The sequence below is a fragment of the Paenibacillus castaneae genome (assembly GCF_002884445.1).
Classification (GTDB): Bacteria; Bacillota; Bacilli; order Paenibacillales; family Paenibacillaceae; genus Pristimantibacillus; species Pristimantibacillus castaneae.
In genome coordinates this window covers 3,063,908-3,121,578 of sequence record NZ_KZ614144.1, presented here as the reverse complement: position 1 = coordinate 3,121,578, position 57,671 = coordinate 3,063,908, and the positions used below count along the sequence as shown (strand labels likewise).

Sequence of the window (57,671 nt, the reverse complement as noted above, 5' to 3'; positions counted from 1 at the left end):
AAACGATCTCTCATCCAAGTAAGAATGACATCTTCTTTAAATAATAGTCCCTCGTTTAGCATGCTTCATTCCCCCTTTTATAAGGTTGACTTGCAAGATGCGCAACATTAGTCCAAATGAATCACTTTGTAAGAGTGCATATGCTCAATAAAGGCCTGCTCAGCAAGCTCTGTATTCCCTGATCGCAGTACGTCTATTAAACGCAAATGCCAGTCTGCTAGAGCGTCGGTAGAAAAGTGTCGATTGGAAATAGCCATGAATCGCATAACCTTCATCTTCATCTGATTCCATAGCTCCAGTATCATGTGATTATCGCAGCGCTTATAAAAGAAACCATGAAACTCCATGTCCAGCTCCAAAATAGCTAAAATATCATTTTGCTCATTAGCCTGATCCATTTGTTCAATAATGGCTACCAGATAGGTGAAATCTTGCTCGACCAGCTTCTTCATCGACTGCCTTACCGCAAAGCCCTCGATAATTTCTCTTAGCTCAAAAATATCTTTAATTTCTCTGGACGTTATGTTGGAAACTACGGAGCCTTTGTTAGGAATACCGGTAATAAAACCAGATTGCTTCAATCTCTCAAGCGCTTCCCTCACAGGTGCCTGACTGATCTCAAACTTCTTCGCAATGTCCATAACAAGCAGCCGAGTGCCGGGTGGAAGCTCACCGGATAAAATTTCCTTCTTCAAAGATGTAAATACTTGCTCACTAATGGAGTTAATAGGCGAAATTGAGATATTCCCGTACATAAATGCACATCCCCCTCTCACATTATCGATTATCGATAATGTATAATAAAAAAGAAAGCGTTATCAAAAAACGCTTAAAAAACTATTTTTCTAGATCTCCTCTAGCGCAGCAGATTATCGATAATCTGCTATTACGTTCATTATAGGGCTATTTCCTGTTTTTGACAACCGAAAATAATGTCGAATTATTAATTAAAAAGCGGTACTTTATATTCATTCTGATAGCCAAACATACCCCATGTGAATGGGATATGTTTGGCTATGAAATGATCTATTTATTTTCCCAGCGAAAAAGCAGCAAAGCGAGTACGACGCCAATGACTGCAAAACCAGCCATAACAGCTAGCTCGAATCCATATGTTGTTATGGCATGGCCCTGCCAAACGCCTTGAACCATAGTAACGAAATGTGTCATTGGAATCCATGCGCTTATGTTCTGAATAAAAGAAGGGAACATTTCAACAGGCATGGAAATGCCGGAAAGAAATAAGGATGGGAAAAAGATAATCATGGCAAAGCCACTCGCTGCGCCTGGTGTTTTTGCGAGTCCTGACAAAGCAAGCCCAAGGCTGAAAAAACCGACTGCGCCAATAAGCAGACAAACAAACAAGGATACGATTCCCATGAAAGACATTGGAATATCCCATACAAGCTTCGCAATGACAATGATTTCTACTGCCCCTGCAAGCACGAGAAATAAACCTTGTGTCGCTTGTGATGCAAGTACCGTTGACTTGCGGACAGGAGTTACACGAAATCTGCGTAAAATCCCGTTTTCCCGTGCTGTCACCATATTAATATTCAATGTAAATACAGCAACCGACATCACGTTCATAGCACATAAGGCGGGTACGTATGATTCTATATAGCGTGGTCCTACTTCTGTCGTCGTCGTATCTCCAAATATAAATCCGAACAATAATAGCATAATAACTGGATAGACCAGCACCCAGAATATAGTCAAAAAGTCTCGGAAATATAGACGAGAGTCAAAGGCTGCTAATTTCAAATACGCATTCATTATGCAATCCCCTGCCCTTCCGATGTCATTTCACTAAACACTTCATTCATGGTAGACTCATGCAGCTTTAATTCCGTTACATCCCAATTTTCACTGGCTGCAAGCTGGAATACATATTTTAGTGTCTGATCTATATTGCTTGTATCCAGTTCAATATAAGCAGGCGACCAATCCACTTTTGTAACAAAAGGCAGCGTCGCTATTGCTTCCTTATTTGGCTGCCCCACATTTTTGAAACCGATCCGCTTCGTACCGCCTAATAAAGTAATGAGATTTTTAGGTGTATCGAGTGCAATCAATTGTCCTTTATTAATGATAGCTACCCGATCACACAGCACCTCTGCTTCCTCCATATAATGGGTAGTAACCACAATCGTCCTGCCTTCATCCCGCATTTGTTTAATCATCTTCCACATCTCATTACGCGCATTGGGATCGAGCCCCATGCTCGGTTCATCCAGAAATACAATAGCCGGATCATTAATGAGAGCTAAAGCCAAGGAAACTCGCTGCTTCCAGCCGCCAGATAAAGATTTGAAATAAGCATTTTGTTTGTTCTCTAGTCCTAAGCGTCGTGTAACATCAGTATTCGTACTAGTTTTGTTATAGAACGAGGCATACAAGCTTAGAATCTCTTTTACTTTAGCTTTTCCGGGTATGGAAGTAGATTGCAGCAATACGCCGATTCGATGCTTGATTTCTTCAGCATGCTTGCGAATATCTTTACCCAGAATTGTTGCGGTTCCGCTGTCGGCGTATCGCAGTCCTTCAATTATTTCGATAAGCGTTGTTTTTCCCGCTCCGTTCGGTCCAACAATGCCAAATATTTCCCCTTTGCCTACCTTCATCGAAATGTCATTTACTGCAACATTTGTGCCATATTGCTTCCGCACCTTATCCAGATCGATAACCGTTTCCAATGTATCGCCTCCACCAATTGCTATTCACTTATTATGAACTATGTAAGTCAGAGTAATATTTTCCCAATATATTGTCAACATCTATTGTTTGAACTTACATACAAATTTACTGGTCATGCTACCTCCATAAGCTTATAATAGAAGGATTGATTTCATTTCGATATTATTATAGAACAATTGGAGAATTAGTTATGAATGCGAAGCTTTCATCGATAAAAAAACAAATATTCAATCAAATAACTCGCAATGAGCTTGTTTCAAAAGCAGACCTGATGAAACGCTTTAATATAACAAGCACCAGCCTTTCGAGATTACTAGACGAGCTTCTTACGGACGGTTTAATTATCGCTTCTGAGCTAGGTCGATCCACCGGCGGAAGAAAACCAATTTTATACTGCGTGAATCCATCTCATCGCGCCATATTCGGTTTAGAAATTTCGCGGTTTTTTTCAGCTATCGGACTATACGATCTGAACCTAAAGCCTTTGGCATTTGAACGTTGGAAAATGGATGAGCAAATGACGCCAGAGAAGCTTGTCGCGAAAATTACGATGCTTGCAGAACGCATGATGACGGAATGTGGAATCGAGCGTGAGAAAGTTATCGGGATCGGGATCGGTGCTGTCGGTCCGCTCAGCCATGAAGACGGCGTTATGCTTAAACCCCGCTATTTCCCGGCAAAGGGCTGGAGTAATGTTCCTATTTGTGAATGGCTAGAGCAAAGCTCGGGACTGCATGCTGTGCTCGATAATGGAGCAAACACAGCCATTATTGGCGAGCATTGGGCCCTTCGCAACGAGGAAGTAGAGCATATGCTCTATGTGCATGCTGGTGTAGGCTTGCGAACCTCCATGATGTCGGGCGGGCAAATTGTAAGAGGAGCCTTCGATATGGAAGGCTCCTTCGGGCAAATGATTATACAAACGAATGGCCCGAGGCTAGCCGACGAAGGCAATTATGGCGCTTTGGAAGCGTTGGTATCTATTCCTGCTTTAGAGAAGAGGATCCATTCACAGCTAGCCTCTTCCGAATCTACTGACCTGAAACACTTGCCTCTTGAGAGTATCCGATTTGATGTTCTAAAGAATGCCTACTTGCAAGAGGATGCATTTGTTCAAGAGCAATTTCTTCAGACTGCTTCCTATCTTGGCATCGGCATTGCAAACCTCATTAATATTTTACATCCCGAAACTGTTATTTTGGGAGGTCCTTTCGTCAACGTGCACAAGACGATTTATGATACGGTTATACAGGTTGCCCGCAGTAATATTTATTACTCCCCCCATTACGAACCCATTTTCTCACAGGGCGAACTGACTGAAGATGCGGTTACCGCAGGTGCAGCAATTATGCTGCTTCAGGAATGGGATCTCACCTAATACAAAGATGAATGATGCCTGATCTAACGGGCATCTTTTTTTGTACAATCTTCCGTTAATACGTTCTTTCTTTCCATATATTTGGATTATAAATCTCAACAAATCCGCATTTCGCACAAGAGATAAATACATAATGCTGATAATTGATATCCAAGATATTACTAAGTCCTGCGCCAGTCATAGCTCCTTCATTGATCTCGCACTCCTCATGTCCGCATTTGGCGCACTGAAACGAATCAGCTATTTGAACTTCCCTATCGTTCTCTTGCTTGTCGGCAAGGACATCATTTGGTTCGAATTGTTCATCCTCAATTGAATATTCAAGATGCTCAGGCAATACCTCCTGCCTGCATTCCGGGCATATCTGATTTATTATGATGACTTGACTCAAACACCAAGGACATTCTACCAAAGCGGTCATCCTCTCTTATCTACAAATCGTAATGATACATCATACACAGTTTATCATAATTGCCAGATTTTAACACACAAACAAAAAAGACAAAACACGGATATTCAGCGTTTTGTCTTTAGATTGTTCAGTGAGACTGCATGTTTTATGATTTATTGGATCTGTTGGCCATATCGATGATCATTACGATAAGCACGAGTAGTTGAATGAGCAATTCCATACTCATTTCAATCCCTCCCAGCTATAGGTAATGCTCCTTCGCTGCGGCCTCTCCTCTCATTAACTTCATACATCTCCCATTATCATGTCTATGGTCGAAGTTTGATTTTTATGATGGATAATCGTACTGCGGCAGCGGCCATTGCAATGGAAAGCAGACATACCGTGACATAATGAACCAGACTGTTTGTTATAAAAACAGCTTCAAGGCTAACCGCTTTCGCCGCTCCTCGAAGGAGCACAATAGCTAGAGGATGCAGGATGTAAATCCAAACTCTAAGCTCCCTATTTGTTCGCTCTGTCTGACGCTTCCATAATAAAGCCCACTGGAATAGTGCATACACGGCTGGCACAGATATGATATACATGCTGTTATGGCGGGGAAGCTCCCATGCTTGCAGAAGTAAAGCTTCTCCCATCATCATCACTAGAAACAGGGAAAACAAGCTTGCGTAAGTAGTTGATTTCCTAACCAACTGTGATTCGGTTTTCTTCACAGCACTAGCACCGAGAGCAAGAAATAGTGGAGCAAAAAATAACCCATTTCGCGTATAATCGAAACAAAGAAACAGCTTGTCATAGACGGTTGTCAATCCGCTAATTTGATCTGCTATTCCATAATAGCTGTCTCCAAGCAGACCGATGATATATAACAAAGCGGCGCATAAGAGCATGAACGTCAGTGAACTTTTCTCGTACAAGAAATAAACGATGAACAGGCCGATAAGCAAAGCAGGAAGATACCATAAATGATATAACGTTCCGTTGAATACTATATCCTTTATGAAGGATGACAAGCTGAAATCTTCCGTGAAATAGCCGGTATATACATTCAGCGGAAGGTAGATCAAGATGGAGATCCCATACAACCAGCCTACATTCTTGGAATAGCGCAGCAGTGCTCTCCGATCAGCAGCTTTATCGCCAGTCAGCTTCCGAAAGAAGAAAAAACCGGAAGCCATAAAGAAAAACGGAACCGCAATTCGTGAGATAACACCACTAAGAAGGAAATCCGCATACTCATTGTATTGCAGCAAAGGCCCGGTATGATTCGCTATTACGAGCAGTGCAGCAATAAATTTCATCCGATCAATACCGGCAAACTGAGCTTTAGCTAAAGCATTCACGATGCAAGGATCCCTTTCTATGAAAGGCTGTAATAATAAAACCATCCTTGTTATTTCCGGAAAGCTGGTAAAAATCACATTTCACAAGGGGGATGGTCGTCATCAGCCCTTCCTCTGCGGGTACAAAGTAAATTTCAGTCTTCAAACCATCTCTTTCTATACAAAGCTGTTCCCCACTATAAGTAAATTTTCGCAAAAAGTTAATATACTCCTCTAAGCAGAACCCGTGCTGCTCCATAATAGCTGCATGGGGATAACCTACATATCGGAAATGCCATGGCTCACAGGCGATATTCGTAATGAATTCCTTACCCTCTTTGTATCTTTGAATAAACCCATAATCAGCTGCAAGCTTTTTGAATGCCTGACATACACCGCTGCTCGGAAAAGATGGTGCTATGAAATCAATTTCATTCCTCCGCAGACCGACATCAATAGCCAAACCCGTCTGATGCTCGCTTTGATTAGGTAATGCTACATAGCTTGCCGTATATTCGGCTCCATTTTCCCGTAAGGAGGTTTCATAAATATGCTGCTGCTCCTCCATCGAACGGAATCCACTGACCATAACGATATCCTGAAGGCCCTGACAGTGCTGCAATAAATTCACTAATTGCTGCAAGCATGTATTCTCTAATAGCATGCCTTCCTGCAGTACACGCAGATGAGGTACAGAGCTAAGCGGAACGAGCATACTCTCATCTGTTGCCTTCCTGATGGGATTCTCTCCGTTAATAAGTATCAAATAGCCCTCATACATTTGGTTTCGTTCTACCTGAACGGATCCATGCAGCTTGTTGATGGCAGGTTGAACTGAATAATCAATGATGATTTGTGATTGTTTCATAGCCGTCATATCTCCCTTCATTCTTATAAATCCTTGTCACTCGAGGCGAGATGGAAGTAGATATTTCTTGCGATACGCTCCCAAGATGGGCAGCCAGCTCAGCGAACGTTATTTGATCATCTCCTTGGCTTCCGATTAGCGTTACTTCTGTTCCAAGCTCGCAGGGACCGTGCAGACGCACCATGAGCTGATCCATGCATATTTTGCCAACGATAGGCGTACGCTCTCCTTGCACAAGCATTTCCGTCCCTCTCATGCTCTGTGACCATCCATCTGCATAGCCGATTGGGACGGTGCCAATCCACTGATCCTCATCTGCCCGATAAGAGTTGTCATAACCGATGCACTCGCCTTTGTGCAGCAGCTTCACTTGCATAATATTGCTCCGCAGGCTGAGTGCAGGCTTAAGCTTAACGGTATCAACGAGCTGTTCTGGATAAAAACCAAACATAGCCGCTCCTATGCGCACCATATCCATTCCGAGTTCCGGGAACCGAAGCGCTGCCGCACTACCGGCACAGTGATAACTGTTCACTTTCAAGCCTGATGCTTTGCTCCACTCCATCATTTCAATAAATCTCGCATGCTGCTGCCGAAGAAAGCTTGTATCCGCCTTGCCTGCAGTTGCAAAATGCGTGTAAAATCCATCGACAATAACATCCTCTGCCTGGAGCCATGGGACTAGCTCATCCCATTCTTCTTTGGACTGAATGCCGATTCTGCCAAGGCCAGTATCCATTTTCACATGAACCTGAAGCTTATTGACTGTTGAACAATGCTTATACGCTCTCATCTCCTCGAACCATGAAGCACTTGTGACGGTAAGCATGAATTGATGCTCCAAAGCGAACATAACCTCTTGAGGATTAATCGGCGTAAGAATAAGAATAGGCATCTCAATCCCATTCGCTCTTAGCCGGAGCGCTTCGTTCAAGTAGGCAACTGCGAGCAGGTCCGCTCCCGCCTGCTTAGCCATTTGGGCGGACGCCACATCTCCATGGCCATAACCATCCGCTTTCACTACGGCCATCAGCTTGACGGTTTCCGGCAAAGCATGGCGAATTTTCATCATATTTTCACGTATATGGCTCAAATTTATTTCAACTCTTGTATCTCGCAGCATTCGGCTCACCTCGTGTATACAATGGATTGTTTTTCGGCATGGCGCATGAAGGCATAATCGATCAGCATCTCAATTAACTCCGAATAACGAGTGCCGTCCGTTTTCTCCCACATGACAGGATACATGCTGAAATTCGTAAAGCCAGGCAGTGCATTTATTTCATTCAAATAAAGCTGATCATTAGCATCAAGGAAAAAATCAACGCGGGCAAGCCCCGAACAGCACAGCGACTGGTAGGCATGAATGGCGGCTTGTCTAATTTGAGAGGTCATCGTCTCAGACAGCTGTGCGGGAATCGACATGGTCAAGCTCTTGTCCATATATTTCGATTCAAAGTCAAAGAACGGATGGTTGTGAATAAACTCGCCTGGCAGTGAGGCCAGCGGCTTGTCATTCCCTCTAACTGCCACTTGAATCTCCCTGCCGATTACTTCCCGTTCGACTACAATTTTTGTATCATAACGATAGGCTTCGCCTATGCCTTCAATTAATTGTTGTTTATCCTCACATCTGCTAATCCCGATGCTTGAGCCAAGTGAGGCTGGCTTTACGTAGCATGGAAATTTTAATTTTTTTTCGATGCTCAGGCAAATGCTTGAACGATCCTCTAGCCACTGGTCATACCTGAAGCTTAAATACTCGGCCTGATGAATTCCTGCTTGAGCGAGTACTTGCTTGGATAACGCTTTGTCCAAAGTTAGTGCTGAAGCAAGCACCCCATTGCCAACGTAAGCAATATTCAGCAATTCCAGCAGTCCCTGAACGGTGCCATCCTCGCCATTAGAACCATGCAGAAGCGGCAAAACGATCTTTTTACCTTCAATGGACAACTGCTTGATGAGCACCTCACCCATTGAACTAGCAGCATTCCTGCTATTGGATTCAACAATAAGATCCGATAATTCTAGTACTTGTTCAGGCTGCTTTCCTAAGCTGCACCACAGACCAGCTGTTGTAATATAAATTGGGTAAACGATAAATTTGCTGTAATCTATTGCTTTTATAACCGTGAATGCTGTTTTTAAGGAAACCTCATGCTCGACCGATTTACCGCCATATAATATAAATAGTGTTGTTTTCATCAAAAAGCCTCCTAAAATGGACTCGTTATCTATTTCTAAAGATAACGGTCAATCATTAAGAGGCTTGTAATTAAAGTTTAATTAAATCTTAAGATAAGTTAATACCAATTTAAGTAATAAGCTTATTAAATGATAGAACAACAAAAAAAGCTCCGGTTCAATAACCGGAGCTTAGCTCATATATTTAGAAAAATTACCAAGGAATATCGCCGATTTGAAACATGATGGCATCAATTTCTTTCAATTCCTCTGCCGACAATGGAGAAGCTTCCAGCGCCTTCACGTTTTCTTCAATTTGGCTGACACGGCTGACACCGATAAGTGCAGACGTAACGCCGCCTTCGCGGAGCGCCCATGTAAGCGCCATTTGGGACAAGGTTTGACCGCGTCCTGCAGCTAACGCTTCAAGGCTGCGGAATTTTTGCACGCGCTCAGCGGTTATCGCTTCCGGCTTCATCGTGCTAGCCGGTGCTCCCATCTCCGCTTCGATTTTATCTACATATTTATTCGTAAGCTGGCCACGGCCAAGCGGACAGTAAGCAATTGAGCCTACGCCGTTCTCAACCAATACATCCTGCAAACCGTCCTCAATCCAGCGGTTTAGCATGGAATAGTTAGGCTGGTGAATGAGGCAAGGCGTACCGAGACGCTTCAAAATAGCAATAGCTTCTTTCGTCTGCTCCGCACCATAGTTGGATAGGCCGACATAAAGAGCTTTGCCTTGACGAACGGCATGATCAAGAGCTCCCATAGTTTCCTCAAGCGGTGTTTCCGGATCTGGGCGGTGTGAATAAAAAATATCTACATAATCAAGACCCATTCTTAATAAGCTTTGATCCAGGCTTGATAACAGGTTTTTGCGTGAGCCCCATTCGCCATACGGCCCTTCCCACATATAATAGCCTGCTTTAGTAGAGATAAGCAGCTCATCTCGGTATGGAATGAGATCCTTCTTATATACTTGTCCGAACGTTTCCTCCGCAGAGCCTGCAGGAGGACCGTAATTGTTTGCAAGGTCGAAATGGTTGATGCCAAGATCGAATGCCTTAAGAATCATAGCGCGTGAGTTCTCCAAAGGCTGATTGCCGCCAAAGTTCTGCCACAAGCCAAGCGAGATAGCAGGAAGCTTTATTCCGCTCTTGCCGCTGCGGATGTATTTCATATCCGAATAACGATTTGGGTTAGCTGTATAGGGCATTTGTTCATATCTCCTTTATTCTTGTATTCGTGAGGCTTCATTGAATGCATGATATAATGATGAACTTCGTATCGATTTACTACCCAAGTATATATTAGTAATAAAGTGAAAAGGAATGTCCACAAGCAAGTTGTATATGGCATAATGTAATATGAGCAGCGAAAGCTTAGAGGAGTTGAAATACAATGCGTGAGCTTTATGATTTGGTTTATAATTATCACGGCAAGCAATATTGCCCGCCCGGCTATTGCTGGGGACCTGGAGTCAAAGACCATTATAAAATTTTATTTATTCATGAGGGCAAGGGCACCTATCAAATCAATGGATGTACCTATACATTAAAACAAGGCCAAGGCTTTCTCGTATTTCCTGATACAATTTGCTGCATGAAGGCAGATGAACAGGACCCGTGGGTTTATTCCTGGATCGCATTTGAGGGAAGCTGTGTCGAACGCATATTAACGCAGCTGGGCTTGAGCAAAATCAATCCTTCTTTCGGATTTGCGCCTGTTACTTGGTTTGATTCGTGGCTGGATCAGTTCTCGGAAGCAAGCAGTCAGCTTTATACTAGCGAACTAATTTTGCACAGTTTGCTTTATCGTCTAATTGCTGAATGGGTCAGTCTGCTGACTTTACCCAGCGAGGATCATTATTTGCCGAAGGCAAAGGACTTATATGTACGCAAAGCGATCGACTACATTCATATGAACTACTATAGTAAAATCAGCATATCCGAGCTTGCTAAGCTGATCGGCATTGATCGCATTTATTTATCCTCACTCTTCAAAGAGGTCGTGCAGCTATCACCACAAATGTATTTATTGCATTATCGGATGAATAAAGCGTGCGATTTAATGAATAATCCTCAGCTATCCATCTCCGATATTTCGCACTCTGTAGGGTACAATGACCCGCTGCTTTTTTCGAAAATGTTCAAAAAAATAAAGGGCATCTCTCCTACCCATTATCGTCGAGAACGCCAAATTGTAGGATAACGTCAAAAAGCACGCTATGAGGAGATAACGAATTTGTCGTCTCAATCAACCAGCGTGCTTAGGTTTGCTTATAATTAATGTCCTAAATCTTTAATCATCTTAACATGTGGAATATTTTCTTCGAAGAACACGTCTGAATCCGTTTTATAGCCTAATTTCTCATAAAAAGGAACGGCTTGGACTTGTCCATGCAGCTTCGCTTTGTTCAAGCCTTTCTCCATCGCGATTTCTTCAAGCTTATTCATAATCGCTTTGCCAAGGCTATGCTTCCGATGGGACGCTAACACGCAAATACGCTCCAGCTTAGCTATTCCATCCACATTGCGCACTCTGCCCGTACCTACAGGCTTTTTCTCGTCATAAACGATGACATGGTCCGCAATTCCGTCATGCTCGTCCAGCTCCACTTCTTCGTCTACACCCTGCTCCTGTACAAACACTGCTTTCCTCACCTGGAATGCATCTTCTAATTGCTCTTGTGTTTTTATTTGTATGATATCCATGTTGTTGTCTCGATCCTTCCATCCCGCTGGCTGCATCTCAGCTATATTGATTGATTAATTTCTTTATTATATAGGAAAAGAGTGAAACATACCAAAAAATAATGTTCCCTTCAAATCATTAGCTCCAGCCAAAAGTATGAGACTTCTTCCATTGGAGAATAATAGGAATAACTATTTTATCGTAATGGGAGTGGTATTGAATGATGCTTGACTATATAAATATATTTTGCAGAACGATACTTGCTTTTATCATTCTTATCATAATATCAAGAATACTGGGCAAGCAAACGGTATCGAATATGACGTTTCATGATTTTGCAACTGGCATTACGATGGGAGCGATTGCTGGAAATTTAGCATTTAATACCAAATTTCCAGTTTTATATTTCATTTTCTCTTTAGCCGTATTTACTGCAATATCCTATACTTCATCTTGGGTCGCTCTTAAATATCCGAAAACCAGGCATTTTATTTCAGGAGCTCCTACGGTGGTCATTGAAAAAGGAAAAATACTAGATGGAAATATGCGAAAGATTCATTACACCTTAGACTCCCTTAATCAGTCCTTAAGAGAAAATGATATATTTAATATCAACGAAGTAGAATATGCCACTTTAGAGACCAATGGACAGCTGTCCGTATTGAAAAAAGACCAATATTTGAACCTAACCAAGCAAGATATACATATGGCTTATGGTGTCTCGAATTTTCCTATTGAATTAATTATGGACGGAAAGCTGATGAATAAAAATTTAAGCCAAAATAAAATACCTGAAGACTGGGTAAGGCAGCAGATTAATGAGAGGGGCAAGCAGCTGTCTGATATTTTCTACGCCGTCAAAACGACAAATGGCAGTCTTGTTTTTGATTATTATGATGATAAATTAAACCATCCGGTCGACAAAGAATAATTTGCTTTCTCATATCCCGATGCCATTACAACGATGGTTTCGGGATTTTTGCTTATTATGACCAACTAGTGGAATAAAAGACCACATGAGATACCTTTTTTTCTTAAATACTAATGGTATGCTATAGCTATACTTAACCATTAATCGTAAAGGCGGGATGTTTATGTCATACTTATCCGTTAGTACCTGGAGCCTGCATCGAATATTAGGGCCTCTCCGCTGGACGGTTTGGAATGCTGAAGCCGGCATACATGAAACAAACGAACAAGAGCAGCCGCAAATCCTCACTTTACTTGAATTGCCTGCTGCAGCAGCTGCATATGGGTATCAAGCGCTGGAGGTTTGCCACTTTCACTTCCCTTCTACCGAGCCTGCTTACTTAGAGCAGCTTCAGCTTGCATTTAATGAATCAGGCGTACATTTCGATACGCTATTGCTTGACTATGGCAATCTTACATCAACAGATGAGCTGAGAAGATCAGCCGATCTTTCTCTTATCGAGAATTGGATTGATATTGCTTCCCAATGCGGCGCGAAACAAATTCGTGTCATTGCCGGCGAAGCCCCTCCAACGGACGAAGCTGCTATACAACTTTCGGCCCAATCTTTATTCAAGCTTGCAGAATATGGGACAACTAGAGGCGTTCGCGTTATTACGGAAAACTTCAAGCCGCTTACTTCAACGGCCGACAGCAGTCTTAAGTTGCTTGAACAAGCAGGCGAATATGTTGGATTCATAACTGATTTCGGAAATTATCATGGTCCTGACAAGCTGGATGAAATAGCGGCAACGGCTCCTCTAAGCGTATCCGTTCATGTCAAACCGACGTATGATCAAGACGGTGTTCCGGATCAAGCGGAGCTTATATCCTACTTGAATAAGGTTCAAGAGGTTGGTTTTCAAGGCGCTTATGTGTTGATCTACGATGGTCCGGGAGATATGTGGCACGGTCTTGAGCGGGTTAAAACAATCGTCGAGCCTTATATTACAGCGCGCTAAGCACTTCTGTTTTTACTAATAAAAGCTGATAACGGATACCTCATGGTATCGTTATCAGCTTCTTTCGCGCTGCGAACAAGCAACGGAATCATTTTTTATTCCAACTATCTTTCAACGGTACGATACGGTTAAATACGAGCTTTTCGTTGGATGTGAACTTCGTATCTATGCAAAAGTATCCATGACGGAAAAACTGGAATCTTTGGCCCTTATGCGCATTTTTGACGTAAGGCTCCACCAAAACGTCCTTTACGATAACTTTTGAGTGAGGGTTGATCAGTTCCATCCACTCCCCGCTTTCATCCTTCGGTATGTCCTGCTCCAGCAGCAGCTTCTCATACAGATGAACATCAGCTTTTACGGCATGCTCCGCTGCAACCCAATGAATCGTTCCTTTCACCTTCCGACCCGTAAATCCGGTGCCGCTCTTCGTATGCACATCATACGTGCAGTGAAGCTCTGTGATTTCACCTGTTTCGGGGTCTTTCATCACTTTATTGCACTTGATGAAATATGCTCCTTTCAGCCTTACTTCTGAATTCAGACTGAGCCGATGAAAACCTTTCGATGGAATTTCCATAAAATCGTCTCGTTCTATATAAATAGTTCGACTGAATGGAACCTCTCTTTTCCCCAGCGCCTCATTTTCACTGTTGTTTTCAACCTTTAACGCCTCCGCGCTATCATCAGGATAGTTGGTAATGACAACTTTTAAAGGATGGAGTACTGCCATGACACCAATCGTAGATGCCTTTAAATTCTGTCTGAGGGAATGCTCCAATAACGAGAAATCTACCGTGCTTTGGGTACGTATACTGCCTATCTCCTCGATAAAGCTATTAATACTTTCCGGTGTGAAGCCTCTTCTTCGCAAGCCGCGGAGCGTTGGAAGTCTGGGATCATCCCAGCCGTCTACATACTCCCCTTCCACCAGCTGTCGCAAAAACCGTTTGCTTGTCACAACACCGGTCAGGCTAAGCCTGCCAAATTCTCTTTGACGCGGCGGCTCATTCATGCCAAGCTCCCGTAATATCCAGTCGTATAAAGGTCGATGATCTTTGAATTCAATCGAGCATAAGGAATAGGTGATATTCTCTATCGCATCTTGAATAGGATGAGCGAAGTCATACATGGGATAGATGCACCAATCGTTTCCCGTTCTGTAATGCTCAGCATGAACTATTCGATATATAACAGGATCACGCAGGTTTATATTGGGTGAGCTCATATCGATTTTGGCGCGAACAACCTTGGAGAAGGCAGGAAAGTCACCCGCTTTCATTTTCGTAAATAGCTCCAGATTTTCCTGAACGGATCGATTTCGATAGGGGCTGTTCCTGCCCGGCTCCGTTAAAGTTCCACGATGCTCCGTTATTTCTTCAGGTGTCAAATCACATACATATGCCTTTCCATTCTTGATCAAGGTGACGGCAGCATTATATATTTGTTCTGAGTAATCTGAGCCGAAATAAATATGTTCTCCAGCATCGTAGCCAAGCCACTTCATATCTTCGATAATCGCTTTTACGTACTCCATGTCCTCCTTAAGAGGATTCGTATCGTCAAACCGCAAATGAAAGGTTCCTTTAAACCTTTGCGCAATAACATGATTCGTGTGTATGGCATAGGCGCTTCCGATGTGAAGATAGCCATTGGGCTCAGGCGGAAATCTCGTGCACATGGCCCTGCTGAATGCTCCCTCTTCTAACTCTTCACTGATCATTCTCACTAAAAAGCTTTCGGTTTGATGCATCTTCTCATGATCCAATGACGACTCCTCCTAATGAACGTGATAAGTGGTAAAAAAAAGCACAAAAAAAACTTCACCTCCAAGACCTCTTGTCTTGGGGACGAAATTTTCGTGGTACCACCCCAGCTTCATTAATATGTCGCCATATTAACCTCTTCAAGTACGGCATTGCGCGCAATGCTTATACTCTAGCTCTATAACGGGAGCTCCCGTCACGCAATCCCCAACAATGGCGGCTTGGTTCCTGCGTGCTGCTCAGAGACTTGTTTCGGGAAAATATGCTTTGCTCCTTCTCAGCTGCCGGAGCTCTCTGTACAAGAATGTTTTTCCTTACTCTTCTCATCATCGCGTTTAAATATGGCTTAATGATAACAAACTGTTCCCTTATTTGTAAACTCTTATAACCCATATTAGATATATTTTAGTTATTATTCCAATGTATATGCTTCTTATTCGCATTATGATCACGAACGGGAAAACCTGCATGTAATTCACCAAATGATGCTCATTCTTATGATAAGTTTACATAACATATATTACGTAAACTAATTATTGATCCACTGCATTTTTGAATTGCGTTGTTTACATAACTTATTTTATGTTACCTCTTATGTAAGTTCAACGGAATTTTGCTCGAAATATTATTCATTGCTGATCTTAACTGCTTATTGTCAATATGAGTGTAAATTTGTGTGGTTTCGATACTCGCGTGTCCAAGAAGCTCCTGCAGCGTTCGAATATCGGTTCCGCTTCGTATTTGCATCGTTGCAAAGGAGTGGCGAAGCTTATGACTTGACAGCCGTTTATCAGCAAGGGACGGATTCTCTTCCTTGAGCAGCTTAATTGTATCGTCTGCAACGGTTTGAATCATTCGAATCGACAGCCTTCTGCCGAATTGGGACACAAAGAAAGGCTGCTCCTTCCCTTGTCTTGAATCCTTTCGTTCTGCAAGAGCACCATTCAACACATCCTGGAGCGCAGTTGGCAAAGGAATGACACGCCATTTACGGCCTTTCCCTAATATATGAATCGAGCCGTCCTGACGGAAGTCCTGCACATTCATCCGATGCACTTCGCCCACACGCAGACCAGCATAAGACATTAAGAGCACAATTGCGACATTTCGAATATAATATTTCCCCTGAATCGATTGAAGCAGAGCTTCCAGCTCATTTTCCTCCAAATAAACAGGTATGCGGTTTTTCTCCTGCTTTGACTTTGCGATAAGTGCAGCGGGATTGCCCTCCATATGCTCCATCTCAATCAAAGCTTTAAAAAAGGAGCGCAGTGAGCTCAGCTTCCGGTTGCGAGCTTCATCGCCCGTTCCCTTCTCCCGGCAATGGGCCATATAACGCATAATGTCCATTTTTGTAATTTGCTTCGTTTCGGTTGGATAGACCGTTTGAAGAAAATAGCTGACATCGTTCATGTAAGCCTGATGAGTCGATTTGGTCATCCCTTTATTTTTCATCCAGATGGAAAATAACTCTAATTCTACGCCGTAGGCATCCATTACCTCATGTTGTCTATTTTTCAATTTAATGCCTCCAAAATTCGCTTCTATGTACTCTATTTAGGCCGTATAACTCTATTAATCATAGCTGAAAAGCGCTTCAAAAAGCAAATTGCGTGAAATATGTATTTCACGCAATTATTTTTCCACAAAAAAAGCGGCTCTACCGTTAAAAGTAGAACCGTTTCGTGTTCATTCTATAATGGGTCCATGCTTACCCCTTGCGGAATAATTTGGGCGATCTGTTCACGCACATTGCGATCATTTAGCTTGTCTCCAAAAATAACAATAGTTCCGCTATCTTCGCGAGTTCGAATTAAACGACCTATCCCCTGTCTCAAGCGCAGCAGCATGTAAGGCATGTCGACATCTTCGAACGGCGAGCTTGCATCCGCGCGTCTTGCTGAGAATAAAGGATCGTTCGGAGGAAACGGAAGCTCCCACACAATAACCTGAGATAAGGACGGGCCTGGGATATCCAGCCCCTCCCATAGCGTAACCGCGCATAATATACTTGGCTCATCAGTCTGAAACTCTTCTATTAGCGAGCTGATTTCTCTAGAGCCTTCATATAAGAAGCTATACTTCTGATAATCAGCATGCTTCTCCGATTCCTGCTTGAATCGCTCCAGCTGTTCCATCGAAGGAAATAACAGAAGTGTTCTTCCTCCAGATTTCTGCAGCTGCTGATACGTTTTCTCTATCTTTTCTTCCATAGCGATCAAATCGCCCGCTTGCGGAACGAGCAGCTTCATTTGCTTCTCATATTCATATGGTGAAGGCACGGAGAAGGATAATGCGCTTTCCAGTCCGAGAATGTCCATCATATATTGAAATGATCCGTTAACCGAAAGCGTTGCTGAGGAAAATACGATTGGCATTTTACGAGAAAATACCTGCTCCTTCAATACTTCCTTCACCCACTTTGGCATAATGACGAGTGAAATGCCGTCTTTATCCTGCGACACCCAGCTTATCGGCTTATCTTCACGCTTGTATAGCGAAAGCGCGAATTGAATCATTTCCAAATGCTCTTCAACAATTTTCAATTGGTAGGTGTCAATCGTATATAAGCCGCTTTCGAAGACGAGCTCCTCTTCAATGACCGACAGTGTATCCTGCAATCGATTAATTTCGCGCAGCAGATCCTCGCTCCAAATAATTTCTTTACGATGAGATGCTGGCACCTTCACACTATTCTTGTTAATGAGCTTAAATAAATGCTCGCTCTGCATAATGGCGTCTTCTACAGCTACTGCGAGTGTTTCACGAATTTCTTCCTGAAGCAAACGGATCACAATGCTTTCAAATACAGCATGATTCAGCTTATACGTTAACGCTTGCTGTGCAGCTGTTTCGAGCAAATGTCCTTCATCGAATACGACAGAGCTATGATCCGGCAATAAAGGAAGCTGCCCTTCCCGCTTCCTTGCTTCGTATGTCCATACATGCTCCATATAGAAATCATGCGAGCAAATAACGACATCTACTGCTTTGCGGTAATGATCTCGCGATAGCGTCTGGCCGCAGCGATGTCTTCGGTCACAAACCATACAATCCTGAAAAACATCCCATCCAAGCTGGCTCCACTGCTCATCATTCAGGTTCGGATATTCTTTCCGATTTCCATAAGGATGAAAGCTTTGCATAGAATTTGGCTTGTATACAAAGCTCGGCAATTCCTCATAAATGCTTTCGAACAGCGCAGCATCGTCCTGCCCCGATCTTGCATCCTCCAGCTTATTTAAACAAATATACTGGTCGGCAGATTTCCCTAATCTCGCGTCTATGACCAAATCCAAGTGACGCGCTAGCTTTGCAATATCGCCTTCAGGCTTAACCAGCTGCTCGATCAAAGACTCATCTGCGCATGCGATAATAGCCGGTTTTCTAGTATAACGCGCATAGCTGATCGCATATAACAAGTAAACCAGTGTTTTGCCTGTTCCGACTCCTGCTTCTGCAAATATCGTTTGCTTATCCGCAAAAGCACGTTCTAGCTGAAATGCCATATATATTTGTTCATCTCGGATCTCAAAACCCGCTTCCGGAAGCTTTTCATAAAAAACGTCAGCAATCCAATCGCTCGCCTGCTGGATAAAAGGTTGTTTCGGATCAAATTCAAAAGGATAATTGTTCACGATGGCTTGCCTCCATGTAGTAGGCACAAACGGCTGCGTGAGAGCACGCAGCCGTTTTGTGAGGTTCCTGTACTAAGCATAATTTCTAATATACCATATAAACAACGATTTAGTCAAAGAATGCTGGCTCCCCTTATTATTCGATCCATTTGATCAGATTAGGCGCAGCATCCAAAATAGATTCATATTGCTCTTTCCATCCATAGATGGCATCTGGATCAAGCTGCTTATAGCGCTCATATTTATGAATACGGTCCTTCTCACGGGCCCAGCCGAAATGCTTCACCCGCATACTTGAGGTTTTGGGAGTCACTGAATAAATGTTTTGCGGAAACCTGCCGCAATGCTGCGGCGTTTGTTTCCATTCATAAGGATAACCCTCAGCATATTTGAGCAGAAACGGCCGGTAGACAGAGTGTGCATTCCAGAAGCTGTCCTCGCGGTATTGATCCTCGGACCAGAAATCATAGAGACGAAATAAATACACATATGCGGTCTGGTCTTGAAGCAGCTGAGGCAGCTCTGAATTGAATTTATCTTCGAAATATTCATCAGCGTCCATATTCAGAATCCACTGCGGCCGGGTCCGAATCGTTTCCTCCCACTGCTGCATTCGAAGCTGCACTTCATTATGAAACTTCGATTCATCATTCTTAATATACGTTAAGGGAATGCCGGCAAGATACTCGTGTACAATCTCTCCCGTATGATCTGTACTTCCATCGTCAATAATGACGGCATGGTCTATATATTCGCGATGATGCTGAAGCACGTCTCTCAAATAACGATCGCCTTCGTTTTTGACAATCATAGACAAGGTAAGCTTCGGAGCAGCACCTGGCACTATGATGAAGGGAGCTCCAGTCTTATTCACTGCTGCTTCCTTAGGCAGCGATTGAGCGGTTGATTCCATAAACAAATCCGCGCGTATAAGATCTGAGTCTCTATAAATATGAAATGCAGGATATTTCGTGTCAACATGCAAACTGAGGCCAAGAGCAGCCGCACGTACGCAGAAATGGCGGTCTTCTCCCCAGAATGACAGATTAGGTATCTTGCGAAACGAAATATCCTTTTCTAAGCCCGTTCGCGAAATATAGGTGCAGGCACCTAAACCGCCAACCTCATAAATACCGGGAATTCTCAGCTTCATGACTAGTTGAATTGCTGCGTCGGCATCTTCACCAGCCGTCATCGTTCGATCGGATTGAAATGGCCAATACGTATCTTTCAGCCAAACTTGAGGCAGCTCCATCGTTCCTGGCTGCCACTGCGTCCAGAATATGGTGGAGATAATGTCCTTCTCAGCTAAGATTAAAGATTGGAGAGCAGCGGGGTGCATCAGCAAATCGGAATCAATCAGAAATAATCCGTCATATCCTTGATCTCTTGCAGTAGTGATGATGTCATCCTTCCAGCTCGCAATTTTGTCAATAAGCTCATTACTCCAATAATGTGTGTGCTCATTACGAGTGTAAACCGTTAATAGCTCGCCTTTCTTCAATAGAGACATGGAGCCGTTTGCCTCCTGCTGCTTGGTTATAAACTCATTTAGAATGGCGGACGACTCCTCCACATCATTATCATCAATAAAATAATAATCAATATGATGGTCCACGACAGATAGCCGTTCTAATGAAGATAGAAAATAACGCAATACGGGCGGCTTCTGACGAATGGGACTGCCTATTAATAGACGCTTCAACGAAATGCCTCCTTTAGCCGGGAGATAGTCTCGGAATGTTAATGCTTATGTAGCATATGCTTGGAATATCTAATTGCTTCACTATTAAAAACGGAACGGGGGCAACAACATAGCTGCAATGAAAACTTGGAATTTGAAAGCATTGCTGTATGGTCTTCTATTGCTGAGCTTTGCCGATGCTGCGTTTACAGATCTTGGCCTGCGATTGGGTCTGATTGAAGAAATGAACCCGCTTGTCAAAGAAATCTATAATTGGCATATTGCCGCCTTTTACGGATTGAAGATAGTGCTTCCTTTGCTCCTGATCGTTATTTTCTATCAACTAAAGAGCAAGGCATGGATTAACCCATGTATTCTTTTGGCGGTTTTGCTTTATTTTATCGTCAATATGTATCATTTGATCTGGATCTACTACGGTATCGCAAGCGGTCAGCTTAGCTTTGATTTGTTTTAACCATCTAATCCTTTACCTCTAAAGTGAGCAGTGTATAATAACTAGTAGAAGATTTCACGTATCGCTTATATTCAAAGGGAGAATAAAGGAGTTTGTCACAATGATGGACGCGCGACAGGCTTTGCCGCTTACGTTACTTAAATTTGTTGTAAAATGGACAATCGTATCCAGCATCGTAGGCCTCTTAACGGGCTCGATATCGGCATTTTTTCTAACTAGTCTGGATTGGGTAACAACGACCCGTATGAGCTTCCCGTGGCTGCTCTGGCTACTGCCAATAGGTGGGGGAATCGTGAGTTATACTTATATGAAGGTAGGAGGCTCTGCCGGCAAAGGCAATAATCTGATTATTGAACAAATACATACTGGCAATGGCGCTGTTCCGCTGCGAATGGCACCTCTCGTACTTTTTGGCACGTTAACTACTCATTTATTCGGAGGATCGGCAGGACGCGAGGGAACCGCAATTCAAATGGGTGGAAGCCTCTCCGAATGGATTGGCAAGCTGCTGCGATTAAGTCCGCTTGATCGAAAAATCATATTAATGTGCGGAATTAGCAGTGGATTTGGAGCTATATTCGGAACACCGCTTGCAGGAACCATATTCGGGTTAGAAATTCTCGCCATCGGCGCTGTCAGTTATGAGGCGTTATTCCCCTGCTTTATCGCAAGTTATGTTGGACATCTCGTAACGACGGCCTGGGGCATTGAACATATTCATTATGAGATGGGAGCCATTCCTGCACTTGATTGGTTCTTTATTGTAAAACTAATCGCAGCATCGATTTTGTTTGGACTAGCTGCTTATCTATTTATTCGGCTTACTTCAGGACTGAAAGCATTATTCAGCAAATGGTTTCCGAACCCTGTCTTAAAGAGCATGATCGGAGGATTCATTATTATTGCTCTTGTATATGCGCTTGGTACAAGGAACTATTTGGGCCTTGGAATTCCGCTCATCCAGCAATCGTTTCAAGAAGCGGTTTCTCCTCTCGTCTTCTTATTGAAAACTATATTTACGTCCATTACTCTTGGGACAGGCTTTCAAGGAGGCGAAGTAACTCCGCTGTTCGTTATTGGTTCAACGCTTGGCAGTGCGCTTGCCGGCCTGTTCGCTGTATCGGTACCTTTCCTCTCTGCAATCGGATTTGTTTCCGTATTCAGCGGTGCAGCCAAAACACCGCTTGCCTGCTTCATAATGGGAATTGAATTATTCGGTTCTGAAGGCGCCGTTTACCTCTTTATCGGGTGCCTCATCAGCTTTATATTCTCAGGCCGAGCCGGTATTTACGAGGCTCAGAAGAAGAACTGAACTCCTTTACGCTATTAATAGCAAAACAGCCTGTCCCTCCACTCGAGGAACAGGCTGTTTTTAGTTTTGTGTATTGTTTTTAGAAATAGACGATATACACAACAACAGCTAGTACGATCCGATAAACCGCGAATGGCACGAGCTTGATTTTGTTAATAAGCTTTAGGAAGAAACGAATAGAGATAAGTGCAAATACGAAGGCACTAATAAAACCAGCAATGAAGAATGGCAAGGAATCAAGCGTGAAATACTGCCAATTTTTCATTAAGGTTAGCAAGCTCGCACCAGCCATTATAGGCACTGCCATAATAAATGTGAAGTCCGCGGCAGCGCGGTGACTCATTCCAAGCAATACCCCTCCGGAGATTGTCGAGCCAGAACGTGAGAAGCCCGGCCATAGCGACAAGCATTGAATCAAACCAACAGAGAGTGCTTGCTTATACGTAATCTGATCAACTGTTTCTACTTTTGGTACAGCGGGTCTAAACTTATCGGCTGCAATCATCAGTAGCGCGCCAATAACGAGACCAAGTAGGACAGTTCGAGTGGAAAATAAATACTCATCGATGTAATCATCAAACAATAGTCCGATTACAGCTGCTGGAATTAATCCAACAATAACATGCGTGAGCTTTAATCTCTTCTGGGGAACAGCCGTAACTTGTCCCTTTTTCTTCATGAAACGATTTAAGCCTAGCAAATCAATGAATCGATTTCGGAAAATAATTAACACCGCTAAGATCGAGCCCAGTTGAATGACAATTTTAAAGGTGTTGGCTACGTACTTCGTAAGAAATTGTTCCGATTGAAGCCACATATCGTCGACGATGACCATATGTCCCGTTGAGGATACGGGTGCAAATTCCGTCAGCCCCTCAACAATTCCTAAAATAATTGCTTTTAAAATCGTCAAAAAATCCATCTGAAATTTAATCTCCCAACTGATAGTCTGATTGAATAGCAAGGTGAACCTAGCATTTCAGTTTCTATCTTAAAACGATTCTACCTCATAAATCAATAGCATTTACGAAGTTGCAACAATTGATTCAACCAAACCTTTGACGGTAGCCGCATTTCCTGCATAATTCTTCTACTGCTTCTCTGCGGGAGAATCCTTCATAGAGCTTCGTTGAACGCTCATTTTCTATAATATCCGAGAAATGTGTTTCATGAATATTCCCTAAATTAATGACGCCCTCCCCGTCTAAGCAGCACGGGATAACCGTGCCGTCGATAAGAATGCCCGCTTGGTTGCGAAGCGCATGACAAAAGCCTTTGCCATCATCCTCGGGCTCCTTCAAATCCGGCCATTTGAATTCAGGATCTTGATTAAGGTAGATGCGATCGGCGATTTTAACACCTGTTCCAGGAATGAACTTCTCTTCGATTTTGTAATCGAGATTAAATGCCTTCTCAATCATGCTTAGCAGCTCACGATTTTTATTTTTCTGCTGATTCGTTTCATTATCCATATCCAAATTCCATAGTCGGAATGAAATGATAATATTGCTGGTCGCTACCGCTTCCTTCACAAAGTCCAATATTTCAGCAAGATAGCCCTCCTTATTTGTAGAGCCAGCGTGTCCGTCAAAGCTGTGCAAGGAAAAATTGATTTGCCTTAACGCCGGCTTATTCAGCAGCTTATGCTTGTTTTTCGTTATTAGCGTTCCGTTTGACGTAATATTTACTTTAAAACCTTTCTCATGGGAAATATCGAGCAGCTCGTCCATTTTGGGATGAAGCATCGGCTCGCCTTTGACATGGAAATAAATATAATCCGTATGCGGTTTAATTTGATCTAACGTTTTCTTGAAATCCTCTACCTGTATAAATCCCTTCGCACGCAAAGTCGGCGGGCAAAAGCTGCATGACAAATTGCATATGCTTGTCGTTTCTATATAAAACTTTTTGAACTTTTTCATTTGTACTGTACTCCATTCCCCGTTGTCGCAACTAGCGATTTACCGCTTTAGCTCATATTTTCATTTATAGTCTATCGCTATTATACAACGCCGAAGCGGCAAGTGACAAAAAGGAATAAACAGCAGTGCCGATTATTCCTTTCACTCGGTTTTTTCAGTCTGCTGCGCATGAACGCCGTTCTCCATAAAACGATCCTTAAGCTCATTTGTCGGCAGCATGCAGACGTCCGTCTTGCCAAACCACCGGTAGCGGTTCTGAGCGATAAGATCATAAAACACGTTTCTCCAAGCCTGCGGTACGGCAATGAACACATATAACAACGGCCATAAACCATCTAGCTCCCGCAATACACGGAGTGCCGCGCTTGATTTAATGAAATATTTGCCGTTTTGTATCATGACGAATGTATTTAAATCACCAGTCGCCAGCTTTCCATCCCTAAGGAACTGTTGACCAGCTTCAGATTGAAGCGAAGCAAATTGAAACGTTTTTGCTTTATCACGCTTGACCACAAACCGAGTAATGCCATTGCATAGCAAGCATTGTCCGTCGATGAGCAGAACGGCTGGCCGCTTTTTTTTGAACATATATTTTATAGCACCTGTCCTTTCTATTCCTTACATTATAAACCCACTCACAGCAAGCATACAGTTCCAATATAGCTAGAACAGCAGACAAAGAGGTACTACATTCCGTAGTACCCCTTTATTTTTATTAATCCTGGTCATTCCACGGAAAATCCTCAAAAAAATCCTCTTCTCTTAACCTTCTCCACCGCTTCTTTGCTGCTTTTAACACCGAATTTTTTCAATATTTTGTTCACTTGATTTTTCAACGTACTTTCCGCTTTATACAGCTTCTTCTCGATTTGCGATTGCGTATATCCCTCTTCAATGAGTTCGAAAACCTCACGCTCCGCTCCAGTTAGCTCCTTCAGCTGCTCCTCCCGTTTCAGCCGGGACAGCTCCTTTAGCAACGCTTCCATCGGTGCTGGATGATGATAAGCGCTGCGAATCGCTTGCGGCAGCTCCAAATAACGTGATTTCTCTATATATTGAACAGCCCCTGCAGTAAAAGACTGTGTCATCGATTGCTCATCCTGCAAGGAAGTCAGCATGATGATCTTGGCGGATGAATACTCATGCAGCAGCATCGCCGTATGGATTCCATCGAGCTTACTGCCGTCAAGCTGTATATCCATTAGAATAATATCGAATGCATTCATTTGCGCCATGCTGATCGCTTCGTTCGCATTCGTTGCTGCTCCAATAACAAGAAGATCCGCTTCTCCATTAAGAAACGTGGTCAATGCTTTAATCCAATCGGCATCATCATCAATGATTAACACTCTAATATGACTCATCTCTATCCCCTTCCCTGCAAGCTCTATAGAAGTTTTCTCTTTGGCCAATAAAAAGAAACAATGGTTCCGCCGCCTGCTCTGCTTGAAAGTGCAACTTTTCCGCCGCTTTTCTGCATAACATTATAAACATAAGACAAGCCGAGGCCGAAATTCCGCCCCGTTTTCCCGCTGCTGTAGAAAGGATCAAACACTTGATTCTGCTTCTCGGCAGGTACGCCTATTCCGCGGTCAAGGATCAACAGCTCAATGCCTCGTTTATGAGGATGCAGCTCTATTTCTATCAGGCCTCCACCCGGCATCGCCTCGCAAGCATTCATCAGCACATTGCCAATTGCCTCGCTAAGATGAACGCTATCACATAAGATAATGGGAGAAATCGAATACGAAGCTTTTATCCGGATCTTTTGCTTGGAAACAATAGCTTCGAACTGCTTCATACATTGGTTAATAAGCTGATCAAGCTGAACAGGCTCCTCTTTCAGCGTAATATTTTTCATTTGACTATGAATGCGTGTCACCATCGCCAGCATATGATTCGAAGAATTGGTAATGATCTCCATATGCTGATGGGTTTGTTCATTGCTTTCGGGAAACATTCTTCTTAAGTTTTCGGTGCTAATAGAAATTTTGCTGATTTCGTTCTTAATCGTATGATTAAGCAACGTGGTTCCCATGCTGACGGCTTTCATCGTACTTTCCAATGGATCATGCTCGATGCGTACTCGCACTCCTAGAACGCCATATATAAAGGTGCAAACCAGAGCAACTGCCAATGAATAAATAATGAAAATAGAAATATAATCAAAAAATTCAAAATCTGGCGAAAAAGCTTTTGCTACATAAATAAACATCAATACTCCAAGCAAGGTAGGCACAATAATAATCGCTGTTATGAATCGGTTGCGGCGCAGCTTTACTTCAGGCTCCCGCCAGAAGGAGTAAATGAGCAAATAGCAGGAAATCAAAAAATACGGAGCGCTCCACAGCAGCAATAAAAAGAAAAATAATGATAAATTGGCCGTTAAGCATGCTTCAGCAGCCATTGCAGCTACAGGCAGCAACAAAATCAACTTTAATACGCGCCATTTTCTTATATTTAATGGAGACGCTCCAGCATAGACGATACTGAAAATAAGAACGGAATAAGGCGTGCAAGTATAGTTGATGAATTGTATCGTTTGAGCCAATGTAGTGTAACCACTCTGGTATATGAGTTCATAAAGCCCGCCGATTGCAGCGCTCGCCAAAAATATTGCAGCCCAATGATTCGTTTCATGGCGAGGGTTGTTTAATAGCACAATCACTGCTGCCAGCATTAAAGCTATAAAATAAAAGAGCATGCGTGCGACCTTCCTGTCATCAATTGATAACTCTATCGTACCATATCGCTAATATATAAAAATCCCAATCCAGAAATAAATGCTGGATTGGGATTTTTTTTAGTAATCTGATTTTGGTTTACGAGGCTGAGGTTTAGGTTTATTCTGAACGGCCGGCAAATGCCGCATGCTTCTGAGCATTGGACCTTTGCATATCGGACAAGTTTGCTCAGTAGCCGCAAACTCATCTCTTACCCACGCCTTGCAATCCGGATTTTTACACTTGAAAATTTTAGTTGCCTTTAATTTCGGTTTTTCGTCTTCGCTAGTAGCCACGCTTATGTTTTCCCCTTTACTTACCTAGACTTATCTCATTAAATATTAACTACATTAAATATGTTGGAATAACGCAAACTGGCTTAGACACTATAGCACTATTGCCAGTATACTCCAGTTTTCCGTTTTGTTGATCTACTTTAAAAATAGTGATGTTGTCCGTATCGCGATTTGCTACAAGCAAATATTGACCGCTCGGTGTCAAAGCGAAATGCCGTGGATGGCCGCCCTCTACCGAGATATGTTGAACAAAGCTTAACAAGCCTGTTTGCTCGTCAATGGCAAATACAACGATGCTGTCATGCCCTCTATTTGATCCATACACAAATTTACCGTCTGCTGAGACACAAATTTCCGCACATGAATTCTCATCCTTGAAATCAGCAGGCAGTGTGCTTACCGTTTCTATAGGAGATAGCATTCCACTTCCCGCTTCATATTTATACGAAGTAATAGTGGAATCCACCTCATTAATAGCGAACACGAACTTTCCGCTCGGATGAAAGCTCAGATGGCGCGGTCCGGCACCAGGCTGTGAGCTTACCTCGCTTTGGCGAACTAATTTCTTATTTGTCTCATCAATCGCATACGTTATAATTTGATCAAGCCCCAAGTCCGAAACGAGTAAAAACCGACCATCTGGACTGTAGAAAGACGAATGGGGATGAGGGCGATCCTGACGCTCAGGATGCTGACTGCTGCCAACATGCTGCTGCACATCAAGCTTCTCACCAATTCGGCCATCCTCGGAAAGGCTAAATAAACCGACCATTCCGCCATGATAGCTCGTAACTGTCAAATAACGGATCTCTGCATCCCGCTGAATATGACAAGTTGTTGAATCAACCGTTATTTTTCGTTCAATGAGCTTAATTGACCCTTGACCAGCATCAATCGTAAATACGGCTGCTTCACCAACCTTTTTACCCTCGTCATTAACGGTTTCAGAAATGGCATACAACAGATTGCGTACCTTGTCTACATTAAGAAAAGTCGGGTTTTTAAGGCCTGAATGCTCGTCAGTGCGCGTTAATGTACCTGATTGCTCATCAAAAGCATATACATAAACGCCGTTATCTTCTGCTTCCGCATATGATCCCACAAAAACTAGCAAACGCTGGTTATCTACTTTCACGTTTTGTTTCCCCCCCTACCATATTTCAAGCAAAGCTTGTTTTCCTTCTAAAAAGACACCGATGTTTATTATATAGTGTGATGCTGCTCCAGACAAATCCTTTATTCGGATTTAGGTGCATTAGGTGAACATATTCCGTCTGTGCATAATTCATCATTACTGCCTTCATTCACTTGGATAAAGTTAGGATATTTCTCTTCCCAAGCTTTATTTAATGTGTCAAGAAATACCTCAGGGCTTTGCGCGCCAGAAATGGCGTACTTGCGGTCGATTATGTAGAATGGTACGCCGCGAATGCCAAGCCGGCTGCCCTCTTCTTCCTCATTCCGAACAGTATCCCCGTATTTATTCGTTTCCAGCATAGCTGCTACTGCTGCAGCATCTAATCCAGCTTCACCAGCAAGCTCTGCTAGACGAGCACGATTGCCTACGTTTTCGCCATCTGTGAAATAAGCCTTGAACAGCCTTTCAGAGAGCTCCTTTTCCTTGCCTTGCTCTGAGGCGAAATGGACCGTACGATGCGCATCAAATGTATTTGTAACCACCGTCCCGTCAATATTGAACGTGATGCCTACAGCTGCTGCTTGTTCTGTTACGCTATTGGTTGAAGCCTTGGCTTGTTCTATGCTCATACCGTATTTGGCTGCGAGCATACTTAAAGTACTCATATTAGAATTCGAGTCTGCGCCTGGGTCAAGCTCGAAACTGCGGTAGACTGTTTCGATCTTGTGTTTGTGCGCGAATTTCTCTAGTGCAAGCTCAAACTTTCTTCTGCCTATATAGCAAAACGGACATACGTAATCCGACCAAATTTCAACCTTCATGATGAGTGCCTCCAAATTATTATTTTGAAATAGGATTCCCTAACTTATATTGTATCATGTTTAGTTATGACATTGAAAACCTACACAGCTCAAAAAAAGAAGCGATCCTTAGCGGAAGTGACTTGCACTTCACAAGAAGAATCGCTTTATTGTGCTAAACAGCAAAAATATGGTGACCAATCTTCCCAACCTGCTTACGTGACCAGATCCATTTGGATGTAGCCGTATCCGGATTGAAATAATAAATGGCTCCGTTAGTCGGATCATTGCCTCTCACTGCTTCAATCGCAGCTTGATAGGCCGATTGATCCGGCTTTAGTTGATACTGCCCATCGTCAACTGCAGTGAAAGCTCTAGGCTGCTCAATAACGCCTCTTACCGTATCTGGAAAACCATCAGCTGCTACACGATTCATGACCACTGCACCAACCGCAACTTGTCCTTTAAATGATTCGCCTCGTGCTTCTGCATAAATAATTCTAGCCAGAAGATTAAGCTCATGCTCATTCACAGAAACCTGCTTGAGTGTTTTCCACGTTTGTTCGCCTGCAATTCCATCGGGCTTTAACCCATACTCCTTCTGAAAACGAGTCAAAGAATTCAACGTTTTAGTACCGAAATATTCCGTAACATCCGTACTGAAGTAGCCTAATGTTTTTAAACGATATTGAAGATCTGGGACATCAACACCTGTGCTGCCTACTTGAAGCGTCGCTGGAGCAGCAGCATTCGCAGCTTCCAACGGAAAACCGAGTGCCATCATAAAAACAATTATAACAGTCATGCTATGTTGTAAAAATTTATTATTCACGAATGAATAAACCCCCTTTTTATTCAGTAATAATCATTTATTATTAAAAATTATAAATAATATTTAATTCATTACCCGACTGACTCGTTCGATTTTAACACAATTACTATATAAAAGTAACATAGAATGGTTAATTGCATACATTTGCTAATTAATATCATAATTATCTCTTGAATGAAAATTTGATATTCAATTGAGAAGCTCCTACTCGGACTTCAAACCGTATGATATGATCAATTTAGAAACTCGAATATAAATTTATCCATTTTATGCGCAGGAATTTGTTTACATAATAATTATTATGTTTATTTCATTACATTAAATAATAAGGCTATTAATTACATGAGGTGATTGGAATGAATATATTAAAACAAAAGGATCGTGAGGAGCTCGATAAGAAGCTGCCGACTATGCCTTGGTATATTGAGAAATTTATTAATTTCAAAATGCCTGATTTGTCGCCTTCTTCATTAGTAGAATATATAAGAGATTACGATACCTTTCTAAGGTGGCTAATGGCGGAAGGTTTGTCAGAAGCGAATACCGTCCAAAATGTTACGCTGCTCGAGCTTGAGAAGCTGCATATGGACAGCATTGACGGCTTTCGCATGTATTTATCTACGTATAAAGCCGAGAGGAACAGCAAGACGACAATATCCCGAAAGCTCTCCTCGCTTCGTTCTTTGTTTCATTATCTAAGTCAAATTGCGGAGGATGAAGAGTTCTATCCTCTCCTTAAGCGGAACGTTATGGCCAAGGTCACCATAAAGCGGACACATAAGCCAAAGGATACCGCAGCTAAGCTGGAGGGCAAGCTGCTGCAAGAGGAAGAAATAACGGAGTTTATGGCCTATATCAAGCAGCATTACGGTACGGATGTGTCCTCCAATAAACAAGCGCTCTATTCGTATGAGCTCAACATGATTCGCGATGCGTGCATAATCAGCTTTATTTTGCATTCCGGATTGAGGGTATCTGAGCTTGTGAATTTGAATGTGGATGATATTGATCTGAAGAAGAAGCTGAGCTATGTATACCGAAAAGGTAAAAATGATGATACGTTCAAAACGCCAGTCTACTTTCGACAGGAGGCAGTTGAGGATTTGCAAGCTTATTTAACGCTTAGAGACGTGCGTTATAAGGCTCCCAAACGGGAAAAGGCGTTATTCCTCGCTATTGCTAACGGGAAGCAGGAAGGCTCCCGCATGACGAAACGCGCCATTCAGGAAATGGTTATTAAATATGCGAAGCGCTTCGGCAAGCCCTACTTATCTGTTCACAAGCTGCGACATTCCTTTGCCACCGATTACTACTTGCGCAATGATATTTATAAGACGCAGGAGCAGCTAGGACATGCCTCGCCGGAAACGACCCAAATCTATGCTCATTTAACAGACAAAACAATGGCTCAGGCAATCGATCACAATAAAGAAAAGGAGGAATCACATTAGCGCGTACATGCGCATTGTGACCCTCCAATTCAAAGCTTCTATGAGCTGGACTGCAAAATAACCGATTCCTGCATAGACAGCTGTGTGAGTACGAGATTGGAATAAATGCCGCCATGCTTCATTAGAGCCTCATGCGAGCCCTGCTCTGCAATTCGTCCATCCTCTACAACGAGAATAAGATCTGCATCTTTGATAGTCGATAGACGGTGTGCAATTATGAATGCGGTTCTTCCTGCCAACAAAGTCTGTAAAGCTTCCTGTATGTGCTGCTCTGTCTCCGTATCGACGCTTGAGGTAGCTTCATCAAGTATTAAGATGCGCGGATCTGACAGCAGCACACGGCCGAAAGCGAGCAATTGCCGTTGACCGACTGAGAGCTTGGAGCCTCGCTCTTCTAATTCAGTTTGATATCCGTCAGAAAGCTGGGCAACAACTTGATCCAGTCTAACGCTTTTCCCCGCTTCAATCAGCTGCTCCTCAGTTGCTTCCTCATTGCCGTAGCGCATATTTTGTTCTACTGTACCTGCGAATATAAAGGAATCCTGCAGCACAATGCCCATTTGCTTGCGCAAAGAGTCCAGCGTTGCTTCCTTCACATCCATGCCGTCGATTCGAACAGCGCCGCCCGTTGAATCATAGAAGCGCATGAGCAGATTTACAATCGTGCTCTTCCCCGCTCCCGTAGGACCGACTAAAGCGACCCGTTGTCCGGGCTTTACGTGAAATGACACATTATGAAGCACATCAGGCTTATGCTCCTCATAGCGGAAAGATACGTTATCGAAAGCGACTTCGCCGCGAATCGGCGGCAGCACGCGCGCATGAACACTATTTTTCACTTCTGGTTCAGCATCGAGCACCTCGAAAATCCGCTCTGCCGAGGCCATTGCAGAGAGAAGCTGGCTGTATACTTTGGACAACGCGCTGAGCGGTCCCCAGAAGCGCCACAAATAGTTAATGAAAGCCATGATAAACCCAAGCGTAATGGCATGATCTATGACCCGAATAGCACCGTACCAAACGACGATACAAGTCCCTAACATGCCAACCATTTCTACAAGTGGATATACCATCGATTCTAATTTAATCGCACGCATAAACGCTTGTTTATTCCGATTGTTAATGCCGTTAAATTTCTCGTTGTTAGTCTCCTGTCTGGAGAAGGCTTGAATAACACGTATGCCTTGAATGGTTTCATTTAGATTGCCGTTAATGGCAGACATCGTCGAGCGCGAGCGCGACCACGAGCCTTCAATTTTCGGACGCAGCTTTGCGACAATAAAGTAGAGCAGCGGCAGCATAATAAACGAAAGCAATGCCAGCTGCCAATCCATCCAGAACAAAATAATAACAATTCCAACCAAATGAGTAACTTCCATCACGATTGTAATAAGTCCACCATTGATCAGCTCGCCGATCGCATTCGTATCATTCGTAATTCTCGACATGATTTTGCCCGCAGGACGACCGTCAAAAAAACGAAAAGTTAAGGTTTGCAAATGATTAAATAATTGCTGGCGTAAATCAAACAAAATACGCTGACCGGTAAAATTAATCCATTTGGTATGCATCCAGCCAAATAACCAGCCAATAAGCTTTATCCCGAGCAGCACAGAGCTGAGCAGAATAATGACCGAATACTTCTTATCCATTATACCTTTGTCTATAATATAAGCGAGAATAATTGGCTCTGATAAGCTCAGCAGCATATTGATTAATACGATAATAACTACCCATGTCATTAATTTGCGATATGGAGCTAGATACGTAAACATACGCCGCATGTAATTCATATTAAACGGTTTCTCTTCGGCATCATTATCCATATCCCACTCGACTTGACTCATGAAGTCACCTTCTCTCTATTGTGCAATCTGCTTCTGTCTATCGAATAATTTCCGGAAGAAGCCATCGCCTTCATTTAATTCTCGATGTGTGCCCTGCTCCGTCAATCTTCCGCGCTCAAGCACAATAATACGATCTGCATGCTGAATCGAGGACAATCTTTGAGCGATAATGAATGTGGTACGTCCCTTCATCACCTCAAGCAGCGCTTCATGTATCGCCGATTCCGTTGCGGTATCGACACTGGCTGTCGCTTCATCAAGCACTAGTATTGGCGGATCCATCAATATAGCTCTAGCTAATGCTACACGTTGGCGCTGACCGCCAGATAGCCCGACACCCCTTTCGCCTATCCGGGTATCGTAGCCATCGGGCATCGATTCAATGAACGCATGGATTTGGGATTTGCGGGCAGCTGCTTCAATCTGCTCCTGTGTCGCTTCTGGAAAACCATAAGCAATATTGTCACGAATGGAAGCGGAGAATAAGAATGTCTCCTGCGGCACAATGCCGATGCTCCTGCGTAAACCATCCAGATCATATTGACGAACGTCTATCCCGTCAATTAGCAAGCCTCCTGAGGACACATCGTAGAAGCGGGAAAGCAATCCAATCAAGCTGCTCTTGCCAGAGCCCGTTGCCCCGAGCACGCCTATCACTTCACCCTGCTTTACTTGAAAGGAAACATCGTCTAATATCGGTTTGTCTTTCTTTGGATCCTGATCGTCGAAGAAGAAGGAAACGCGGTCGAACACAACATTGCCCTTCATTCCATCCGTTGCGGCGGCACGCTCAGGCGTTACGATATCGAGCTCTGTATCCAATACTTCAAATACGCGCGGCGCAGCCTTGATCGCCTGCTGCATAATATTGATTTGCCAGCCTAACATATTAAGCGGCCAAATAATTCCCCATGTATACCATTGAAAAGCCATAAAGGTACCTAAGGACATCTCATCGCGCACAACAAATATGGCTCCAATCCCGATCATCAACACAAAGGTAAGCCCGCCATAAAAGCCCATTAGAGGAAAGGATTTGGCTTCAAGCCTCGCGCGATTCATATTCATCTCGAAGCTTTGTTCATTTCGCTCGGCGAATTTCTGCTGCTCTACTCCTTCGGTTGCAAAAGACTTGACGACACGTATGCCCGAAATATTTTCTTGAAGCGTTGTCGTGAGCCGGCCCATCTGTTCCCTAATACTCGACCATGCGGGTCCCACCTTCCGATTAAAACGCCACAGCACGAGCAAAATTAACGGTATTGTAACTAAGCTGATAAGGGTTACCTTCCACTGCATCGTCATCATGAAGATAACCGTACCAATGAAAGTAAGCATGCCAGTAAATAAATTCATCGCTCCAAAGCCGACGAAATTTTTAACTGAATCAATATCACCTGTCATACGTGACATTAATTGACCGGTCTGTGCGCGATCATAATAGGAGAACGATAAACGCTGCAAATGCGCGTACAGCTCCTTCCGTAGCTGCAACACCACATTTTGTCCGACCAGCTCCTGCGTATAGCCTTGGATGAACATTCCAATGCTCTTAAGAGCTTGAAGGCCTGCAAGGGAAATCACTAGCCAAAGTACGAGCGTCATATTGCTTTTGGCGATGCCCTCGTCGAAGATTTGGCTGAGTACCCAAGGAGCAATCAAATCAAGGATAGTAGCCAAAATCATAAGCGCAATTGCAATAAATACCCATCTTGCACTTGGTTTCACGTAAACCATTAGTCGTAAAAGCGTTTTCACTAAGACACCCCTTCCCTTTAAAGAAACAAAAAAAGACCTCAAGCCGCAACTGGCTCAAGATCTTCGTATGGATGGATGGCAAAGCAGCTAAAGAGCTACGTTGCGACCATTGCACGAAGGCAGGCCGATAGGCATGTTTGTTTAATTGAATTGAAATTCATGCTAAACTGCTGGCCGCCTGCAACAAATGCAATCCAATTATTCATCATCCTAAAGCCCCCCCTTTTCTTATTTCAAATTTAATGCCTTCCAGACACATCCAAATATTAACACCATGGTCAAACATTGCGCAATAGTTTTTACGAAAAAAAATTAAAATCGGTCTGACCCTTGCGGCAATTCCATATCGTCTGAAGAAATCCCTTCCTCTACCGCGAACTCAAAATCTTCGATATCATAAATTTGAACCGGTACTTCTGCTTCTATCAGCTTATCTTGAAACTCGAACTGATCCGATAGAAGCGGCACATTCAGCCTCAGACCGGTAAGCAGCAGCTCGGTTTCAATGGGATCGAACATTTCCCCATAATGGGCATTGTCAACCGCATGCACCACAGTGAATTGGATCTTATCATTCAGCAGCAGCGGAGAGCTCTCTTTCCAAGGAACTTGCATAGCTTTCTCGATTTTTTTACGGTTAAGCGAATCCTCGAAAAAAGCGATCAGTTCATTTATTTTTCCTTTCACATGTCCATCGTCATCCGGATCATCCATAACAGGATCTGAACCGTCTCTCATCTCGTATAACTCTGCAATCGATGAATAAGGCATTATATATTCAATAGGACGGCTCGGTACGAGAAGATGTCCATACGTTGCCACTAATACTGCTTCTATTACAAACCGTCTCCGCATGTGATCTCCTCCTTAATTTTTATTTGCAAATAAAAAAAGATTCCATTAGGAATTACTTTCTATTAAAAATGGTTCCATATTATTATACAATATTCCATTGCCTGTACAAGAGAGCCAAAAAACCAAATTTGCACAATATGTGCTCTTCGCAGTAAAATGAGCGTTAAGCCATAAAATCATAATTTAATCGATTTGCTTAGGAGGATATGCAAATGCAGCAAGAGGAAGCCATTATTATTGGAGCCGGCCCATGCGGCTTGGCGGCAGCGATCGAACTGAAGCGAATTGGTCTCAAACCGCTTATTATAGAGAAACGAAATATTGTGCATTCTATTTCACAATATCCGACTTACATGCACTTTTTCAGTTCGCCGGAGCTTCTGGAAATTGGTGAGATCCCATTCACGACAGCCAATGACAAGCCTTCTCGCCTAGAAGCGTTGAATTACTACCGGACTGCGGCGCAGCGCCATCACATTCGCGTTCAAGCATATGAAGCGATTACAAGCATCGCTGCTGATGGTGACGAATTTATACTGCAGGGCGAGGATCGATTTGGCCAAAGCCGTTCTTACAAAAGCCGTTATGTGATCATTGCGACAGGCTACTTTGACCATCCTAACGTGCTGGGCATCCCAGGCGAGGAATTGGAGAAGGTTAGTCATTTTTTCCGCGAATCTCACCCATATGTCGGCATGAAGGTTGCTATAATAGGAGGCAGCAATTCCGCTATCGATGCAGCGCTGGAGCTGGAGCGTGTCGGCGCAGAGGTAACGGTTATTTATCGCGGCGAGCATTACTCCTCCAGCATCAAGCCTTGGGTTAGACCTGGCTTTGAAAGCAAGGTTTCCAAGGGTCTGATTCGGATGCTCTTTCAATCAAAGGTTATTGGTATCGACAATAATGAAATAACCGTTCGCGGGCCGGAAGGCGATGTCCTCATTCCTAATGATTTCGTCCTTGCACTTACAGGCTTTCATCCTGATCGCCATTTCTTGACGCAAACAGGCATTACAATGGAGGATGAGGGATATCCTACCTTCCATGAGGAAACGATGGAAACCAATATTCCCGGCATTTATCTTGCAGGTGTTGTAGCCTCGCGCCATGAAGCAAATGAAATTTTTATTGAATCCGGCCGTTATCATGGACGGAAAATAGCGGAACATATTATGAACAAACAGAGTACTAGCCCTGAGGAAGACAAATCTAATTAAGTGACAGCATGATAGACCGAAATAGTGCAAACAAAAAAAGGGGCAGCCCCAAAAGGTCAAAGACCTAGGATGGAGCCCCCTTCACAAACTTGGATAACTTGTGAAAGAATAGAACTAGAAACTAGCTCTATTCCGCCAACTCAGCCTATTTTTGGAGAAATAGAGCTAATAATTAGCACTATTTCCAAAAAAACGAGCAGATATGAGCACTTGTGAGGATAGATGAGTGAAATAGAGCTAGAAACTAGCTCTAATCCACAAACTCAGCTAGTATTTGAAGAAATAGAGCTAAAAATTAGCTCTATTTCCAAAAAAGGCAACAGATATGAGCTCGTTCGAAGATGTCCGCTTATTATTCAATTTTTCTCTTCACCCAGCAGCTTCTTGTAGTCGGCAACCTGTTTGTCATTCGGATTGCCCTCCCCGTATCTCACCTGCTCGTACACATCGATGAAACCTTGCATACCTTCACGTTTAAGCTTTCCGTTCTTCCATTTCTCCCTATCGGCCACCGTCTCGCGCGGTGTTAAATGGGGCTGCGCCTCATAGCCTACTTTACCATCAGAACGAAGATTTTGTGCGTACAATGCTCTAATTTTCTCTGCGTTTGTTAACTCGTTCCAATCTTTTGCGTGAGATCGCTTTTTGGGGAACAGCCCCTTCAGCCTATTTCCCATTTGCTCTCTCAAATTATTTAACGTCATTAATTGTTCAACCTCGTCTGTAAAGCCTTCCTCCACTTTACGACCTTCTGCGCTTCGCTCAAGCAGCTTCGCTACAATAGCTGTTATCCACTTATAAAGCTTTTTAGCCAGGAAGAATAGTAGCACTAAGATGCCCACTACTAGCAGCACGATGAAAATGAACTTTATAATCTGCTCCAACAGAACTAACCATTCCGCTGGCTCCTTGGGTTCCTCTGCCGGGAACATGGGCTGCGGTTCATTAGCCTGCGGTTCCGCCGGAGGATTATCTTCCACCGGGCGATTAAACCATTGCATGATCCGCGCTATTATCGAATGGACGAAACTTTCAATTGCTTTCTGAATGTTTCGGAACAACGCAATAATGCTAATAATAGCGATTATAACAAACATCATTACTCGGTTCTGACGTTTGAAAGCTTTGGTAGCCGCTGACTTGCCTGACTCGATTGTTTCACTATTCAAATGACGTTCATTGGCAAAGAAGAAAAAGAAAATGACTGCAGCAATGCCGCAAGTTAAAATGATTCCATTATAATTCATTAGTTTTGGAATCAAAGTCAGCTTTAATGGTTGTACAGCTATATAAGTAATAACCCCGGTAAGCATTCGAGAGTTTGAGAAAGATATCGTCCAGCTCTTCAAGCTTGCCGACATGCCTCTTTCAACTGCAAGAGTTCCTGCCAATCCGCATATGATGATCGGAATGATCTGAAGCTCTCCCGTCCAAGCGCCAATAATTAGGCATGCATGTATAACGCCAATCGATATGGCTGACAAAATTTTTACGATTAGACGCAGTCTAGGGAATCGCTCAATTAGCATTGCAGCAAACCAGTAGCAAAGCGGCAGTGTTAGGAGCCAGGACCAGACTGCTGACTCAGGAAGCAAATAAATAGCAGCAATAAGCAGCACTGGTAAATAAAAGAGAAGCTCGACGATACCTTGTCCAAGAGAAGAAAAGGGATAAGCACGATTGGCTGCAGCCTTCATGCGATCACCTCTTCCTTGGATGCTTCCCTATTCGGGCTATTTCCATTGTCAGCTAATAATTGCTCTGTCAGCAGCCATACGGCTACCGCGTTTCCATTGTAACGAAGTCTTTCTGCTTGCTGTTCCAGGAGGTCATTCCAGTATGCCGTAATAATCAGTATGTCACGTTCGCTGTAGCCGCTCTGTGCTTCACGCTCCAGCAACGAATGAAACAGCTCTGTCCTTTCGATTTCAAGCTTCGCCATACAATCGTACAACCCCATTAGATGCTCATGTCCGCCGCGTGGTTCAATATGCACACTATCATGCATGCCTATAATCGGCATGTTCGCACTAAAGCCAACATCCATGCCTTGCTGAATGACGGCTTCAGCCGCGCCCGCTGCCCATTCAATCCCGCATTCAATGAGCTCCACATCGGTCACGCTTCTCCACATGCCTTCCGCATCGTCCACATTCAAATAGATCATGAGTCTGCGATCAGCGGTGAAATCATGCTGATGCACTTGAAGACGTCCAGTCCTCGCCGTAGCTTTCCAATTGATTTGCTTGTACGTATCCCCTGCCTGATAATTCCGAACCCCCGCATGAACGAAAGGATCGCTAATAATCCAGCGCTTAACCGACTGATCACCCTGCCAGCTATGATAGGGAAGCTCATGCACAGGCACCTGAGCCGGTTTCGGATAAACAATGAGCTCACCCTCCAATGGAATCTGATTGGAGCTGTGGCTTATGCCAAGCAAATCGCCTCCAGTTAAGGTAACCGTTTGGAGATGATACCAGCCTCTCTTGGCGCAAGTGATTTGATGCTTGCGTGTTATTTTGGTATATGGGGCTAAACTGAAAAAGCTCTTATGGTTTTGATAAAGCTGCCCGCTGCTGACGGAGAGATTGTCCAGTCTTTTGAAGTGCAAATGGGTTGATAGCTGCGACTCTACGCGAAGCCATGGAACAGGCAGCCATTTGGCATTCGACATCTGCTCGATCAAATCGACTTGTTCACCTCGAAAGCTGGTTTTCGCCGTGAAATGCCGTTGGTAGGTAATGCGGCGCAGGACAAAACGTTGAAACACGCGGCTTTGTATATACAAAATACCGATTGCAGCAACAATAAACCAAAACAAGATCATATCGGCTCCGCCTAACGAACGGATATGCCGACTTCAGCAGGCACGGCCGTTTGTCTAATGATATCGTCGATAATCGTATCTGCATAATTCGGCGTGCGCTGCATGCCGCGAATCGCTAAGCGATGAGAAAGGACTGGCTTTGCCATTGCCTTGATATCGTCAGGCGTAACGAAATCTCTACCTTTCAATATCGCCTGCACCTGTGAAGCGCGAAGCAGAGCTTGACTGCCGCGCGGACTAACGCCAACAGAAACCTCATCACGTTTTCTTGTTTGCTCTACAATTTGCAATAAATACTGAAGCACATCATCCGTTACTTTAACAGCTCCATAAGCGGCTTGGGCATTCTGAATTTCTTCTATGCCAGCTACAGGTGCAAGCTCGGCGAGCGGATCATTATCCTTGAATCTTTTTAATAGCTGCAAGCCTTCATCGGTCGAAGGATAGCCCATTTTTATTTTGAACAGAAACCGATCAAGCTGCGCTTCAGGCAACGGGAACGTGCCTTGATGCTCGACTGGGTTTTGTGTCGCGATGACCATAAATGGGCGCTCAAGCGCTTTGGTTTCCCCATCTATACTAATTTGCCGCTCCTCCATGCACTCTAGAAGACTGGATTGCGTTCGCGGCGTGGCCCGATTTATTTCGTCAGCCAGCAGCAGGTTTGTAAACAGCGGACCTGCACGGAACTCAAATTCACTTAGCTTTTGATTATAGAAATGAATGCCGCTCAAATCGGATGGCAGCAAATCAGGCGTAAATTGAATTCGCTTGAAATGCAGCTCCAATGACTTGGCAAGCGACTTCGCAAGCAGCGTCTTTCCTGTTCCAGGAACATCCTCTAGCAGCACATGACCCGAAGTAATAAGACCAATGAACAGTAAATCTACAACTTCCTCTTTACCGATTATAACGTGTCCGATATTCGTTTTTACTCGTTCCGCTAATTGTTTGATAGCTTCGAAAGACATAGATGCAGCTCCTTTTTTTAAGACTTATAGCCGCTGCGGTCACGCTGCAGCTTTTGCAGCTCGCGCCAGCGAATGATACGAATTCCTTCATCTCGGAGCGTATTACGAATGTCCGCATCGCGGAACAGCTCCAATTCCATACCGCGCTTTGCAGGCTGACCGTGAAATGCTTTCAGTTCTTCCGTAACGAGGGACGGGTGAATAATAAGCTCAGTTACGCCTGGATGCAAGCTTCTGAGCAAATTCTGCATGTTTGCTTTAAGAGAAGTAAAGCTTTCACCCTCCTGCAGCTGAAACGGAAGGCCTACCAAATAATCAAGAATAACGACCCCCTTCGAATCTGCGAGCTGAGCGAGCAGCTTAGCTTGCTCAGCAAGCTCAGGAGGCGCAACCTGCCCTTTCTCCGGCGTTAAATAACGCGGCAAACGAAACGGAAGACCATAGGAAGCGCATACATCGAGAACAATAGGAAGGAAGTTTCTTCCTGTTGCCAGTCCATACAAGCTACCCATGTGATTATCAGCATGGGAAGGCTTCATGCCCATCGCTAAAGCCATCTCGATTTGAGCGATCAGTTCAGCCTTTACCTGCTCGGGATCCGCCTGCTGCTCGAAGGTTTTACTGTCTTTCGGGAAATAGTTCTCAGCTGTAACTAACGAGGCTGTACTGCCCTTCCGATTGACCGGTCCCCAGCGATAGAGATCCCATTCACTCGTTAAGGTGAAATGAACGCCAACGTCAAATTGCGGATGTCTTGCACTCCAAAGCGCAGCTTCTCTCGCCCATCCGCAAGGAAACATTAAGGTAGCAGAGCTGACAGTGCCATCCGCCAGAAGCTGCTGAATACCGCTATTCACAGAATGACATAAGCCGTAATCATCAGCATTAATAAGAAGCAGTCGATCACTCTCATCATATCCAAGTGCCTTAGCTAAACTCATATCAATTCAGCCTCCCAATATTGATTTATCCAATCGAATCCGTAATTCGACTGATCAATGATTCCACACAGCACATTCTCATGATCCAGTCCCTCTCTCAAGCGTACCGCAAAATGAAGTGCTACGTCCAGCAGTCTAAGTTTCATCAATGAGGGCAATTGCTCCATTTCCTGTTTGGACAACTGAACTATTTCTAAATAACCTTGAAGCAATAGCTTCACTTTTGCAGTACTAGCAGCATCGTCTGGCCTAATGGTATCCACTAATATAACAGCGAGCTCCATCGCTCTGACATCGATGGTGCTGAACTCGAAATCCAACACGCCTACGATCTCTTCACCCTTAGACACTGTATTATTAAATACGAGATCGCCATGAATCCATTGCTTTGGTAAATTTGAAATTTCAGCGCATGCCTGAGTGACCTTAAGCCGTTCCTCTTGAAGACGCTCAAAAAGATCACGTCTTGCTGAGAGCGCTTCTGATCGCTCGGAAAGCGCAATAAATGCTGTGGAATTCATGGATTCATATGTATCTTCCAATAGATAATAAGGACTATAAAGCGGCTTGCATGCTGGTTCAATACGGCTTAAGGCTACCGTAAGAGAAGCAGCTGCTTTGCCTAATGCGAGTACATGAGATGAATTTGAAGAATGAGGGCGTTCGCCTTCTATAAAGTGAAATAAAGAAGACAAAGATCCATCCTGAGAAACGCTAATCGTACTGCCGCGTTTATTCCGGACTGGCCTAGGTACTTGGAATGGCAGCGATAGAGCTTTATTTTGCAGTGCTGTCAGCACCTCATGTTCAATTCGAACGATATTAGCATCCTTGTGATTATTATATATTCGCAGTACGTAACGATTGCTGCCAGCTCTTACCATACGTGTCGTATTATTCATTCCACTTTCTCTGTCCTCTACTTCATAGGGGGCTGAAAATTCATATTCATTCAGAAAATAATTAATATCCATGCTGCCTTTGCGAACCTCCTCATTTCTCTTGCTGCAAGTTTCTCAGACGACTGCCTAACTGATCCCGCCAGCTTATGGCAAGCTCCTTCACTTCTAACAGTTCTTTTAAGCCCTTGATGTCATCTTTGTCGATATACATAATCCGATTCGCTTCGGCAATAGACTTTGCTGCAGGATGTCTATGCGTGACCGTCAATTCTACTCCAGCCTTCACTTCACCTTCTTGAAGCACTCGGAAATAAAATCCCGTATAGCCTTCCTGCTTAACGCGCTCCGGCAGCTCCGGCAGTCCATTGCGCAGCCCAAGCTTAAAGCACGGCTGCCGCGGCTGACTCACCTGCAGAACCACCTCTCCTGCTTGGATAATGTCTCCAATACATAAATCTTCTTCCGTCCAGTTGGATATGGTGAAATTTTCGCCAAATGCTCCGATATCGAATGGAGCTTGATATTGTTCCCTCCAGAAAGAATATCGTTTCTCGAAGTAGGCGCATACCGCTTTATCAGGACCTCCATGACGAATCTGGTCGCCTTGGCCATCGCCTTGCAGCCCTGTATATCTGAGTAAATTCGGTAATGACGAAGGCTGTTTGAATATGCCGGAAACGACTTCCTTAGCACCATGCGCAATAGCCACAGGCTCACCGATGTTCAAGGAGATAAGTCTGGCTGAGCCCACGTTTTGTTTCATGATTCCATACCCCTCCTAGCATTTTTCCTTATTGGACTATTATAATCGCGGGAGGGAGAATTTGGCAAAGAGATATAACAACGTTAATTATTAACGAGGTTAATTCAAGATCAGTTTTTCATTTCGACACAATCTATAGCACTTCTTTCAGACGTTGTCGAAAACGTTTCTTTCCTGTAGCTTATTGCGCTTCCCCGGGAAATGATTTAAAATTTCCGATGATTATTTCCTGAAATTTATTGCATTCATTTCCCATGCTTCGGCAGTCAAACCGACTGTTGAACTAAGCCAAGCTAATGCCACCCTGTTGATTGGCTTGCTCCATCCTCACTCGTGCTGCTGCTGATGGTTGCAATAATAATCATCGCAAAGGATACCACCGAGCTTAACCAAACAGCCTGAAAGGGTGTCTGCAGCCTTTCCGATACATGGGACCACTTACGGACTTGAAGGCATCGCTTCATCACGTGCTAGGCTGTACACAACGCCTGAACAGACCGTCAACGACTGCATCCCGCTGTTCCAAAGCGAAAGCAGAATAAGAACAACGATAAATGACTGCCCTTCCCCACCTTCGGGACTGCAGACGCAAGCTCAGCAATCGAGGCGCTGACAGCAAGGGCGAATAAGGCAAAGATCGGTTGGCCAAGCCCGATTACAGCAGGTCCACCCCCTCTAACAGCTGGACCAAGAACAATTGCGGCGCTGCCTATTAAGCCCATTGTGTTAAAGGATAAACCAAATATGGCTAATCCCCCTAAACGCCGCCTAAGCTGCTGCGCAAGGCCAAATTGGTGAAGATCATGCTTATCATGCAGGTGCTGCGCTGACATACCGTATGAAGTCATACTTTGATAGCGGGACTCCTTAATAGATCGATGCACTTTGCTTGCGCCCAATAGGACAGCGGCACATGCAGTAAACACCAATATGACTCCTGCAACAAAAGCGACCATAGATTCCCCCACCTCCATACGTAATCGTATGAGCTAATCTACTGTCGCATGCAGCTGCAGTTTTTTCGGAAGGCTTTGTTGTTTAATTCCAATCATGAACAAATATCAACAATGGACTTTACTTAGCGTTTTCGGAAAGCAATTACCTTGTCCGCAAAAAACGCAAAATAAACTGATTTGAAAATGAAGCTTTTTATATAGAAAACAGCCGGACAGATTTTTATCTGCTCGGCTGTTTAGCTTCTGTGATCAATTGCTGCCTGATTCCATCCCTGAACACTCGTTTTTCACGAATCGCTGTTACTCTTATGAACGAAGCTGGAGTATTTCAAGCACAACTGCTCTAAGCTCATTAATATCAAACGGCTTTGACATAAGCTTACTTATGCCCAGCCTGTATGCTTCCTCTATAATTTCAGGCTCAGCATATGCAGTGATGAGGATGACAGGAACATCTTGCGACCTTTTCCTGATGCCCTTCAGCACGTCAATTCCACTCATATCCGGCATTTTCAGATCAAGCAGCACACAATCAATAGGATGGTTCTCGAATAATTCAAGAGCCATGCAGCCGTTCTCAGCCTGGTGAACGACTGCGCCTGCGCTGCTGAATAATTCAGCAATCAACATTCGAATAGCTGGCTGATCATCTGTAACCAGAATTTCTGCTTGGACCTCTCCTGTTGTTTTATTGACAACAGCATTTCTATGCTCTGCCTCAAAGCCTGCCATCACGCTTGGAGTCCCCAGTTCGTTAATGGTTGATAAATGAATAGGCAAAGCTGATGAGACGGGCGATGCTGTCTTCATCCGTTTAAGTTCTTTGTCTGTATAATGCTGTTGATATAATACAAACGACACAGCAGCGAGAGCAGCTACTCCAATGAGTGCGAAAAAATAAATCATAGTGTCGTCTCCTTAAGGCCTTGCAGTAGTAAATCCATGACTTAATCAGATTCCAATATTAATCGTTTACGAGCATGGGTCCGAGCGGACCATCATCATTGATTATATCCTGCAGCTCATACACAGATATCGGAAAATAATTAAATCCGTACACATACGCAGTTAACTCATACAGTTGGAAATAAATAACAAGCGAACGGTCGGCCACATAGTAATCTTGATCAGGTCGAATCGTTTTAAAAGGCTCCAACGGTTCTATCGCCCTCGCTTTAATTTGTGCGCTCACAATGTCGCTAAGGCGTTTCACATATTCTGCTCCCGGCTTAAATAACTGAGCGAGTGTATATGTCTGTCCAGTTGATTGCTTAAACGTGAGTGACTGCTGCAGTGTTAAGCCATGAGCACCGCCGGTATAAGCATAATTAAATAAAGATAAACTGAGATAATCCTTCTGGTTCGTTTTTTGTTCGAAATATCCGAGCATCTGAGCCCTTGGATCATCTAAGGACCCTTGGCTCTGCACGATCTGCTGCACGGTCATATGAATTGTCGCGTTTATTTTTCTATCAGCAGCTTCGCTTTGTCCACCGCTCACAAATGGCAAATACAGATCTGCCTTTGGGAAGCCAGTACGGGCAGTTTGAATAACGACAGGAGACTTGAATGGCATTGTGAAGACACCTTCCTATTCGGCAAGATGCTCCAGTGTATGCAGCTGCCGCCTCATCTCATACCAAATAATTCCTCCATGATTAGATGCAGACAGTCCAAGCAGTTCAAATTGCTCTGCTTCATAGAATGGAATCAAGTGCTCCTCACACATCAAAATAATCGATTCCAGACCATCATCCACACATTGCTGAATGAGCTTCTTTAGCAATAATCGCCCTATTCCTTGTCCACGATATTCCGGATGTACCGCTACAGTGAGTATACAGAAATGGCTGCCAAGCCAAAAATCGCTTCCAGCACCCTTCATCTCATCACCGCATGAGGTTTGGGAGGTTCTAATTCCATTTGTTATGCCGATCAGCTCCGTATCTATCCAGGCTGACCAGAAATAAGGCCGATAATGCTCGTATCGAAACTGAAAGCCCTTTAATGTTGCCGCAGCATCAGGTGTGTAGCAGCTCTGTTCAAGTACAATGGCAGCTTCCAGTTCCTTCTCAGCAATCAGTCTAAGATTGAATTCGCTCACAGCATTGCCTTCTCGCGTTCAGTCAGCCTTCTGCCGCGAACATCGAGCACAAGCTTGCCCTTGTTTAATCCAATTATGCGGTCGGCGTATCTTTCCGCCCAATCCCCTTGATGCATGACTGCAATCACAATAACGCCTTGCTCGCGGCATAGCGCTTTCAAATCACTCAGCACTTGATCCGCAGTATGAGGATCAAGTCCAGACACGGGCTCATCAGCAGCAATAACTTTGGCGCCATGGACCAGAGCCCTTGCAATAGCCATGCGTTGACGCTCTCCGCCGCTTAGCGTGCTTGCCTTCTGATGAGCCTTGTCGATAAGTCCCCGCTTCTCAATCATGTCCATTGCGCCCATATAATCGTCGCTCCGCATCATGCCTGTCCATCTGCGCCAAGCCGGCGTTTGTGTGACTGAGCCAATGATTACGTTTTTGAGACCGGTCTTGTTCGGGAATAGGAATGGCTTCTCCTCCACATAGGCAACCTCGCGTTTCACTTGAAGCTTTGCTCTGAAGCCATCCTTAAAAACATCCTTGCCATTAAACTGATATGTACCTTCATCCCATCTCTCCTGCAGTGCCAAGCATTTAAGGAGCATGGATTTCCCGCTTCCGCTATCGCCTTTTATCGCGATGAAATCGCCCGGATAAGCTTCAAAGCTGATATCGCTAAGCACCTTTGGTCCCCCGGGAATACGTTTGGATAAATTTTTTATTCTAATCATTTTCCGCGCTCCTTCTGTTAGCAGCAATCGCATCTATGAATCTAGTTTACGTTAAACAAAAAACAGTTTCCATACGAACGAATGTTTGGTATAATAAAAATAAGAACAAATGTTCTAAAGATCATCGAATTCAACATTTTGAAGGAGGCCTGATCACCATGAAAAACATCTGCGAAAATTTCCGTTATGTAGAGAAAGCTCGTCCATTCCGCGACTTAACCTTTAAGTTTTACGCTGATGGAAAGCTTGTCATTATTGACAATACAGCAGAGGAGGTGATCACCCCGAAGGATTTGAAGGGTGACAGCAGAGACTTTTACGTTCGCAGACGTATCGCTTTTATAAAAAATCAATTAACAGCATCACAATTAAAATATGCTTAAGCCGTGCATAAGGAGAGGGATTGTACAAGCCTTCTCCTTTTTGCTTTTCATTGACGGCATACGGACATTTGATGTAGATTGGTCATACAGCTTCAAGCGCCATAAAGGAGAAATTTCAAATGAAACAACAAATTATGTTCGACTTAGACGATACGCTCATTCATTGCAATAAGTACTTTTATCTAGTCATTGATCAATTTATTACTGCCATGACAGGCTGGTTTGGCGGGCATAACTCAGTTACCGTTCAAGCGATCCGAGATAAACAAATGGAGATTGATATAGCCGCAGTGGCCGTATTTGGCTTTAAGAGCGAGCATTTTCCCCAATCTTTCGTAGATACGTATATCCACTTCTCCCACCTTACGGGGCGCAAGCGCTCTATTGCGGAAGAAAACCTGCTCTGGAAGATGGGACTAGCTGTATACGAGCATGATGTCGAGCCATATCCCAATATGGAGCATACACTGTATTCGCTAGCTGAAGCGGGCCATGAGCTTCATTTGTATACAGGCGGAGAACTGCCCATACAGCGCCGTAAGATTGAGAGCTTGAATTTACAGCAATATTTCGATTCCCGCATCTATATTCGCCAGCTCAAAAACAGCGACGCCTTAGAAAATATTTTATCGACGGGTATTTTTGATCGCAGCAGCACCTGGATGGTCGGAAATTCCATTCGTACCGATGTTGTGCCTGCCTTAACAGCCGGCATTCATGCGATTCATATGCGGGCTATTACGGAATGGGAATATAATGTGATTGGAATTGATATCGAACCAAAGGGTGCATTCCTAACCTTGGATCATCTAAAAGACGTGCCTGATGCTATTCATCAATATGTCAATCGCTAGTACATTCCTGCTTGCAATTAGACCCGAATTCGTCGTCAATAGGATGAGATGAATTCGGGTCTATTCTTTCAATATGGCTGATCAAGGCATTAAAGTATGTTCTCATTCAGCAGTAATTGCAAATATGTTGTGGTCTTCCCACTTACCATTTATTTTCAAATATGCTTTGGCTAACCCCTCATGTCTGAACCCTGCCTTCTCTAAAACCCGTATAGACGGCAAATTCTTTGGAATAACTCCAGCTTCAACACGATGCAAGCCAAGCTCAGTAAATGCAAATTCCAAACCTAATGAAACTGCTGCTGTTGCAAAACCTCTTCCGTTATATTGTTGATCAATGTAATATCCCAGAAATACATTTTGAAAAAAACCGCGAGCAATGCCCGTTAATGCTAATCTTCCCACAATTTCATCCGTCTCTTTAACAAAAATCCCGAAAATATACGATTGATCGTTTTGCATCGCTTCCAAACCATATGCAATATCATTCTCCTGTCCCTCAAGGGTGAAATGTGATTCATCCCTAATCGGTTCAAATGGCTGGAAAAAATGACGGTTTCTTAGCTTCAAGTCAAGAAGAGAGCCTGCATCCTTCAGCTCAAGCTGTCTTAAATAAATGTGATTGCCATTCAATTCCTATCCGACCTTTCTACAATAACAAATAAAAGCTTTTTTATCTTATTTGATCATACCAACATTTTGCAACACTAAATTCGTTACTTATCTGATATACTTGGTTTCCAACCCACTTGTTGGGACCAAATATGCGCTTTCTGTAAAATATCCCAGACGATCGGTCCTTTTCCTTCCACATAATTAGATCGTTCATTCTTAAAAAGCTCCATTAATCGATGCTTCTCCTGAGCATATCTTAGACAATCCTCTGGATGCACTCGTAAATAATCTCTAAATAGTAAACTTAGTTGTTCTGAAAAACTGCCCGCTTGCCTAACATGAATATGAGTTCTTCGAGAGCCGGGCTGTTCTCTAAAATACCTCTTCGTTTTGTCTGGATTATCTTCCCGCAACACAAATCCCAGGTTTTCAATCCATTTCTTATCATTTAATACAGTATCTAAATTTAACACAGAAATTTGAATATCTATAATTGGCTTTGCATCCAAACCAATAACCGATGTTGAGCCAACATGATCGATACGAATGGCCAAATCCCCTAATGAATTTCTTAATTTTGAAGCAATTTCATTGAATATAATTTTCCATTCCGGATCATATTTAGAAATTGTCCATTGTTCATCCATAATAATCTCCTAAGTTTGAAGTTTCCATGAAAACTCTGATCTATCAAGGCTAAAGGACCTAAATAGCTTTGATCGCTATTTACTTAAGAAAAGGCTACCGATTATGCTGGTAGCCTCTCAAGATATTTTATCGCTTACACCAACTCGCACACCAAATAAAATAGCTTAGATAACAAATAGGTTTAGAGTTTTTATTATTAATTCAAACTTAGCCGCCCACGAATTTCAGCTAAAGCAGGCAAAACGTTTGAACTGTGGTTCAAAATGATTTCATCCCCAACAAACTGAATCCGACTAGTTGTAACAAAAGGCGTTTCAATAAACCTCATGGTTAGCAGAAGCGTATCCTCCTGCTGCCAGGTAAAGCTGGCAACAACACGTTTATTCTCATCCTGCATTAACCGTGTTGTTCCCTCAACCCATTCGCCCCGACCAAGATTAATACGATATTCATTATCCAAATTGCCCAGGACAACCACAACTTTATCGTCTTCAAATGTTAAAGAAACGCTATTCCATTGCTGTTCATTGTCTTCGAGCTTATAATACTTGCCGGAAATAGCTGCTTCCAGCGGAGAATTCGGCTGCAACTGCGGAATATTCAAGTTCAGACCCCGCAACATTGCCGCTAGCGTCGCTTGTGAATCCTCATCCGGGGAATGCGGTGACTGTTCCATTGCAGGAAGCAAGTGATTCCATACGGCGTCCATGACACCCTGTAGATCGTTTGTGCCGCTTGTCATAGCTAGCACAGCATCCTGTTCAGGCATTACGATACAGAATTGACCGAACGCGCCATCCCCTCGGTACACACCGTGACGGCATCGCCAGAATTGATAACCATAGCCTTGGGCCCAATCACTGGCTCCGCCGTCTCCGTTAGATATTTGCTTTGACGTTGCTTCCTCAACCCACGACTCCAGCAAAAGGCGCTGATCATTCCACACGCCTTTCTGCAGATATAGCTGGCCAAACTTAGCAATATCTTCCGTGGTGACATTTAACCCCCAGCCACCGACATTAATCCCTTGAGGACACGATTCCCAAGTCGCTCCCTCAATGCCAAGCGGTTCAAATAAACGTGGCTTCAAATACTCCAATAGAGTTTGGCCAGTTACTTTCTGTAGAATAGCTGACAGCATATATGTAGCTCCGCTGTTATAAACAAAATGAGTACCGGGTACATGCTCGACAGGAATATGGAGAAACACCTTTGCCCAGTTACCGTCATCATTCTGTCGCATAGTGCTTGTTGTGTCCTGATCATGACCCGTTCCCATCATCAGCAAATGACGAACGCGCATAATAGACAGGTTCGGCCCTATTTCCGCTGGAGCATCATCCGGGAAGAATGATACGATTGGATCTTCCAGCGACAGCTTCCCTTCCGAAGCGGCGATACCAATGGCGGTTGAGGTGAAGCTTTTGCTAAGTGAGAATAACATATGAGGAATTTCAGAAGCATAAGGCGCCCACCAGCCCTCTGCTACCACTTGACCGTGTCTAAGCAGCATAAGACTATGTAGTTCCAACTGTCGTTCTTGTACAGCATTTAAAAATGCAATTACTGCTGCAGAGTGAATTCCTTGTGCTTCCGGCTGACTTCTTGGTAAATGCAGATCTGTCCGTTCCATAATTTTCATTCCTCCTTTATACGAATAACTTACTGCAAGAGTATTGGACTGGCAAGTGTTTTCCTAAAGAAAACGATTAGCCTTTTATTTAATCGGTTTCATTCTTTTTCTTCAATGGCCCAGAAACGATTTCCGTTGGGATCACAGAACATCATCACTCTATCACCTGGACCGCCGGGAATTACCTCAATCTCACCAACAAAAACACCACTGCTGATTAAATCTGATCGCAATTTTTCGATGTTTCCAGTTGTAAATTGTATGGAATAGTGCGGATTCAGCTTAATGTTGCCTGTATACCACATACTATTTTCGTCGTCTTCTTCTCCAAAAAGTAAAATTTCTTGTCCGGATGCTAATTTAAGGCTTGCGATTCCCATCTTCCAGACAAGTTCAAATCCTAGAACACTCACATACCAATCGATTGCTCTTTCATATTCGACGAAGTTCCCCGATTTTGTAACCGGAATTCCTACTACCATTTCTTTCACACCCATAACCATTGATTCCTCCTACTATTTTTGGAATTCATTCATATGGCTACCACATGTACTTTTATACATTTGACTTCGGAATCAAAAACCCTTTTTTTTAAAAATAAAGGAATTATCAACCTACTTCTTTGTTTCTCCAACCAACAATCTACGCTTCAAAATAGCAAAAAACTCATCTGCAATTATCACTGCAAATGAGTTTCCTTTTCTGAATGACTTTTATAATTGAATTTAATTATTTTGCTCAAGGAATTGGTAAACAGCCATCATTTCTTGTTTATTCAACTCACGAATACGATTGAAAATTGGAATATCTGCTACAGCTTCAATATTTAAGCTTTCAGTAACAACATCACTTACTTTGCCGGTTAGCCATGTTTGCACGTCTATGCCTTCGACGATTTCCGTACGCCCTTCATCATTGATACCACTCGCATAACAACTAACACATGGGATCGTTAATTTAAATACACCATCATGGAGCCCATCCTCGGAAATGACTTTCTTCCCTTTACAGAATGGACATGGTTGACTTGCTTTAATCTTATTAATTAAGGTAACAATTTTTTTGTAACCAAACGCTTCATACACATAGGTTAGTTTTTTGTATTTTCCATTGGTGAAATACTTATCAATGATCGTTTCTCTCGTTTCGGTGATATTGTCAAAATCACAGATGGTGATTTGATTATTAATACTGATGGATTCAAAACTGCTGCTAATACTGCCCCAGAATGGCAGGACGTTTTGCAAAACCATTTCATAGTGAGCAAAGCTTGCCAGCTCTAGTTCAAGCATTTTCAGAGCAGCCTGTGTTTCCCTAGGCAATAGAGAAACTTCCTCTGTCAAAACCATATCGCCGCCAACAATGGCTTTCATTTTATCTAGAACCTGTAAATTTCCAACAGTTTTAATGACTTGATCAAGAGGCTGCTGAATAATCTCACGAATATCCGTATCGCCAAATTTCAGCTTTTTATGATGCTTGAGTACAGTTCCTTGACAGATTGGACAGGTAATCTTTACTTTAGATTCTTTTATATGCTCTTTAATAATCGATTTCGATACAACCATATACATCCCGATGATGTGATTAAAGCCTTCCCAGGTCCTTGATGCCTTGGTAGCTTTATCATAAAATGATTTTTCCCAATACCCGTACAAAAAGGTATGCTTCTCTGCTTCTGTCATCTCATTATAACTTTTGCTTATATCCTGACCGAGCTCATTTTTAATCTCTTCAAAGATGAATTTTATTTTTGGGAATTGATAAAATTTCAAAATCTCCATCGCATCTGGATGCAATAAACCATCCCAGAATGGCACGGTTTTGTCCTGAATAACAATATCAAAATCGAATTTATCAATAACTCGGCGTCCCGAGCAGCATGGACAATGATTGTCTTGATTATAGAAGTCAAAGCTAATCGTATCTTTATTGGTTGGATGCGCCGCGACAATATGGTTGATCAAGCCACCAATTTCATAGAGAAAAGTATATTGACTATACAAGTGTCGTTCTAGATCAATAGCGATGACCGGTGCAATGGTTTCAGATTCGTATTCACCATAAATCAGACGGGCCATTGATGATAAGCTTTTTAAGATACCACCCTTATAGATGTTTTCTGATTTTTTAAAGTAGGAAATTTGATTCTCTTTTAAGTAGTTAATTCCATTTTGTTGAGTAAGTGTTGAAGAAATTTGCAATGGAGCAACGCTATCCGCATTGTTTTGATGACGATAATATTCATCATGACTGACAACTTCAAGATGCTCTACCGGTTCAAGCTGTCTTTTACCAAAATCAACGATAAAATCTGAGCTTTCTAACATATACGAATTATGTTCAATCATAATGATTGAGACGGATTCATCCTCTAGAATGACCCTAACACTATCAATGAATTGATTTAAAATGTTTTGTGATAAACCTTTCGAAGGCTCGTCAAAAATAAATAGCGTATGTGGGTTTCTTGAGCCCGCAAACAGCTCAGAAACTAAATGGACACATTGAAATTCACCCGTTGATAAGGACTGTGTTTTCCTCTCTAACGTCAAATAACCAAGTCCAAGTTTGATCAATAAACTCAAGCGTTTATGAGCGATGTCTTCATTTGGCAGCTCATCAATAATATCTTCAATCGAGCGCTGAAAAATGTCATCAATATCTTCACTATATTTGGTGAGCTTCCTTTTAATATCAAGAAAAGTTGCAACAGTTGACCGACTGGTAATCGATTGGTTCCGATCTTGCCCCACCATTACAAGCTTATCTTTAGGATATCGCTTCACAAAATCTTTGGTCATACACTCATTGACCAGTGTAGATTTACCACAGCCAGACTCGCCAGTAAACGTTACAAGCCTATTTTTAGGAATCTGAATTTCGGCCATTTGAATATTACGACAATAAAGATCACGAAATTGGTAATATTCAGTTGGTGCTGCTTGATTTCGTTCCCCATGGATTGGTTTTGGACGTGGCGATTGTTCAACAATTTTTCCGCCGTATTTACCGCTGCCAGGTCCGAAGAACAAGTGCTCGTCCGCTGTATCAAGCACCGTGTCAGAATGGTCAATAAGCCAAATTTGATTCTTATACCCCAATTGCTTAATCTCTGCCAAAATTTTCAATAATGTTTGGTGATCAAGGCCCACGGAGATTTCATCAATGATAATAACTGTATTTTCACTTGCTGCCATGAATTCTGCCAAGTAAAGACGTGTTACTTCTCCACCTGACAAAGTACCCATAATGCGATTTAATGTTAAGTAACCAATATTCATATTGATAATATTTTTTAGAATTTTTTGTTTACCTTCACTAATATTTAAAACTTCAGCTAGCGAAAAAATGGTTTCAACACTTAAATCGTTGATATCGGAAATACTCTGAGCTTGATCAAATAATTCAAGTTTATATTGTTCAACTTCCTGGTTAAATCGTTTCCCCATACACTTTTTGCATTCGATATTTTTAGTCGTTCCGCGGCCTTTACAATCTGGACACCAGCCTAGTTCATTATTAAATGAAAAAACTTCTGGAGAAAGATTGTATTGTCCGGCAAGAGTAACACGAATTTCTGTAAACACGCCAGTATGTGTGCCAATGGTTGATCGTGGATTTGAAGAAATAGATGACCTGCCTAGAAAAAGTACAAGCGGCATTTCTTCCATCTTGATAGCACTGAAATTGGTTTCCATAATATTAGGGAATAAATACTGATACTCTGCCTTTGGCAATAAAGAAACGAGACGCTTCTTGGATTCTTCACCAATGGTCTGGCAAAAAGTTGTTTTACCAGATCCAGACAAACCAGCAATTGCTAACGATTTGTCTACTGGTAGTACTTCATCTAATTTATTAATATTGTTCGCAATTAATTGATTTATTTTCATCGTAATCTCCACTCCATTCTCTAAAAATTTTGACAAAACTTGTTATTAAACTCAATCCTTTATTCCATTAAAAATGACGCTTTCCGTGTTCCAGAAAAGCGTCCTTAGGTTGGTCTTTATAAGCAGGTGTCATAGAGGTAGAAGAAATTATTTTTACAGTTCTGCCAACACTTTTCTGAGCTGCTCGCCCATATTGTTCCAAGCATATTTAGCTCCCTCGATGGCTCCCTGGCGGGCTTTTGTTGCTTCACTAAATCCAGCTTGATCGAGATGCAAATGTATCGTTCCATCTGAACCTTCTTTCAAAGTCCATGTAATTGTAGTGCTTTCTCCAGCACTTAACCAAGTGTAAGATAATGTATGAGGCTCGTCCACTACAAGAACTTCGCAATCTACAATTCCATTCCACCATTCGGAAGGCTCTGTCCGAAACTGAAATTTATGTCCAACAACTGGTTTGAAATCATTATTCCATATCCACTTCGCAAGAGTATCAGAATCCGTTAAAGCGTTCCATACCTGCTCGATTGAACTTGTAAATTGATAATCTAATGATACATCTGGTTTCATTTTTTTTCCTCCAATAAAAGTTTTAATTTATCCATTCTTTCATTCCAGAATCCTTCGTAAAAGGATACCCAGTCTTGAATTTCTTTCAAAGGAGTGGCATTCAACCGATACCTCGTTTCTCTACCAACCTTTCGAGCAATTAATAGACCAGCATCTTTAAGGATAGCCAAATGCTTAGAAACTGCTGTACGGCCCATTTGAAAATGAACGGTTATCTCATGAAGGGGCAATTCTTCAACTTCTGCTAACAGTTGAATTAATTTTCGCCTCGTTGGATCGGCAACAGCGTCATAAACATCCCTCACTTGGCTTTTTTCGTTCAAAATCACCCCCACCTTTTCAATATTATTTCCTCTAATGTCACCGATTAAACTTCATTATAAACGAACAGGTCACCTTTCGGTGTCCTAATAATTATAGGACACCATAAAGTGTCGTGTCAAGTTACAACTCACGGATATACCATGCATCGCATGCGAAATGGTCGGAACCGGCCAGCGGTGCTTTCAGCTTCTCAAAGCCATATTTCTCATAAAACCGGTTAGCTGCTTGCATATTTTGCAGCGTCTCTAGATAGCAAGCTTTATAGAACTGTGTTGCAAACCGGAGTGCCGTCTCAAGCAGGTTCGCCGCAATGCCCGTTCCTCTCGCCTCCGGCAGCAAATACATCTTCTGCAGCTCGCAAATCCTTTCCGAAGGGGAACCAAATTCCGCAATCCCGCAGCCGCCAAGCATTTTCCCGTCTGCATCAAACGCAACCCAATATTCCCTTCCCTCCTGGGAATAATAATCGGACAGATGACTTAAACTTTCGTCTTCCCATGCTAACCCTGCACGATTCCCGCCAAACTCGATCAAACAATTTCGAATAATAGCTTCTATGGTGCTGTTATGTTCATCTTGAATTATTCTGATATTCATAGTATTGCCTCCAAATTGTCCGATGTAAATATGATTAAACTGCATTCATGCACCGCAATTATTTAACTTTTTAATTTTAAATTGCCAGTATATCATATTCAAGCTAAAATGCCCTTTCATTCACGGGCATTCGGTTCAAGTAAAAAAAGACCACCCCTCGCGGTGGTCTTCGCTGTTTCAATTATTTACTTCTTTAGCTCTAAATAATTCATTTTATATTCTACCCCTACGAAATTTAGCACTCCAGAGAAACCATGTAATTCCCATTCTCCAGCTTCGTTTGGAGTAAAAATATATTCCCTATTCCAATCTTTTAACTTCTCGTCATCACCAATATACTCTTCCTTAATGCTTAATCTAGTTTGATTTAAAAATTCATTCTCGTAGTAAGTTTTATCAATGACCGCATTTGTTACATTTATTCCTTCGTGGAAAACAGTTGGATAAAATGTATCCTGTTTAATATACATACCCGAATCGGACTCAGGCTTGGACTCCATTGTATTTAGAAAAAAAATAGATAAAATATCTTTAGCATAGTTTCCAAACTCATTGGTAAAAGATTTCTCTAATTCCTCATAATCCATTATTGAAACATTTTCTTTTAATGCTAAATCAATAATGAGTTTTTCTTTCTTCTGAACCATTTCAATGGCAGTCTTTATATCGAAATCAATACTTTCTTCTTTTATCGGCTTTACTTGTTGTGATGAGTTACAAGCAGATAAAATAAAAAAGACCATAATAAGCAAAGAA

Annotated in this window: 57 protein-coding genes and 1 other annotated feature (2 of these 58 running past the window's edge); of the genes, 10 read left to right on the top strand and 47 right to left on the bottom strand. The window is 42.9% G+C overall.

Features of this window, described 5'->3' with window-relative positions; translation table 11 throughout:
- The 4 genes from CEF13_RS13850 to CEF13_RS13835 form a co-directional block, all read right to left on the bottom strand.
- Positions 1-62, bottom strand: partial view of a helix-turn-helix domain-containing protein gene (locus CEF13_RS13850; RefSeq protein WP_102711235.1) — the 5' end (the start) only. 1,108 nt of this gene lie to the left of the window's left edge; 62 of the gene's 1,170 nt are visible here — the first part of the coding sequence; its start codon is at positions 60-62; its stop codon lies off the left edge, out of view.
- Positions 63-107: 45 nt separating this feature from the next.
- On the bottom strand, positions 108-755 hold the full coding sequence (locus CEF13_RS13845; protein WP_102711234.1) for a GntR family transcriptional regulator: 648 nt from the start codon (positions 753-755) through the stop codon (positions 108-110).
- 271 nt (positions 756-1,026) lie between these two features.
- Positions 1,027-1,776, bottom strand: a complete 750-nt coding sequence (locus CEF13_RS13840) for an ABC transporter permease (protein WP_102711233.1) — start codon at positions 1,774-1,776, stop codon at positions 1,027-1,029.
- On the bottom strand, positions 1,776-2,696 hold the full coding sequence (locus CEF13_RS13835) for an ABC transporter ATP-binding protein (protein ID WP_102711232.1): 921 nt from the start codon (positions 2,694-2,696) through the stop codon (positions 1,776-1,778). The genes CEF13_RS13840 and CEF13_RS13835 overlap by 1 nt, the downstream gene beginning before the upstream one ends.
- Before the next feature lie 191 nt (positions 2,697-2,887).
- Between CEF13_RS13835 and CEF13_RS13830 the strand changes: the two genes are divergently transcribed.
- On the top strand, positions 2,888-4,075 hold the full coding sequence (locus CEF13_RS13830) for an ROK family transcriptional regulator (RefSeq protein ID WP_102711231.1): 1,188 nt from the start codon (positions 2,888-2,890) through the stop codon (positions 4,073-4,075).
- A 55-nt stretch (positions 4,076-4,130) separates the two neighbouring features.
- Here the strand turns inward: CEF13_RS13830 and CEF13_RS13825 are convergent, their stop codons facing one another.
- From CEF13_RS13825 to CEF13_RS13800, 6 genes are all read right to left on the bottom strand, one after another.
- Positions 4,131-4,412, bottom strand: a complete 282-nt coding sequence (locus tag CEF13_RS13825; RefSeq protein ID WP_244917077.1) for a zinc ribbon domain-containing protein — start codon at positions 4,410-4,412, stop codon at positions 4,131-4,133.
- A 383-nt stretch (positions 4,413-4,795) separates the two neighbouring features.
- Positions 4,796-5,833: an acyltransferase family protein gene (locus CEF13_RS13820; protein ID WP_166742784.1), complete on the bottom strand. Its 1,038-nt coding sequence runs from the start codon at positions 5,831-5,833 to the stop codon at positions 4,796-4,798.
- A complete protein-coding gene (locus CEF13_RS13815; RefSeq protein WP_243864461.1) occupies positions 5,817-6,680 on the bottom strand; it encodes a M15 family metallopeptidase in 864 nt (287 codons plus the stop codon). The genes CEF13_RS13820 and CEF13_RS13815 overlap by 17 nt, the downstream gene beginning before the upstream one ends.
- Entirely contained in the window at positions 6,655-7,803 is a 1,149-nt protein-coding gene (alr, locus tag CEF13_RS13810) for an alanine racemase (RefSeq protein WP_102711228.1), read from the bottom strand. The genes CEF13_RS13815 and alr overlap by 26 nt, the downstream gene beginning before the upstream one ends.
- Before the next feature lie 5 nt (positions 7,804-7,808).
- Complete coding sequence (locus CEF13_RS13805; protein ID WP_102711227.1) at positions 7,809-8,885, bottom strand: D-alanine--D-alanine ligase family protein; 1,077 nt, start codon at positions 8,883-8,885, stop codon at positions 7,809-7,811.
- Between the two features lie 193 nt (positions 8,886-9,078).
- Positions 9,079-10,083, bottom strand: a complete 1,005-nt coding sequence (locus tag CEF13_RS13800; protein ID WP_102711226.1) for an aldo/keto reductase — start codon at positions 10,081-10,083, stop codon at positions 9,079-9,081.
- Positions 10,084-10,268: 185 nt separating this feature from the next.
- Between CEF13_RS13800 and CEF13_RS13795 the strand changes: the two genes are divergently transcribed.
- Entirely contained in the window at positions 10,269-11,078 is an 810-nt protein-coding gene (locus CEF13_RS13795; protein WP_102711225.1) for an AraC family transcriptional regulator, read from the top strand.
- A 74-nt stretch (positions 11,079-11,152) separates the two neighbouring features.
- On the opposite strand, the gene CEF13_RS13790 is transcribed toward CEF13_RS13795, so the two are convergent.
- The gene (locus CEF13_RS13790; RefSeq protein ID WP_102711224.1) at positions 11,153-11,581 is read right to left on the bottom strand and encodes a GNAT family N-acetyltransferase; all 429 of its coding nucleotides are present in this window, start codon (positions 11,579-11,581) and stop codon (positions 11,153-11,155) included.
- A gap of 200 nt (positions 11,582-11,781) precedes the next feature.
- Here CEF13_RS13790 and CEF13_RS13785 point away from each other — a divergent pair, with 200 nt between their 5' ends.
- Together CEF13_RS13785 and CEF13_RS13780 are read left to right on the top strand one after the other, a co-directional pair.
- Positions 11,782-12,492, top strand: coding sequence for a DUF421 domain-containing protein (locus tag CEF13_RS13785; RefSeq protein ID WP_341806283.1), 711 nt, complete (start codon positions 11,782-11,784; stop codon positions 12,490-12,492).
- A 163-nt stretch (positions 12,493-12,655) separates the two neighbouring features.
- Positions 12,656-13,492 (top strand): sugar phosphate isomerase/epimerase family protein, encoded by an 837-nt coding sequence (locus CEF13_RS13780; RefSeq protein ID WP_102711223.1) that lies wholly within the window; start codon positions 12,656-12,658, stop codon positions 13,490-13,492.
- 88 nt (positions 13,493-13,580) lie between these two features.
- Here CEF13_RS13780 and CEF13_RS13775 read toward each other — a convergent pair whose 3' ends face one another.
- The 4 genes from CEF13_RS13775 to CEF13_RS13760 all read right to left on the bottom strand — a co-directional run bounded on the left by CEF13_RS13775 (position 13,581) and on the right by CEF13_RS13760 (position 20,601).
- Entirely contained in the window at positions 13,581-15,245 is a 1,665-nt protein-coding gene (locus CEF13_RS13775) for a glutamine--tRNA ligase/YqeY domain fusion protein (RefSeq protein WP_208414489.1), read from the bottom strand.
- Positions 15,246-15,335: 90 nt separating this feature from the next.
- Positions 15,336-15,597 (bottom strand) — a binding site (T-box leader).
- A gap of 246 nt (positions 15,598-15,843) precedes the next feature.
- Positions 15,844-16,779, bottom strand: a complete 936-nt coding sequence (locus CEF13_RS13770; protein ID WP_243864459.1) for a tyrosine-type recombinase/integrase — start codon at positions 16,777-16,779, stop codon at positions 15,844-15,846.
- Positions 16,780-16,952: 173 nt separating this feature from the next.
- Positions 16,953-18,896 carry an ATP-dependent DNA helicase gene (locus CEF13_RS13765; protein WP_102711221.1) on the bottom strand — a complete coding sequence of 648 codons (1,944 nt, stop codon included), beginning with the start codon at positions 18,894-18,896 and terminating at the stop codon, positions 16,953-16,955.
- Between the two features lie 136 nt (positions 18,897-19,032).
- On the bottom strand, positions 19,033-20,601 hold the full coding sequence (locus CEF13_RS13760; RefSeq protein ID WP_208414464.1) for a glycosyltransferase: 1,569 nt from the start codon (positions 20,599-20,601) through the stop codon (positions 19,033-19,035).
- Between the two features lie 118 nt (positions 20,602-20,719).
- Here CEF13_RS13760 and CEF13_RS13755 point away from each other — a divergent pair, with 118 nt between their 5' ends.
- Entirely contained in the window at positions 20,720-21,055 is a 336-nt protein-coding gene (locus tag CEF13_RS13755; protein WP_102711219.1) for a DUF5658 family protein, read from the top strand.
- A gap of 103 nt (positions 21,056-21,158) precedes the next feature.
- A complete protein-coding gene (locus CEF13_RS13750; protein ID WP_243864494.1) occupies positions 21,159-22,367 on the top strand; it encodes a voltage-gated chloride channel family protein in 1,209 nt (402 codons plus the stop codon).
- 79 nt (positions 22,368-22,446) lie between these two features.
- Here the strand turns inward: CEF13_RS13750 and CEF13_RS13745 are convergent, their stop codons facing one another.
- The 9 genes from CEF13_RS13745 to CEF13_RS13705 all read right to left on the bottom strand — a co-directional run bounded on the left by CEF13_RS13745 (position 22,447) and on the right by CEF13_RS13705 (position 30,051).
- Positions 22,447-23,289, bottom strand: a complete 843-nt coding sequence (locus CEF13_RS13745) for an undecaprenyl-diphosphate phosphatase (protein ID WP_102711217.1) — start codon at positions 23,287-23,289, stop codon at positions 22,447-22,449.
- 124 nt (positions 23,290-23,413) lie between these two features.
- Positions 23,414-24,289, bottom strand: coding sequence for a radical SAM/SPASM domain-containing protein (locus tag CEF13_RS13740; RefSeq protein ID WP_102711216.1), 876 nt, complete (start codon positions 24,287-24,289; stop codon positions 23,414-23,416).
- Positions 24,290-24,430: 141 nt separating this feature from the next.
- Positions 24,431-24,877: a thiol-disulfide oxidoreductase DCC family protein gene (locus CEF13_RS13735; RefSeq protein ID WP_102711215.1), complete on the bottom strand. Its 447-nt coding sequence runs from the start codon at positions 24,875-24,877 to the stop codon at positions 24,431-24,433.
- A 155-nt stretch (positions 24,878-25,032) separates the two neighbouring features.
- Entirely contained in the window at positions 25,033-25,653 is a 621-nt protein-coding gene (locus CEF13_RS13730; RefSeq protein ID WP_102711214.1) for a response regulator transcription factor, read from the bottom strand.
- 23 nt (positions 25,654-25,676) lie between these two features.
- Positions 25,677-26,993, bottom strand: coding sequence for a sensor histidine kinase (locus CEF13_RS13725; protein ID WP_102711213.1), 1,317 nt, complete (start codon positions 26,991-26,993; stop codon positions 25,677-25,679).
- 99 nt (positions 26,994-27,092) lie between these two features.
- Positions 27,093-27,308: a cold-inducible protein YdjO-related protein gene (locus CEF13_RS13720; RefSeq protein WP_102711212.1), complete on the bottom strand. Its 216-nt coding sequence runs from the start codon at positions 27,306-27,308 to the stop codon at positions 27,093-27,095.
- A gap of 49 nt (positions 27,309-27,357) precedes the next feature.
- Positions 27,358-28,443 carry a lactonase family protein gene (locus tag CEF13_RS13715; protein WP_102711211.1) on the bottom strand — a complete coding sequence of 362 codons (1,086 nt, stop codon included), beginning with the start codon at positions 28,441-28,443 and terminating at the stop codon, positions 27,358-27,360.
- Positions 28,444-28,544: 101 nt separating this feature from the next.
- Entirely contained in the window at positions 28,545-29,267 is a 723-nt protein-coding gene (locus CEF13_RS13710) for a DsbA family oxidoreductase (protein ID WP_102711210.1), read from the bottom strand.
- Between the two features lie 154 nt (positions 29,268-29,421).
- Positions 29,422-30,051: a cell wall hydrolase gene (locus tag CEF13_RS13705; protein ID WP_102716375.1), complete on the bottom strand. Its 630-nt coding sequence runs from the start codon at positions 30,049-30,051 to the stop codon at positions 29,422-29,424.
- Between the two features lie 383 nt (positions 30,052-30,434).
- Between CEF13_RS13705 and xerS the strand changes: the two genes are divergently transcribed.
- Entirely contained in the window at positions 30,435-31,529 is a 1,095-nt protein-coding gene (gene xerS / locus CEF13_RS13700; protein WP_102711209.1) for a tyrosine recombinase XerS, read from the top strand.
- Between the two features lie 38 nt (positions 31,530-31,567).
- Here xerS and CEF13_RS13695 read toward each other — a convergent pair whose 3' ends face one another.
- From CEF13_RS13695 to CEF13_RS13685, 3 genes are all read right to left on the bottom strand, one after another.
- The gene (locus tag CEF13_RS13695) at positions 31,568-33,376 is read right to left on the bottom strand and encodes an ABC transporter ATP-binding protein (protein ID WP_102711208.1); all 1,809 of its coding nucleotides are present in this window, start codon (positions 33,374-33,376) and stop codon (positions 31,568-31,570) included.
- 15 nt (positions 33,377-33,391) lie between these two features.
- Positions 33,392-35,134 (bottom strand): ABC transporter ATP-binding protein, encoded by a 1,743-nt coding sequence (locus CEF13_RS13690; protein WP_102711207.1) that lies wholly within the window; start codon positions 35,132-35,134, stop codon positions 33,392-33,394.
- 312 nt (positions 35,135-35,446) lie between these two features.
- A complete protein-coding gene (locus CEF13_RS13685) occupies positions 35,447-35,989 on the bottom strand; it encodes an ADP-heptose synthase (RefSeq protein WP_102711206.1) in 543 nt (180 codons plus the stop codon).
- A 212-nt stretch (positions 35,990-36,201) separates the two neighbouring features.
- On the opposite strand from CEF13_RS13685, the gene CEF13_RS13680 reads away from it, so the two are divergent.
- Complete coding sequence (locus CEF13_RS13680; protein ID WP_102711205.1) at positions 36,202-37,206, top strand: YpdA family putative bacillithiol disulfide reductase; 1,005 nt, start codon at positions 36,202-36,204, stop codon at positions 37,204-37,206.
- A gap of 356 nt (positions 37,207-37,562) precedes the next feature.
- Here the strand turns inward: CEF13_RS13680 and CEF13_RS13675 are convergent, their stop codons facing one another.
- From CEF13_RS13675 to CEF13_RS13625, 11 genes are all read right to left on the bottom strand, one after another.
- Complete coding sequence (locus tag CEF13_RS13675; RefSeq protein ID WP_102711204.1) at positions 37,563-38,903, bottom strand: hypothetical protein; 1,341 nt, start codon at positions 38,901-38,903, stop codon at positions 37,563-37,565.
- Positions 38,900-40,036, bottom strand: a complete 1,137-nt coding sequence (locus tag CEF13_RS13670; RefSeq protein ID WP_102711203.1) for a DUF58 domain-containing protein — start codon at positions 40,034-40,036, stop codon at positions 38,900-38,902. Before CEF13_RS13670 ends, CEF13_RS13675 begins: the two co-directional genes overlap by 4 nt.
- Before the next feature lie 11 nt (positions 40,037-40,047).
- Positions 40,048-41,007 carry an AAA family ATPase gene (locus CEF13_RS13665; protein ID WP_102711202.1) on the bottom strand — a complete coding sequence of 320 codons (960 nt, stop codon included), beginning with the start codon at positions 41,005-41,007 and terminating at the stop codon, positions 40,048-40,050.
- A 17-nt stretch (positions 41,008-41,024) separates the two neighbouring features.
- The gene (locus CEF13_RS13660; protein WP_102711201.1) at positions 41,025-41,948 is read right to left on the bottom strand and encodes a polysaccharide deacetylase family protein; all 924 of its coding nucleotides are present in this window, start codon (positions 41,946-41,948) and stop codon (positions 41,025-41,027) included.
- Positions 41,945-42,922, bottom strand: a complete 978-nt coding sequence (locus CEF13_RS13655; RefSeq protein ID WP_102711200.1) for a phosphotransferase — start codon at positions 42,920-42,922, stop codon at positions 41,945-41,947. Before CEF13_RS13655 ends, CEF13_RS13660 begins: the two co-directional genes overlap by 4 nt.
- Before the next feature lie 19 nt (positions 42,923-42,941).
- Positions 42,942-43,613 (bottom strand): MOSC domain-containing protein, encoded by a 672-nt coding sequence (locus tag CEF13_RS13650; RefSeq protein WP_102711199.1) that lies wholly within the window; start codon positions 43,611-43,613, stop codon positions 42,942-42,944.
- 500 nt (positions 43,614-44,113) lie between these two features.
- On the bottom strand, positions 44,114-44,569 hold the full coding sequence (locus CEF13_RS13645) for a hypothetical protein (RefSeq protein WP_102711198.1): 456 nt from the start codon (positions 44,567-44,569) through the stop codon (positions 44,114-44,116).
- Positions 44,570-44,875: 306 nt separating this feature from the next.
- Positions 44,876-45,475, bottom strand: a complete 600-nt coding sequence (locus CEF13_RS13640) for a response regulator (protein WP_243864456.1) — start codon at positions 45,473-45,475, stop codon at positions 44,876-44,878.
- 58 nt (positions 45,476-45,533) lie between these two features.
- Complete coding sequence (locus CEF13_RS13635; protein ID WP_102711197.1) at positions 45,534-46,145, bottom strand: DUF3298 and DUF4163 domain-containing protein; 612 nt, start codon at positions 46,143-46,145, stop codon at positions 45,534-45,536.
- A gap of 15 nt (positions 46,146-46,160) precedes the next feature.
- Positions 46,161-46,673, bottom strand: coding sequence for a GNAT family N-acetyltransferase (locus CEF13_RS13630; protein WP_102711196.1), 513 nt, complete (start codon positions 46,671-46,673; stop codon positions 46,161-46,163).
- Complete coding sequence (locus tag CEF13_RS13625; protein ID WP_102711195.1) at positions 46,670-47,395, bottom strand: phosphonate ABC transporter ATP-binding protein; 726 nt, start codon at positions 47,393-47,395, stop codon at positions 46,670-46,672. Before CEF13_RS13625 ends, CEF13_RS13630 begins: the two co-directional genes overlap by 4 nt.
- A gap of 158 nt (positions 47,396-47,553) precedes the next feature.
- Between CEF13_RS13625 and CEF13_RS13620 the strand changes: the two genes are divergently transcribed.
- A complete protein-coding gene (locus CEF13_RS13620; RefSeq protein ID WP_102711194.1) occupies positions 47,554-47,778 on the top strand; it encodes a hypothetical protein in 225 nt (74 codons plus the stop codon).
- 119 nt (positions 47,779-47,897) lie between these two features.
- Positions 47,898-48,632, top strand: a complete 735-nt coding sequence (locus tag CEF13_RS13615) for an HAD family hydrolase (protein ID WP_102711193.1) — start codon at positions 47,898-47,900, stop codon at positions 48,630-48,632.
- 102 nt (positions 48,633-48,734) lie between these two features.
- On the opposite strand, the gene CEF13_RS13610 is transcribed toward CEF13_RS13615, so the two are convergent.
- The 9 genes from CEF13_RS13610 to CEF13_RS13570 all read right to left on the bottom strand — a co-directional run.
- Complete coding sequence (locus CEF13_RS13610) at positions 48,735-49,265, bottom strand: GNAT family N-acetyltransferase (RefSeq protein ID WP_102711192.1); 531 nt, start codon at positions 49,263-49,265, stop codon at positions 48,735-48,737.
- Between the two features lie 83 nt (positions 49,266-49,348).
- Complete coding sequence (locus tag CEF13_RS13605) at positions 49,349-49,894, bottom strand: GrpB family protein (RefSeq protein ID WP_102711191.1); 546 nt, start codon at positions 49,892-49,894, stop codon at positions 49,349-49,351.
- A 197-nt stretch (positions 49,895-50,091) separates the two neighbouring features.
- Positions 50,092-51,528, bottom strand: coding sequence for a serine hydrolase domain-containing protein (locus tag CEF13_RS13600; protein WP_102711190.1), 1,437 nt, complete (start codon positions 51,526-51,528; stop codon positions 50,092-50,094).
- A gap of 98 nt (positions 51,529-51,626) precedes the next feature.
- Positions 51,627-52,025: a VOC family protein gene (locus CEF13_RS13595; protein WP_166742783.1), complete on the bottom strand. Its 399-nt coding sequence runs from the start codon at positions 52,023-52,025 to the stop codon at positions 51,627-51,629.
- Between the two features lie 228 nt (positions 52,026-52,253).
- Positions 52,254-55,424: an ATP-binding cassette domain-containing protein gene (locus CEF13_RS13590; protein WP_102711188.1), complete on the bottom strand. Its 3,171-nt coding sequence runs from the start codon at positions 55,422-55,424 to the stop codon at positions 52,254-52,256.
- A gap of 153 nt (positions 55,425-55,577) precedes the next feature.
- Positions 55,578-55,994, bottom strand: a complete 417-nt coding sequence (locus CEF13_RS13585; protein WP_102711187.1) for an SRPBCC family protein — start codon at positions 55,992-55,994, stop codon at positions 55,578-55,580.
- The gene (locus CEF13_RS13580; protein ID WP_102711186.1) at positions 55,991-56,317 is read right to left on the bottom strand and encodes an ArsR/SmtB family transcription factor; all 327 of its coding nucleotides are present in this window, start codon (positions 56,315-56,317) and stop codon (positions 55,991-55,993) included. The genes CEF13_RS13585 and CEF13_RS13580 overlap by 4 nt, the downstream gene beginning before the upstream one ends.
- A 121-nt stretch (positions 56,318-56,438) precedes the next feature.
- A complete protein-coding gene (locus CEF13_RS13575) occupies positions 56,439-56,915 on the bottom strand; it encodes a GNAT family N-acetyltransferase (protein WP_102711185.1) in 477 nt (158 codons plus the stop codon).
- 185 nt (positions 56,916-57,100) lie between these two features.
- Positions 57,101-57,671, bottom strand: partial view of a hypothetical protein gene (locus CEF13_RS13570; protein WP_102711184.1) — the 3' portion only. 17 nt of this gene lie beyond the right edge of the window; only the last 571 of its 588 coding nucleotides appear in the window; its start codon lies beyond the right edge, outside the window; the stop codon is at positions 57,101-57,103.

Excerpts from the sequence above, each read along its gene's own strand:
- CEF13_RS13575 (WP_102711185.1), bottom strand. The coding sequence starts at position 56,915 with ATGAATATCAGAATAATTCAAGATGAACATAACAGCACCATAGAAGCT.
- CEF13_RS13830 (WP_102711231.1), top strand. The coding sequence starts at position 2,888 with ATGAATGCGAAGCTTTCATCGATAAAAAAACAAATATTCAATCAAATA.
- CEF13_RS13795 (WP_102711225.1), top strand. The coding sequence starts at position 10,269 with ATGCGTGAGCTTTATGATTTGGTTTATAATTATCACGGCAAGCAATAT.
- CEF13_RS13730 (WP_102711214.1), bottom strand. The coding sequence starts at position 25,653 with ATGAGTCATATTAGAGTGTTAATCATTGATGATGATGCCGATTGGATT.
- CEF13_RS13585 (WP_102711187.1), bottom strand. The coding sequence starts at position 55,994 with ATGAAACCAGATGTATCATTAGATTATCAATTTACAAGTTCAATCGAG.
- CEF13_RS13790 (WP_102711224.1), bottom strand. The coding sequence starts at position 11,581 with ATGGATATCATACAAATAAAAACACAAGAGCAATTAGAAGATGCATTC.
- CEF13_RS13655 (WP_102711200.1), bottom strand. The coding sequence starts at position 42,922 with ATGGATATTAATTATTTTCTGAATGAATATGAATTTTCAGCCCCCTAT.
- xerS (WP_102711209.1), top strand. The coding sequence starts at position 30,435 with ATGAATATATTAAAACAAAAGGATCGTGAGGAGCTCGATAAGAAGCTG.
- CEF13_RS13725 (WP_102711213.1), bottom strand. The coding sequence starts at position 26,993 with ATGCTCTTTTATTTTATAGCTTTAATGCTGGCAGCAGTGATTGTGCTA.
- CEF13_RS13590 (WP_102711188.1), bottom strand. The coding sequence starts at position 55,424 with ATGAAAATAAATCAATTAATTGCGAACAATATTAATAAATTAGATGAA.
- CEF13_RS13745 (WP_102711217.1), bottom strand. The coding sequence starts at position 23,289 with ATGGATTTTTTGACGATTTTAAAAGCAATTATTTTAGGAATTGTTGAG.
- CEF13_RS13670 (WP_102711203.1), bottom strand. The coding sequence starts at position 40,036 with ATGATCTTGTTTTGGTTTATTGTTGCTGCAATCGGTATTTTGTATATA.
- CEF13_RS13705 (WP_102716375.1), bottom strand. The coding sequence starts at position 30,051 with ATGACTGTTATAATTGTTTTTATGATGGCACTCGGTTTTCCGTTGGAA.
- CEF13_RS13600 (WP_102711190.1), bottom strand. The coding sequence starts at position 51,528 with ATGGAACGGACAGATCTGCATTTACCAAGAAGTCAGCCGGAAGCACAA.
- CEF13_RS13805 (WP_102711227.1), bottom strand. The coding sequence starts at position 8,885 with ATGAAAACAACACTATTTATATTATATGGCGGTAAATCGGTCGAGCAT.
- CEF13_RS13650 (WP_102711199.1), bottom strand. The coding sequence starts at position 43,613 with ATGAAACAAAACGTGGGCTCAGCCAGACTTATCTCCTTGAACATCGGT.
- CEF13_RS13635 (WP_102711197.1), bottom strand. The coding sequence starts at position 46,145 with ATGCCATTCAAGTCTCCTGTCGTTATTCAAACTGCCCGTACTGGCTTC.
- CEF13_RS13620 (WP_102711194.1), top strand. The coding sequence starts at position 47,554 with ATGAAAAACATCTGCGAAAATTTCCGTTATGTAGAGAAAGCTCGTCCA.
- CEF13_RS13685 (WP_102711206.1), bottom strand. The coding sequence starts at position 35,989 with ATGCGGAGACGGTTTGTAATAGAAGCAGTATTAGTGGCAACGTATGGA.
- CEF13_RS13755 (WP_102711219.1), top strand. The coding sequence starts at position 20,720 with ATGAAAACTTGGAATTTGAAAGCATTGCTGTATGGTCTTCTATTGCTG.
- CEF13_RS13680 (WP_102711205.1), top strand. The coding sequence starts at position 36,202 with ATGCAGCAAGAGGAAGCCATTATTATTGGAGCCGGCCCATGCGGCTTG.
- CEF13_RS13735 (WP_102711215.1), bottom strand. The coding sequence starts at position 24,877 with ATGTTCAAAAAAAAGCGGCCAGCCGTTCTGCTCATCGACGGACAATGC.
- CEF13_RS13615 (WP_102711193.1), top strand. The coding sequence starts at position 47,898 with ATGAAACAACAAATTATGTTCGACTTAGACGATACGCTCATTCATTGC.
- CEF13_RS13625 (WP_102711195.1), bottom strand. The coding sequence starts at position 47,395 with ATGATTAGAATAAAAAATTTATCCAAACGTATTCCCGGGGGACCAAAG.
- CEF13_RS13800 (WP_102711226.1), bottom strand. The coding sequence starts at position 10,083 with ATGCCCTATACAGCTAACCCAAATCGTTATTCGGATATGAAATACATC.
- CEF13_RS13780 (WP_102711223.1), top strand. The coding sequence starts at position 12,656 with ATGTCATACTTATCCGTTAGTACCTGGAGCCTGCATCGAATATTAGGG.
- CEF13_RS13710 (WP_102711210.1), bottom strand. The coding sequence starts at position 29,267 with ATGAAGGTTGAAATTTGGTCGGATTACGTATGTCCGTTTTGCTATATA.
- CEF13_RS13640 (WP_243864456.1), bottom strand. The coding sequence starts at position 45,475 with ATGATTTATTTTTTCGCACTCATTGGAGTAGCTGCTCTCGCTGCTGTG.
- alr (WP_102711228.1), bottom strand. The coding sequence starts at position 7,803 with ATGCTGCGAGATACAAGAGTTGAAATAAATTTGAGCCATATACGTGAA.
- CEF13_RS13750 (WP_243864494.1), top strand. The coding sequence starts at position 21,159 with ATGGACGCGCGACAGGCTTTGCCGCTTACGTTACTTAAATTTGTTGTA.
- CEF13_RS13660 (WP_102711201.1), bottom strand. The coding sequence starts at position 41,948 with ATGAGTTTAGCTAAGGCACTTGGATATGATGAGAGTGATCGACTGCTT.
- CEF13_RS13665 (WP_102711202.1), bottom strand. The coding sequence starts at position 41,007 with ATGTCTTTCGAAGCTATCAAACAATTAGCGGAACGAGTAAAAACGAAT.
- CEF13_RS13840 (WP_102711233.1), bottom strand. The coding sequence starts at position 1,776 with ATGAATGCGTATTTGAAATTAGCAGCCTTTGACTCTCGTCTATATTTC.
- CEF13_RS13645 (WP_102711198.1), bottom strand. The coding sequence starts at position 44,569 with ATGGTCGCTTTTGTTGCAGGAGTCATATTGGTGTTTACTGCATGTGCC.
- CEF13_RS13775 (WP_208414489.1), bottom strand. The coding sequence starts at position 15,245 with ATGCATCAAACCGAAAGCTTTTTAGTGAGAATGATCAGTGAAGAGTTA.
- CEF13_RS13815 (WP_243864461.1), bottom strand. The coding sequence starts at position 6,680 with ATGAAACAATCACAAATCATCATTGATTATTCAGTTCAACCTGCCATC.
- CEF13_RS13785 (WP_341806283.1), top strand. The coding sequence starts at position 11,782 with ATGATGCTTGACTATATAAATATATTTTGCAGAACGATACTTGCTTTT.
- CEF13_RS13675 (WP_102711204.1), bottom strand. The coding sequence starts at position 38,903 with ATGAAGGCTGCAGCCAATCGTGCTTATCCCTTTTCTTCTCTTGGACAA.
- CEF13_RS13695 (WP_102711208.1), bottom strand. The coding sequence starts at position 33,376 with ATGAGTCAAGTCGAGTGGGATATGGATAATGATGCCGAAGAGAAACCG.
- CEF13_RS13595 (WP_166742783.1), bottom strand. The coding sequence starts at position 52,025 with ATGGGTGTGAAAGAAATGGTAGTAGGAATTCCGGTTACAAAATCGGGG.
- CEF13_RS13845 (WP_102711234.1), bottom strand. The coding sequence starts at position 755 with ATGTACGGGAATATCTCAATTTCGCCTATTAACTCCATTAGTGAGCAA.
- CEF13_RS13740 (WP_102711216.1), bottom strand. The coding sequence starts at position 24,289 with ATGAAAAAGTTCAAAAAGTTTTATATAGAAACGACAAGCATATGCAAT.
- CEF13_RS13605 (WP_102711191.1), bottom strand. The coding sequence starts at position 49,894 with ATGGATGAACAATGGACAATTTCTAAATATGATCCGGAATGGAAAATT.